This is a genomic window from Corynebacterium mendelii (assembly GCF_017307055.1).
Lineage (GTDB): Bacteria > Actinomycetota > Actinomycetes > Mycobacteriales > Mycobacteriaceae > Corynebacterium > Corynebacterium mendelii.
The window spans coordinates 5,446-63,116 of the sequence record NZ_JAFLEQ010000016.1 but is presented as its reverse complement, the minus strand read 5'-3'; the positions used below and the strand labels follow the sequence as shown (position 1 = coordinate 63,116).

45 protein-coding genes, 1 tRNA gene and 1 pseudogene (1 of these 47 running past the window's edge) are annotated in these 57,671 nt (G+C 64.2%); 23 read left to right on the top strand and 24 right to left on the bottom strand.

Annotation, left to right across the window (positions count from 1 at the left end):
- Nucleotides 1-131: the final stretch of a chorismate mutase gene (locus tag JZY06_RS08755; protein WP_207279181.1), read on the top strand. The gene continues 172 nt to the left of window position 1, outside the view; only the last 131 of its 303 coding nucleotides appear in the window; the start codon falls outside the window, past its left edge; its stop codon occupies nucleotides 129-131.
- Between the two features lie 47 nt (nucleotides 132-178).
- On the opposite strand, the gene JZY06_RS08750 is transcribed toward JZY06_RS08755, so the two are convergent.
- Nucleotides 179-433, bottom strand: coding sequence for a hypothetical protein (locus JZY06_RS08750; protein ID WP_207279180.1), 255 nt, complete (start codon nucleotides 431-433; stop codon nucleotides 179-181).
- A gap of 69 nt (nucleotides 434-502) precedes the next feature.
- Nucleotides 503-1,984 (bottom strand): NAD-dependent succinate-semialdehyde dehydrogenase, encoded by a 1,482-nt coding sequence (locus JZY06_RS08745; RefSeq protein ID WP_207279179.1) that lies wholly within the window; start codon nucleotides 1,982-1,984, stop codon nucleotides 503-505.
- Between the two features lie 394 nt (nucleotides 1,985-2,378).
- Here JZY06_RS08745 and pgi point away from each other — a divergent pair, with 394 nt between their 5' ends.
- Together pgi and JZY06_RS08735 are read left to right on the top strand one after the other, a co-directional pair.
- Entirely contained in the window at nucleotides 2,379-4,025 is a 1,647-nt protein-coding gene (pgi, locus tag JZY06_RS08740; protein WP_207279178.1) for a glucose-6-phosphate isomerase, read from the top strand.
- Between the two features lie 352 nt (nucleotides 4,026-4,377).
- Complete coding sequence (locus JZY06_RS08735) at nucleotides 4,378-5,292, top strand: DUF4862 family protein (protein WP_207279177.1); 915 nt, start codon at nucleotides 4,378-4,380, stop codon at nucleotides 5,290-5,292.
- Nucleotides 5,293-5,462: 170 nt separating this feature from the next.
- On the opposite strand, the gene JZY06_RS08730 is transcribed toward JZY06_RS08735, so the two are convergent.
- Nucleotides 5,463-5,870, bottom strand: coding sequence for a YccF domain-containing protein (locus tag JZY06_RS08730; RefSeq protein ID WP_207279176.1), 408 nt, complete (start codon nucleotides 5,868-5,870; stop codon nucleotides 5,463-5,465).
- A gap of 101 nt (nucleotides 5,871-5,971) precedes the next feature.
- Here JZY06_RS08730 and JZY06_RS08725 point away from each other — a divergent pair, with 101 nt between their 5' ends.
- Together JZY06_RS08725 and JZY06_RS08720 are read left to right on the top strand one after the other, a co-directional pair.
- On the top strand, nucleotides 5,972-7,186 hold the full coding sequence (locus JZY06_RS08725; protein ID WP_330617221.1) for an MFS transporter: 1,215 nt from the start codon (nucleotides 5,972-5,974) through the stop codon (nucleotides 7,184-7,186).
- Nucleotides 7,187-7,290: 104 nt separating this feature from the next.
- On the top strand, nucleotides 7,291-8,115 hold the full coding sequence (locus tag JZY06_RS08720; protein WP_207279174.1) for a class I SAM-dependent methyltransferase: 825 nt from the start codon (nucleotides 7,291-7,293) through the stop codon (nucleotides 8,113-8,115).
- A 227-nt stretch (nucleotides 8,116-8,342) separates the two neighbouring features.
- On the opposite strand, the gene JZY06_RS08715 is transcribed toward JZY06_RS08720, so the two are convergent.
- Together JZY06_RS08715 and JZY06_RS08710 are read right to left on the bottom strand one after the other, a co-directional pair.
- Entirely contained in the window at nucleotides 8,343-9,185 is an 843-nt protein-coding gene (locus tag JZY06_RS08715) for an Fpg/Nei family DNA glycosylase (RefSeq protein ID WP_207279173.1), read from the bottom strand.
- A 121-nt stretch (nucleotides 9,186-9,306) separates the two neighbouring features.
- Nucleotides 9,307-14,613: an Lhr family ATP-dependent helicase gene (locus JZY06_RS08710; protein WP_207279172.1), complete on the bottom strand. Its 5,307-nt coding sequence runs from the start codon at nucleotides 14,611-14,613 to the stop codon at nucleotides 9,307-9,309.
- A 192-nt stretch (nucleotides 14,614-14,805) separates the two neighbouring features.
- Between JZY06_RS08710 and JZY06_RS08705 the strand changes: the two genes are divergently transcribed.
- From JZY06_RS08705 to JZY06_RS08695, 3 genes are all read left to right on the top strand, one after another.
- Nucleotides 14,806-15,579: a 3'(2'),5'-bisphosphate nucleotidase CysQ gene (locus tag JZY06_RS08705; protein WP_207279171.1), complete on the top strand. Its 774-nt coding sequence runs from the start codon at nucleotides 14,806-14,808 to the stop codon at nucleotides 15,577-15,579.
- A gap of 216 nt (nucleotides 15,580-15,795) precedes the next feature.
- Nucleotides 15,796-16,611, top strand: a complete 816-nt coding sequence (locus tag JZY06_RS08700) for a thymidylate synthase (protein ID WP_207279170.1) — start codon at nucleotides 15,796-15,798, stop codon at nucleotides 16,609-16,611.
- Nucleotides 16,612-16,744: 133 nt separating this feature from the next.
- A complete protein-coding gene (locus JZY06_RS08695; protein ID WP_207279169.1) occupies nucleotides 16,745-17,287 on the top strand; it encodes a dihydrofolate reductase in 543 nt (180 codons plus the stop codon).
- Between the two features lie 37 nt (nucleotides 17,288-17,324).
- Here the strand turns inward: JZY06_RS08695 and JZY06_RS08690 are convergent, their stop codons facing one another.
- The 3 genes from JZY06_RS08690 to JZY06_RS08680 form a co-directional block, all read right to left on the bottom strand.
- Nucleotides 17,325-17,714, bottom strand: coding sequence for a hypothetical protein (locus JZY06_RS08690; RefSeq protein ID WP_207279168.1), 390 nt, complete (start codon nucleotides 17,712-17,714; stop codon nucleotides 17,325-17,327).
- 69 nt (nucleotides 17,715-17,783) lie between these two features.
- Complete coding sequence (gene cobF, locus JZY06_RS08685) at nucleotides 17,784-18,530, bottom strand: precorrin-6A synthase (deacetylating) (protein ID WP_207279167.1); 747 nt, start codon at nucleotides 18,528-18,530, stop codon at nucleotides 17,784-17,786.
- 342 nt (nucleotides 18,531-18,872) lie between these two features.
- On the bottom strand, nucleotides 18,873-19,172 hold the full coding sequence (locus JZY06_RS08680; RefSeq protein ID WP_207279166.1) for a hypothetical protein: 300 nt from the start codon (nucleotides 19,170-19,172) through the stop codon (nucleotides 18,873-18,875).
- 246 nt (nucleotides 19,173-19,418) lie between these two features.
- Here JZY06_RS08680 and JZY06_RS08675 point away from each other — a divergent pair.
- Nucleotides 19,419-19,491, top strand: a tRNA-Arg gene (locus JZY06_RS08675).
- Nucleotides 19,492-20,146: 655 nt separating this feature from the next.
- Here JZY06_RS08675 and JZY06_RS08670 read toward each other — a convergent pair.
- From JZY06_RS08670 to JZY06_RS08630, 9 genes are all read right to left on the bottom strand, one after another.
- Nucleotides 20,147-20,962: a GNAT family N-acetyltransferase gene (locus JZY06_RS08670; RefSeq protein ID WP_207279165.1), complete on the bottom strand. Its 816-nt coding sequence runs from the start codon at nucleotides 20,960-20,962 to the stop codon at nucleotides 20,147-20,149.
- Between the two features lie 868 nt (nucleotides 20,963-21,830).
- Nucleotides 21,831-23,243 (bottom strand): cation:proton antiporter, encoded by a 1,413-nt coding sequence (locus JZY06_RS08665; protein WP_330617217.1) that lies wholly within the window; start codon nucleotides 23,241-23,243, stop codon nucleotides 21,831-21,833.
- 397 nt (nucleotides 23,244-23,640) lie between these two features.
- Nucleotides 23,641-24,537 (bottom strand): hypothetical protein, encoded by an 897-nt coding sequence (locus JZY06_RS08660; RefSeq protein WP_207279164.1) that lies wholly within the window; start codon nucleotides 24,535-24,537, stop codon nucleotides 23,641-23,643.
- A gap of 247 nt (nucleotides 24,538-24,784) precedes the next feature.
- Entirely contained in the window at nucleotides 24,785-26,326 is a 1,542-nt protein-coding gene (locus tag JZY06_RS08655) for a solute symporter family protein (RefSeq protein WP_407929824.1), read from the bottom strand.
- A 119-nt stretch (nucleotides 26,327-26,445) separates the two neighbouring features.
- On the bottom strand, nucleotides 26,446-26,796 hold the full coding sequence (locus JZY06_RS08650) for a DUF485 domain-containing protein (protein ID WP_207279162.1): 351 nt from the start codon (nucleotides 26,794-26,796) through the stop codon (nucleotides 26,446-26,448).
- Between the two features lie 994 nt (nucleotides 26,797-27,790).
- Complete coding sequence (locus JZY06_RS08645) at nucleotides 27,791-28,138, bottom strand: hypothetical protein (RefSeq protein ID WP_207279161.1); 348 nt, start codon at nucleotides 28,136-28,138, stop codon at nucleotides 27,791-27,793.
- A gap of 491 nt (nucleotides 28,139-28,629) precedes the next feature.
- On the bottom strand, nucleotides 28,630-31,116 hold the full coding sequence (locus tag JZY06_RS08640; RefSeq protein ID WP_207279160.1) for an HAD-IC family P-type ATPase: 2,487 nt from the start codon (nucleotides 31,114-31,116) through the stop codon (nucleotides 28,630-28,632).
- A 114-nt stretch (nucleotides 31,117-31,230) separates the two neighbouring features.
- Nucleotides 31,231-32,052, bottom strand: a complete 822-nt coding sequence (locus JZY06_RS08635; RefSeq protein WP_207279159.1) for an enoyl-CoA hydratase-related protein — start codon at nucleotides 32,050-32,052, stop codon at nucleotides 31,231-31,233.
- A 239-nt stretch (nucleotides 32,053-32,291) separates the two neighbouring features.
- Nucleotides 32,292-33,161, bottom strand: coding sequence for an aldo/keto reductase (locus tag JZY06_RS08630; protein ID WP_207279158.1), 870 nt, complete (start codon nucleotides 33,159-33,161; stop codon nucleotides 32,292-32,294).
- 197 nt (nucleotides 33,162-33,358) lie between these two features.
- On the opposite strand from JZY06_RS08630, the gene JZY06_RS08625 reads away from it, so the two are divergent.
- The 6 genes from JZY06_RS08625 to JZY06_RS08600 all read left to right on the top strand — a co-directional run bounded on the left by JZY06_RS08625 (nucleotide 33,359) and on the right by JZY06_RS08600 (nucleotide 38,382).
- Nucleotides 33,359-34,945 (top strand): carboxyl transferase domain-containing protein, encoded by a 1,587-nt coding sequence (locus JZY06_RS08625; RefSeq protein WP_207279157.1) that lies wholly within the window; start codon nucleotides 33,359-33,361, stop codon nucleotides 34,943-34,945.
- 394 nt (nucleotides 34,946-35,339) lie between these two features.
- Nucleotides 35,340-36,545, top strand: a complete 1,206-nt coding sequence (locus JZY06_RS08620) for an NAD(P)-dependent malic enzyme (RefSeq protein WP_207279156.1) — start codon at nucleotides 35,340-35,342, stop codon at nucleotides 36,543-36,545.
- A gap of 309 nt (nucleotides 36,546-36,854) precedes the next feature.
- The gene (locus tag JZY06_RS08615; protein WP_207279155.1) at nucleotides 36,855-37,256 is read left to right on the top strand and encodes an ATP-binding cassette domain-containing protein; all 402 of its coding nucleotides are present in this window, start codon (nucleotides 36,855-36,857) and stop codon (nucleotides 37,254-37,256) included.
- Nucleotides 37,257-37,306: 50 nt separating this feature from the next.
- Nucleotides 37,307-37,456 carry a hypothetical protein gene (locus JZY06_RS08610; RefSeq protein WP_207279154.1) on the top strand — a complete coding sequence of 50 codons (150 nt, stop codon included), beginning with the start codon at nucleotides 37,307-37,309 and terminating at the stop codon, nucleotides 37,454-37,456.
- Entirely contained in the window at nucleotides 37,444-37,632 is a 189-nt protein-coding gene (locus JZY06_RS08605; protein ID WP_207279153.1) for a hypothetical protein, read from the top strand. The genes JZY06_RS08610 and JZY06_RS08605 overlap by 13 nt, the downstream gene beginning before the upstream one ends.
- Nucleotides 37,633-38,085: 453 nt before the next feature.
- Nucleotides 38,086-38,382 (top strand): hypothetical protein, encoded by a 297-nt coding sequence (locus JZY06_RS08600; protein WP_207279152.1) that lies wholly within the window; start codon nucleotides 38,086-38,088, stop codon nucleotides 38,380-38,382.
- A 168-nt stretch (nucleotides 38,383-38,550) separates the two neighbouring features.
- On the opposite strand, the gene JZY06_RS08595 is transcribed toward JZY06_RS08600, so the two are convergent.
- The 3 genes from JZY06_RS08595 to JZY06_RS08585 form a co-directional block, all read right to left on the bottom strand.
- A complete protein-coding gene (locus tag JZY06_RS08595; protein ID WP_207279151.1) occupies nucleotides 38,551-38,910 on the bottom strand; it encodes an FKBP-type peptidyl-prolyl cis-trans isomerase in 360 nt (119 codons plus the stop codon).
- A 298-nt stretch (nucleotides 38,911-39,208) separates the two neighbouring features.
- The gene (locus JZY06_RS08590; RefSeq protein WP_207279150.1) at nucleotides 39,209-40,504 is read right to left on the bottom strand and encodes a citrate synthase; all 1,296 of its coding nucleotides are present in this window, start codon (nucleotides 40,502-40,504) and stop codon (nucleotides 39,209-39,211) included.
- A gap of 807 nt (nucleotides 40,505-41,311) precedes the next feature.
- Nucleotides 41,312-42,235, bottom strand: coding sequence for an aldose 1-epimerase family protein (locus JZY06_RS08585; RefSeq protein ID WP_207279149.1), 924 nt, complete (start codon nucleotides 42,233-42,235; stop codon nucleotides 41,312-41,314).
- A 491-nt stretch (nucleotides 42,236-42,726) separates the two neighbouring features.
- Here JZY06_RS08585 and serC point away from each other — a divergent pair, with 491 nt between their 5' ends.
- The 3 genes from serC to JZY06_RS08570 all read left to right on the top strand — a co-directional run bounded on the left by serC (nucleotide 42,727) and on the right by JZY06_RS08570 (nucleotide 46,318).
- Nucleotides 42,727-43,860 carry a phosphoserine transaminase gene (serC, locus tag JZY06_RS08580; RefSeq protein ID WP_207279148.1) on the top strand — a complete coding sequence of 378 codons (1,134 nt, stop codon included), beginning with the start codon at nucleotides 42,727-42,729 and terminating at the stop codon, nucleotides 43,858-43,860.
- A gap of 381 nt (nucleotides 43,861-44,241) precedes the next feature.
- Nucleotides 44,242-45,351: a septation protein SepH gene (sepH, locus tag JZY06_RS08575; RefSeq protein ID WP_207279147.1), complete on the top strand. Its 1,110-nt coding sequence runs from the start codon at nucleotides 44,242-44,244 to the stop codon at nucleotides 45,349-45,351.
- A gap of 43 nt (nucleotides 45,352-45,394) precedes the next feature.
- The gene (locus tag JZY06_RS08570; protein ID WP_207279146.1) at nucleotides 45,395-46,318 is read left to right on the top strand and encodes a DUF6928 family protein; all 924 of its coding nucleotides are present in this window, start codon (nucleotides 45,395-45,397) and stop codon (nucleotides 46,316-46,318) included.
- Between the two features lie 92 nt (nucleotides 46,319-46,410).
- Here the strand turns inward: JZY06_RS08570 and JZY06_RS08565 are convergent, their stop codons facing one another.
- Both JZY06_RS08565 and JZY06_RS08560 read right to left on the bottom strand, forming a co-directional pair.
- Nucleotides 46,411-47,277: a TrmH family RNA methyltransferase gene (locus tag JZY06_RS08565; RefSeq protein WP_207279145.1), complete on the bottom strand. Its 867-nt coding sequence runs from the start codon at nucleotides 47,275-47,277 to the stop codon at nucleotides 46,411-46,413.
- A gap of 155 nt (nucleotides 47,278-47,432) precedes the next feature.
- Nucleotides 47,433-48,920: an NCS2 family permease gene (locus JZY06_RS08560; RefSeq protein ID WP_207279144.1), complete on the bottom strand. Its 1,488-nt coding sequence runs from the start codon at nucleotides 48,918-48,920 to the stop codon at nucleotides 47,433-47,435.
- 418 nt (nucleotides 48,921-49,338) lie between these two features.
- Here JZY06_RS08560 and JZY06_RS08555 point away from each other — a divergent pair, with 418 nt between their 5' ends.
- Nucleotides 49,339-50,190: a glutaminyl-peptide cyclotransferase gene (locus JZY06_RS08555; protein ID WP_207279143.1), complete on the top strand. Its 852-nt coding sequence runs from the start codon at nucleotides 49,339-49,341 to the stop codon at nucleotides 50,188-50,190.
- Between the two features lie 17 nt (nucleotides 50,191-50,207).
- Nucleotides 50,208-50,804, top strand: coding sequence for a DUF2771 domain-containing protein (locus JZY06_RS08550; RefSeq protein WP_207279142.1), 597 nt, complete (start codon nucleotides 50,208-50,210; stop codon nucleotides 50,802-50,804).
- A 197-nt stretch (nucleotides 50,805-51,001) separates the two neighbouring features.
- On the opposite strand, the gene JZY06_RS08545 is transcribed toward JZY06_RS08550, so the two are convergent.
- The gene (locus JZY06_RS08545) at nucleotides 51,002-51,391 is read right to left on the bottom strand and encodes a cold-shock protein (RefSeq protein ID WP_207279141.1); all 390 of its coding nucleotides are present in this window, start codon (nucleotides 51,389-51,391) and stop codon (nucleotides 51,002-51,004) included.
- A gap of 704 nt (nucleotides 51,392-52,095) precedes the next feature.
- On the opposite strand from JZY06_RS08545, the gene JZY06_RS08540 reads away from it, so the two are divergent.
- Nucleotides 52,096-52,755 carry a resuscitation-promoting factor Rpf1 domain-containing protein gene (locus JZY06_RS08540; RefSeq protein ID WP_207279140.1) on the top strand — a complete coding sequence of 220 codons (660 nt, stop codon included), beginning with the start codon at nucleotides 52,096-52,098 and terminating at the stop codon, nucleotides 52,753-52,755.
- Between the two features lie 560 nt (nucleotides 52,756-53,315).
- Nucleotides 53,316-56,015, top strand: a complete 2,700-nt coding sequence (locus JZY06_RS08535) for an HtaA domain-containing protein (protein ID WP_207279139.1) — start codon at nucleotides 53,316-53,318, stop codon at nucleotides 56,013-56,015.
- A 548-nt stretch (nucleotides 56,016-56,563) separates the two neighbouring features.
- Here JZY06_RS08535 and JZY06_RS08530 read toward each other — a convergent pair.
- Nucleotides 56,564-56,773: a hypothetical protein gene (locus JZY06_RS08530; protein ID WP_207279138.1), complete on the bottom strand. Its 210-nt coding sequence runs from the start codon at nucleotides 56,771-56,773 to the stop codon at nucleotides 56,564-56,566.
- Between the two features lie 66 nt (nucleotides 56,774-56,839).
- Between JZY06_RS08530 and JZY06_RS08525 the strand changes: the two are divergent.
- Nucleotides 56,840-57,671 (top strand): annotated as a pseudogene (locus tag JZY06_RS08525) (hypothetical protein); the annotation flags it as partial.

Here is a 57,671-nt window from a genome sequence, read left to right as displayed (position 1 = left end):
TGATCTCCGGGGGAACCCGACTGGTCCACACCCGGGAGGTGCGCATCATCAACCGCTTCCGGGAAGCCATCGGCGAGGAAGGCCCGGCGCTGGCGAACCTGCTGCTGCGCATGGGCCGCGGCAAACTGTAGGCCGCCGGGTTTTCCCGGCCGCCCACCGCCGCCGGTGAGCCGCCGGGCTAGCTGCCGGATTCGGAAAGCTCGGTGGCCCCGGCCCCGCCCAGGGTGAACGTGACCTGGTCGCGCCAGGTGGTGAAACCGCTCTCCCCGGCCTGACCGCTGCGGCTGCGCAGCCCCGACAGGCGTTCCTGGCGCAGATATTCCTTGAGCACATGCTCGGCCAGGTCACCGACGGTGGTGCCGTGGCCGGCGGCGGCGCGGGCCAGCCCGGCCGCCACCTCTTCACTGAGGACAAGGCAACGTGATGAATCCATGTCTGCCATTGTGCACCACCGCTGTGCCGGGTGTGCCCCGCCCGGCACAGGCGGTCCGCACCCCGGTGGTCAGCGCGGCAGGGAGATGTATTTGGTCTCCAGGAATTCCTCGATGCCCTCGCGGCCGCCTTCCCGGCCCAGGCCGGACTGTTTGAACCCGCCGAAGGGGGCGGCCGGATCGGACAGGGCGCCCTTGTTGACCGCCACCATGCCGGATTCGATGGCTTCCGCCGCCCACAGGGCCTTGGTCACATCTGTGGTGAACACGTAGGCCGCCAGCCCGTAGTCGGTGTCGTTGGCCTGCCGGATGGCGTCCTCGTCATCGGTGAAGGTGGTCACCGCCACCACGGGGCCGAAGATTTCACTGCGGGTGATCTCCGCGTCGGCGGGAACATTGCCCAGCACCGTCGGCGGGTAGAAGGCACCGCCGGCCAATGAGTCATCCAGCTTTGCGCGGCTACCGCCCAGATGGACTGTCGCGCCTTTGGCGACGGCGTCGTCGACCAGGCGGGCAACAGACTCCAGCTGGTCGGTTCCCGACAGACAGCCGACATCGGTGGCCGGATCGGTGCCGGGTCCCACGGTCAGTTCGGCGATCTGCGCGGCCACCCGGCGGGTGAATTCCTCGGCCAGGGACTCGTGGACGATGAACCGGTTCGCCGCGATGCAGGCCTGCCCGGCGCCGCGCATTTTCGCTGTCGCGGTGGCCGCCACAGCCTCCTCAAGATCAGCGTCTGCGAAAACAACATAGGGGGCGTTGCCGCCCAGTTCCAGGGACACTTTCACCGAATTTTTCGCCGCCCGGGCGGCCAGCATCTGCCCCACCCCGGTGGAGCCGGTGAAGGTGAATTTCCGGATCCTGGTGTCATCGAGCAGACAGGACACATTGTCGGCGGTGTCGGTGGGAAGCACCTGGAACACTCCGTCGGGAAGACCCGCCTGCTTCATGATTTTCGCCAGATACAGCATGGTCAGCGGGGTTTTACTGGCCGGCTTGAGGACCATGGTGCATCCGGCGGCAATCACCGGCCCCAGTTTCCTGGTGCCCATGGCCAGCGGGAAGTTCCACGGGGTGACCGCCAGACAGGGGCCCACCGGCTGCCGGTGGACGACAATGCGCGCCGTCGCCTGCGGATTGACCCGGTAGTCGCCGCCAATCCGGGTGGCTTCCCCGGCGAACCAGCGGAAAAACTCCGCCCCGTAGTCGACTTCGGCGGCGGAATCCTTCAGCGCCCGCCCCAGCTCCAGCGACTGCACCAGCGCCAGGGTGTCTTTGTTGTCGTGCAGCAGGTCAAATGCCCGCAGCAGAATATCGGCGCGTTCCTGCGGGGCGGTGGCCGCCCACTCCGGCTGCACCGCGCACGCACCGTCCAGGGCGCGGCGGGCGTCCTCGGCGGTGGCGGACGCCACCCGGCACAGGGTTGAACCATCACCCGGGTTGATCACAGGGAAGCTTTCCCCGGAGGAGGATTCGGTGAATTCCCCGTTGATGAACAGCCCCGTGGGCAGTTCGCTGACAAGTTCATGAAACTGTTGTGTGTTTTCGGCCATAGCACCATGATGCACAAAAACGCCCCGCGGGGCCGCGAAAGCTGCACCCGCCGGGCGCCAACTCCCCCCTGGAACCCACACCACGGTTGTGGCCGGATGTGGGCTAACGCCCCCCTCCCGGCCCGCCGACGGGCGGGCCGGGAGGACAGCGTCCCTTCCAGCCCGCGCCGGGGTTTTCCGCACCAGCGGCGGTTTGCAGCTAACGTTGGGGATGTTTGGCGGCATGCGCCGCCACGCCACGGCCCGACAGGTGGGGCTGCCGCTTGACCGCCGCCCGAAAAAATTGACGGGAGGGCAGACGGGGCGGAGACAGCCGACACCGATGCCCCACCGTCGCGGGCGCACCTTGTTTTTGCATTCGACCACCACGTACCACACTGGAAAAGGACACATAATGGCTGAAGTCATCACCAACACCCCGCAGTGGCAGGCACTGAAGGAACACCACACATTCCTCCACGAGACCACCCTGCGGGATCTGTTCGCCGCCGATCCGCAGCGTGCGGCAAAGATGACGCTGTCCGCCGCCGGACTGACCGTCGACCTGTCGAAAAACCTCGTCAACGACGACACCCTCGCACTGCTGAAGGCACTGGCCGAGAAAGCGGAACTGAAAAAAGCCACCGAGGAGATGTTCACCGGCGCCCACATCAACAACACCGAGGACCGGGCGGTGCTGCACACCGCGCTGCGGCTGCCGGCGGAAGCGGAACTTTCCGTCGACGGCCAGGATGTGGCCGCCGATGTGCACGAGGTGCTTTCCCGGATGCGGGATTTCTGCCACGCGCTGCGGAAAGGCACCTGGCTGGGGCATACCGGACACACCATCAAAACAGTGGTCAACATCGGTATCGGCGGCTCTGACCTGGGTCCCGCCATGGCGGTGAAAGCCCTGCGCTGCTACGCCACCGCAGGTATCAGCGCCCGGTTCGTCTCCAACGTCGACCCGGCGGACATGTCGGCCACCCTCGATGAACTCGACCCCGCATCAACCCTTTTCATCGTCGCGTCCAAGACGTTTACCACCCAGGAGACCCTGGCCAATGCGCATGCCGCCAAACGCTGGCTGCTGGATGCTTTCGACGGGGATGAGTCGGCGGTGGCCAAGCATTTCGTGGCGGTGTCCACCAACGCCGAAAAAGTCGCCGAATTCGGCATCGACACCGCCAACATGTTCGGCTTCTGGGACTGGGTGGGTGGCCGCTACTCGGTCGATTCGGCCATCGGCCTGTCGCTGATGGCGGTGATCGGCCCGCAGGACTTCATGAACTTCCTGGCCGGTTTCCACGACATGGACGTCCACTTCCGCACCGCCCCCATCGAGAAAAACATTCCCGCCCTGATGGGTCTGCTGGGAATCTGGTACTCCAACTTCCACGGCTTCGACACCCACGCGGTGCTGCCCTACAGCCAGGATCTGTCCCGCTTCCCGGCCTACCTGCAGCAGCTGACCATGGAATCCAACGGCAAGCACGTCCACCACGACGGCTCGGTCGTCAACTGCGCAACCGGCGAAATCTACTGGGGTGAACCCGGCACCAACGGCCAGCACGCGTTCTTCCAGCTGATGCACCAGGGCAAGCGGATCGTCCCCGCCGACTTCATCGGTTTCGTCCGCCCGAAAGAGGATCTGCCCACCGCCGACGGCACCGGCTCGATGCACGACCTTTTGATGAGCAACTTCTTCGCCCAGACCAAGGTGCTGGCCTTCGGCAAAAACGCCCAGGAAATCACCGCCGAAGGTGTGCCGGTCAGCCTGGTCAGCCACAAAGTCATGCCCGGCAACCGGCCGACCACCACCATCCTCGCCGAGGAACTGACCCCCTATGTGCTCGGTTCCCTGATCGCCCTCTACGAACACATCACCTTCGTCCAGGGCGTGATCTGGGACATCAACTCCTTCGACCAGTGGGGTGTGGAACTGGGCAAAAAGCAGGCCGGCGATCTGCTTCCGGCAGTCACCGGTGACACAGAAGCCGACTCCGGCGACAGCTCCACGGACAATCTGATCGCCTTCTACCGCAGCCACCGCAACCAGTAACCCGCACCACGGGCAGGGCGCATCAGCGCCGCACATTGGGCGCCGCCCGGTCTTGCTTTCCCGCAGACCGCGCGGCGCCCGGCTAATTTCCCTCCCCGCGGACTCCCCCGGCTGTGCGCCACAGCGGAAAACATCTGACATGTCATTTTTTTCGGGTTAGACTTGTTTTCCGAAAACCACCGCCACCCGCGGCATCGGCACCAGCACCAGCCCCAACCTGTCAGACAGGTTCAGTTGGAAACCGGCGTCTTGCATGCGGCCGACCGGTGCGGGCCAGGTGGGTTTCCAAGTAAAAAACCATCACCGTATCCGTGCCCATTTTCCCGTCCCACCGATAGGTTGTGCTTGCCCCATGAACACCTCCCCCACCCCTTTCGTCGTCGGCGCCTACGCCTCCATGCCGGGCGACAGCGCAGGACAGGCCCGCTACTACGACATGCTCGCCGACACCGGCTGGGTCACCGGTATTGAGGTCCCCTTCCCCGGGCAGCTGGCCGACCATGACAGCCGGGACTGGCTGGGTGGGCAGCTGGCCGGACGTTTCCCGCATTCGATTGTCACCGCCATCCCCGGCACCATGGTCAATGTGTGGCGGGACAAAAACTTCGGCCTCGGATCCCCCGACGAGCTGGGCCGGAAACAGGCGATCGATTTCACCGCCCGCATCCATGCGGCCGTCACTGCCGTGCACGCAACCCACGGGCAGATCTTCGATGCGGTGGCCGTCCACTCCGCACCAACGCATCTGCGCACCGCGAAAGATTTCACCGAGTCGCTGAAAGAAGTGCTGTCCTGGGAGTGGGGCGATACCCGCATCATCATTGAACACTGCGACAAAGACACCGCCAGCCACACCCCCGAAAAAGGCTTCCTGCCCATCGAAGAGGAGCTGGCAATCGCCGGGCAGCTGGGCATCAAAGTATCGGTCAACTGGGGGCGGATCGCAGTCGAGGCCCGCAACGGGGAGGAGCCGAACACACTGATCGGCACCGCAGCGAAAACCGGGTGCCTGGCGGGCGTGGTGTTCTCCGGGGCCTCGCCGGCACAAACCATCTACGGCGGCCCGTGGGCGGACGGCCACCTGCCCGCCAGCGACGATGAACCCACCTCATTGATGACCCCCGAAATTATTGCCGAAGCCACCGGCCTTGCCGGTGAGGTCGACTTTTTCGGCGCCAAATGCTGTGTCCCGCCGGAGTCCGGGCTGGATGAGCGGCTTGCCATGCTCACCCGCATCGCCCGCCCCACCGGGGTGGTCACCGGATAGATCAACCGTCCCCCGAACCCACGACATCCCCGCCGGACAGGTAAAACCCACCCGGGCGGGGATGTCTGTTTGATCATCTTCCGGTGAACTGCCGGGCAGGCACGGGGACAACCGCCGATGGCAGTGTCCCGGCCAGGTCCCCGGCACTTGTATGCGGGACTGCCGGTGCGCTAAATCTTCACCGCGGCCGCCGGATTGGCGACCGAACCGGCCGGCACGATCTTTTTGCCGTAGGGGAAACAGGTCACCGGAATCAGCTTGATGTTGGCGATGGCCAACGGGATGCCGATGATCGTCACCGCCTGCGCGGCAGCGGTACCGATATGCCCGATGGCCATCCACAGTCCGCCGAAGATGAACCAGATGGCATTGGCAACGCCGGTGACAACACCGGCTTTTCCGGTGTCGACAACTTCCCTGCCGAAGGGCCACAGGGCATAGGAGGCCATACGCATCGACGCCACCCCAATGGGGAAGGTGACAATCAGCACGCAGGCAACAAGGCCGAAGAGGAAATAGCCGAGGGCCAGCCACAGTCCACCGGTGACAAGCCACAGAATGTTCAGTATTGCTTTCATGGCTCACCACCATAGCGCCCCCGGCCGCCACACGGATGGCCGGGCGGGGGACGAAACCCCGCCGCCAACCATGTGTCCCCGAAGTATTAATGTCGGAATATGTGAACAAAAACAATGTCAGCCTCATCGCTCTGATCGCCATCGCGCTGACAGCGACCAATATGCGGGCCGCCGTCACCGCGTTGTCGCCACTGGTTCCCCTGATCAACAATGATCTGCACTTGGGCGGCACCATGGTGGGTCTGTTGGGCATGATCCCCACCGCCATGTTCGCCCTGGCGGCTTTCGCCACCCCGACGCTGCTGCAGGCATGGTCCGGGCCGCGGATGCTCATGATCGCGATGCTACTGACCACCGCAGGTGAGATTCTGCGGGTTATCGGCCCCCATACCGGCCTGTTGTTTGCCGGGACCGCCCTGGCACTGTTCGCCGTCGGCATCACCAATGCGGCGGTACCGCTGGCAGTCAGGCAGTTCTTCCCCGCCCGGGTGCCTGCGGTATCCATGGTCTATCTGGTGGCCATGCAGGCGGGCATGCTGGCAGCACCCCTGACGGTGGAACCGGTGGCGAATCTGTTTGACCGCAACGGCTGGCAGTATTCCCTCGGCAGCTGGTCGCTGCTGGCCTTCCTGGCGGCCCTGGCCTGGATCCCCCTGGCCGCAGGCCCGGCCGGCGCAACCACAACCACCGCCGGCCACCCGGCTGCCCGGCAGCGTTCGCTTCCAGTGTGGACAACCCCGGTGGGCCTGGGACTGGCGGTGATGTTCGGGTTCACCAGCTTCGCTTCCTACGGGATGATGATGTTTGTGCCGGCTTTTTTCACCACCGCCGGGGCCTCGGTGGGCTTCGGGGCACTGATGCTGTCGGTGTGGTCCGGCGTAGGGCTGATCCTGGCGATTGCCGCCCCGTACGCGGTGGACCGGTTCCGGGATCCCTTCTGGGTGATCGTGGTGTGCGCGATACTGTTTTTCATCGGCAACACCGGTATGGCCACCGCCCCCATGGCCGCCCCCTGGGTATGGATTCTGTTCTCCGCGGCAGGCCCGTTGAGCTTCCCGATGGCCCTGACCCTGGTCAATGTGCGGGCCAGAACCATGGAGGGAGCCAGATCCCTGTCCAGTTTCTGCCAGGGGGCGGGCTACACCATGGCCTGCGGCGGACCGTTTTTCATGGGGTTTCTCCGGGAGGTCACCAACGGATGGTTCTGGCCGAACGTGGTGCTCACCGCCTCGCTGATCGCGATCTGCATCGGTGGTTTCTTCGCCACCCGACAGGTGTTCGTCGAAGACCAGCTGCTGTCGGCGGACACCCGGTAGCCGCCTTCAACTGGTGCGCACAACCGCACTTTACCGACCACAGCAACCGCTATAGCATGTGTCGGTACATGGCCCCGTGCACACCGGAATATAAGGAGCCGTCTGTGGCAGCCGATACCGCCCACACTCCCGCCTTCATTGTTTCCGCCTGGCAGGACCAGCAGCAGGCGTTTATCGAACAGCGTGATCTACGGACCACAACCATGCTGGAAACCGTCGCCCGCCACGCCGCAACTCTGGGACGGCCCCCGCGGATTCTTGATCTCGCCTGCGGGCCGGGGTATTTGTCGACAGCCGCTGCCGAACGCTTCCCTGATGCGGTCATAGTCGGGGTGGACCGGGATCCGGTACTGCTGAAACTGGCGGCCGACACCAATCCGGAACCCGACAGAATCACCTACGTCGACGGCGATCTCACCGCCGATGATCTGGCGGAGCTACTGCCCCACCGGCCCTTTGACGCGGTTATCTCCACCACGGCCCTGCACTGGCTCGATCCGGACCATCTGGTGGGCCTGTACGTGCGGTTGGCCGCACTCATGGCCCCGGGGGCTGTCCTGCTCAACGGCGATCATCTCTTGTTCAATCCGATCTCGCAGCCTTTCCTCTCCGGGGTCTGTGAGCAGCTGCGCAACGAGCACCTGGCGGCCGCCACCGCCGCTGGCGCCATGACCTGGTCGGACTGGTGGACGGCAGCTGAATCATTGCCCGGTTACGAACAGGCGGCACAACTGCGCAAACAGCGCTGGCGCGACAAACACGCCACCTTGCCGGTGTCCGCCGAATTCCACCTGGAAGCCCTGCGGGCCGCCGGCTTTACCGAGCTGGGGACCATCTTCCAGTGGTTCGATGACCGGATTATCTTCGGCAGGAAACCCACCGGCCCCGACACTCCCGGTGACAGCGATGGCCCGGGCAGCGGCCACTAGCCGGGCGACAACCAGAAAACCGACCGGTCCCCACCCGGCGGGCTGACCACCAACAAGCGGGAATACAAGGCACACAACAACAGCACCCCAACCACAACCCGCCGCCGTCAGCCGGCACAACAGCACACACACCGGCGGTGCTCCGGGGAAGCCAGTGGCAGGGCCGGTTTTTTGGGGACACAGATTTCAGGTGCGCGGCCCCTGGTTTTTTCGGTGCGGGTTTCGCCCTATCCGGCCGGATTGTCCGGTACCGGCTGACAGACCGGGCAAAACCAGATCACCCGCTCCAGTTCCCCGTCGTCGCCGCCACGATCCGCCCCGCCCAGAAATCCTTTGCCGACCGGGGTGCCGCAGCGCCTGCACGGTTTCATGTACCGGCCGAACACATAGGTTGATTCCCCGGCGCGCCGCACCCCGGTGGTCACCCGCAGATCGGAATTGCGGTTGTCCCACATCAGTTTTCGGGTGAGCGCCAGTATTGTGTCGATGTCGGTGTCTTTGACTGCGGTGGCCGGGTGAACACCGGCCAGAAAACAGATTTCGGCCCGGTATTCGTTGCCGACACCGGCCAGATTTCTCTGGTCCAGCAGCGCGGCGCCAACAGCTCTGTCCGGGCGAGCCAGAATCCGCTGTTTGGCTTGTTCACATCCACCGGTCAGCCAGTGCTGTTTCAGTACATCAGGACCCAGATACCCCATGCGCTGCCGGTAGTCGGCGACGGGGAACACTTCCACCAGCCCCAGGTTGTGGCCGACGATTTCAATGTCGGTGCCGCTGCCCTGTCCACCGTCGACCACCAGCACCACCCGGGCGGTGAAACCGGGTTTTCTCCATTTTTCCCCGTGGTGGTTAACCGACCAGGTGCCCTCCATTTTCAGGTGGGTGTGCATGATCTGCTCCCCGAAAGCCATGAACAGGTGTTTGCCGTAGGGCCACACCTGACGGCACACCGATCCGGTGAAATCGACTGTCGCATAGCGCGGAACCCGCAGTGACGATGACACCACCCGCCGTCCGGCCATGAACTGCAGACGACGGGCCAGCTGGTAGACGGAATCACCTTCCGGCATGGTGTGCTCCTTGGGGTGGTGGGCCGATGGTGTGCCCGGTCTCTCCCCCGCTACCGCAAAGGTGCGGGAAGAAAAGACGGGCAACTGGTTGGGGTGACGGTGGAAAAACAGATGGGGCCGGTTAGCGTCTGCGGCCCGGACGGCGGAAACCGGTTCCCTTTGGCGGCCGGTAGACGATTCCCGGGTCGGTTATACCGTCACCGTGGTCCCCGGCGGGATCATTGTCCATCACGGTTGTGGCTTTCAGTCGCGGTCGATTCAGCGGGGTGGTTCTCGATGGCCCTCCGATCACTATGCCCCGCGGGGTGAAGGAGGCCCCGGCTTGTTTCATGGCTGCGGCAACCGGTGCCTGCAGGGCAGCCTGGCCGTCTATTTTTTCCACCGTCACCTTCGACATGCGGCCCGCCGCAACCATGTCGGTCAGTGCTGTGACGACAACAGCTGCTGTGCCGCTGTCATCCAGTGGGGTGTGCTGGTCAAACAGTGTCAGGTTTTTTCCGCCCCGGGTCAGATACGCCACCAAAAGACCATCGGCGATAACGACCACAGCACCCGGGGCGCGGGTGGGTCGGGCGCTAGTGTCAGGCCAGGGAAGTGCCGCCCCGAAAGGGTTGGCCGGATCAGTGGCGGCCAGCACGTGGACCTGCGGGTTCTCTGCCCCCGACGGCCAGCCGACCACATCGGGGCTGTCGGTGAATCCGCGCAGCCGATCAATCAGTGCCGGGGTGGAAAACTGGGCTGCACCCAGCCCATCGACAAGATAGCCGCGCATGGCTTTGCCGGCCTGTTCAAAGCCGGTGAGCACCTTGTAGGCCAGAGCAAATCCCCCGGTGACGTCTTCGGCTTTCACACTGCCCCGGGTCACGACCCCGTAGCGGTCAAGCCAGGCTTCCCCGTGGGCGATGGATCTGGTCGTGGCATCGGTGGCGGGGATAACGGCACGCGCCCACCGGCCGGTCATGTCCACCGGTGTCGAGACCGCCGGTGAGGCCTGCTGACTGTGGGCGAAGGAGGTTCGGCCCATGCGCAGCCGACCCCGGGCCGGGCGCCGTGTCGCCCGGTGGGCGGCTTTCCCACCGGTGGCCCCGGCAAGTCTGGCCCTGATCGGCCCGAAACCGTCCGGGGTGACAAGTCCGCGTTCGACCAGGGTCCACAGGTCTTGCTGCAGCTGGTGCGGATCGATTTTCTCCGGCACCGCTGTAGCCGGGTCACGATCCCCGCCGTTATCCGGCTGACGGCCACCGGGGCCGCTGTCTGTGGCGGACGGATCCTGTTGCCGGAACTGTCCTTTGTCCAGGTCACTGAGCAGCTGCGGGAAATAGAATCCGCCGCCGCGGTCGAGTAATTCCAGAACATCCTCCTGGCTGTCGGTCAGTCCCCCACGGTCCACCGGGGGTGCCAGTTGTGCCGCATAATCGGCCGGCAGCAACATGATCCACGGGTCTTTTGCCCCGGCTTTCCCGCAGCCGACGACAAACACCTCACCGGAGTTGGTCAGCTCATCGAGCATGGACGGCTGGTAGTCACCGACGCGTGCGGGCAGAACCAGCGATTCCCAGGCGGAGGCCGGAAGACGGACACCGGCGAGTTGCTCGATGACGGCAAACACCCCGTCGGTGCCGCGCAGGCGCGGTGTGTCACCGGCCGGGGCCACCCGGTGCCAGTCGGGAAGAAAACGGGCGAATGTTGACTGGCTGACCGGTTCAGCCTGTGCCCTGGCCCGGGCCAGACAGCGTGACCGGATAATCGACAGCACTGTCCCGGCACAGTACTGGTCCGCTGTCACCTCGCTGCGGAACCTGCCCTGGGTGACAGCCCCCAGGGCAATCTGCCGGCTGATGGCGGTAAAGGCGGCACCGGGGGCAATACCGAAATGATCCGCCACATCGGTGACGGTAAACGGCCCGGAAGTTTTGGCGTACCGGCCCACCAGTTGATCAAGGGCATCGGTGATGGTCTGCTGCCGGGCAACAACTCCCGGCGGCACCGGGATGCCCAGACCATCGCGCAGCAACGGGGCGTCGAGGCTTTGCGCCAGGTGCTCCTTTCCCGCGATCCGCACCCGCATCACCCGGTTTCCGAGTTCCCGGCAGGCGATATCGGCTATGTGTTCACCGTCGGTGGGATGGTGTACCGGTTGATCTGTCTGCGAATCTGGAGCGGTGCCGCTGTCTGCCGGGGTGTCGGCGGGAAGGCTGCCGGTGGCAGCGAAACTGGTCCAGCGGCCCAACTCCTCCACCGGCACCGGCCCGACGATGCGCAGGGTATCGGCGAGCTGTTCGCAGGTTGTTGCCCGCCTGTCGGGGGCGGTCCGGCGCAGCTGCCGGTGAACCTCGTCGATGATGTCGCCGTCGAGCAGTTCGGCCAGCTCCCGCGTACCCAGCAGTTTGGCCAGCAGCACCGGGTCCAAAGCCAGGGCGGCGGCCCGTTTTTCCGCCAGCGGGCTGTCGCCTTCGTACATGAACGCCCCGGTGTAGTTGAACAGCAGGGAGCTGGCGAACGGGCTGGGGGTGTCGACAGTGACCTCCGCTATGCGGATCTGGCGCCTGGCGATACCGCCGAGGATGCCTTCCAGCGCCGGAATGTCGTAGACGTCTTTGAGACATTCGCGCACCGTTTCCAAAATGATCGGGAATTTCGGGTATTTGCGCGCCACATCAAGAAGCTGTGCGGCCCGCTGCCGCTGCTGCCACAGCGGTGCCCGGGTGCCGGGTTTTTTGCGCGGAAGAAGAAGCGCCCGGGCCGCGCATTCCCGGAACCGGGAGGCGAAAAGAGCGGAATCACCCACAGCACCGGCCACAATATCGCTGATCTGGTCCGGGTCGATGACAAACAGGTCCTGGCCCGGTTCGGTGGCCTGGTCGGGAAGCCGCAAAACAATCCCGTCGTCGCCGGCCACCGCCTGGGCGTCCATGCCTGTTTTCTCCCCGATCAACGCATTGACGGCCAAAGCCCAGGCAGCGTTGACCGGACGGCCGAAGGGGCTGTGCAGCACAATCCGCCAGTCGCCGAGTTCATCGGTGAATCTCTCCAGCAGCAGGGTGGTGTCGTCGGGAACGATTCCGGTGGCGTCTTTCTGGTCGCCCAGATAAGTCAAAAGATTGTTTCTGGCCCGCTCATCCAGCACACCGGTATCCGCCCGGGCCGGGTCGGCAGCCACTTCCCGCCGGTAGGCCCCCAGTGCCGTGCCCAGTTCACACGGGCGCCCGGCACTGTCGCCGTTCCAAAACGGCAACCGTCCGGTATGCCCCGGGGCCGGGGTGACCAGAACCTGGTCTTTGGTGATCTCTTCGATCCGCCAGCTGGACGCCCCCAGGGTGAAGACGTCGCCCACCCGGGATTCGTAGACCATCTCTTCATCAAGTTCACCGACTCTTCTGGGCGGCTGCGGGGATCGTTGACCTGTCGTTGCGCCGCCGGCCAGAAACACCCCGAACATGCCGCGGTCGGGAATGGTGCCGCCGTTGGTGACAGCCACCCGCAGGGTCCCGGGGCGGGCCGACAGTTCACCGGTGACCGGGTCGTGGATGATGCGTGGCTTCAGTTCACTGAAATCCGTCGACGGGTAGACACCCGCCGCCAAATCGATGACCGCGTCAAAAATATCCCGGGGCAGGTTGCGGTAGGGCCAGCTGCGGCGGACCGCCGCATACCACTGGTCGGTTGAGATGGGGGCTGTCACCGTGGTGGCTATGGTCTGCTGCACCAGCACATCCAGCGGGTTCTCCGGGACGGTGAGGGCTTCTATTGCGCCTTCCCGCATCCGCTCGACGGTCACGGCCGTGGCCACCAGGTCACTGCGGTGCAGCGGATAAAACGACCCGTGGGAGACAGCCCCCACGGTGTGGCCGGCGCGGCCGACCCGCTGCAGGCCGCTGGCCACCGATGGCGGGGCCTGCACCTGGATGACTTTGTCGACCATCCCCATGTCGATACCCAGCTCCAGCGAGGAGGTCGCCACCACACAGCGCAGCTCACCGGATTTCAGCTGCGCCTCGATGTGGGAGCGTTCGGTTTTGCTCACCGACCCGTGGTGGGCGCGGGCAATCACCGCCCGGGCGTGGCCTGCGGTATCGCTGTAGGTGCCCAGTTGCGCGGGAAGTCTCATCCCCGCCGGGTTGAGGGCCGACGGGTCGTGCTCGCTCGCCCACAGTTCATTGAGTCTGCTGGTCAGTTTTTCCGCCGTGCGGCGCGAGTTGACAAACAGCAGCACCGACCGGGCCGCCATGATCTCGGCGTAAATGTCTTGTTCGACAAACGGCCAGATCGATCCGTCGGGGCTGGTGGCGGTATCTTCCGACAGCAGCCTGCCGGCCGGGGTGTCTTCTGCCCCGGCGGCGACAGAGTGTCGGGGGCCGCCGGGAGTGTCCTGTTTTTCCGGCTCACCTGTATCAGCTTCGCCGGGGTCACCGGCGGCAGGATCCGCCCCTGACCACCTAGCCGGGGGTCCGGTGAAAAAATCAATGTCCAGGTTGGTCCCACCGGCCGATGCCTGCCCGCCGTCACCTGGGCGGGGTATGTGTTCCGGGTGCCCGCTGTCCCACGGTGCCGCACCGTTGTCGCCGTCAGGTGGCATGGTCAATCCGGTGGTGTCGTCGATGACGGCGTCACCGATGGTGGATCCGGGTTCCGGGGAGGGAATATCGGCCATGTCGTCGACCGGCACATGGATATCCAACTGCCACTGTTTGTCGGCCGGCGGATTGATGATGGTCACCGGCCGGTCGCCGCCGAGAAATCCCGCCACCTGTTCCACGGGGCGCACGGTTGCTGACAGCCCGATGCGTTGGAAGGGTTGCCCGCACAGTCGTTCCAGCCGTTCCAGCGACAGTGCCAGGTGCACCCCGCGTTTGGTGCCCGCCACGGCATGGATTTCATCGACGATGACGTACTCGACGTCGGTGAGCATGGCCGCGGCTTTGCTGGTCAGCAGCAGATACAGCGACTCCGGGGTGGTGATGAGGATATCCGGCGGATTGGCCTGCTGTTTTCTGCGCTCATTCGGTGGGGTGTCGCCGCTTCGGACCGCGGTGGTTATCGGCGGGATATCCGCGCCCAGGCGGGCCGCGGTGCGGGCGATCCCGGTCAGTGGCGCCCGCAGGTTGTTGTCGACATCCACCCCGAGTGCTTTCAGCGGGGAGATGTAGAGCACACTGACTTTCCCGCCGCCCGCTCTTCCCGCAGGCGGGGGGCCGTCACCGGTATCGAGCGCAGTTTGTCCCGCTCGCCCGGTCAACCGGTCCAGCGCCCACAAAAAAGCGGCCAGTGTTTTACCCGAACCGGTCGGTGCCACAATCAGCGCATGATCGCCGGAGGAAATCGCCTCCCAGGCGGCCGCCTGCACACCGGTGGGGGCAGCAAAGACATCGGTGAACCAGCCGGCCACCGGGGGGCTGAACCGTGCCAGCACCGTTTCGCTGCTATCCATACCCACCATGAAACCATCCCGCGGCCAGATGGCGCCCACCACCGGCGGCACGCAATCGACCGGCCGGTCACCGCACCCGACCCCAGCCACCGGGTGGACGGCTGTCAGCTTCATTGCCCTGTCCCCGCCGCCGACCGGCGGAGGAAGAGCTGTGTGGCTAAGTCAGTGTGCTACCGCCTACAATTGAAACCCATGACAAGGATTCTTGACGATGCCATCCTTACCGCCCGTCTTGCCCAGGGCACCGGCGATATTCTCAAAGGTGTCCGTGACGTCGGCGTATTGCGCGGACGTTTTCTGGGTGATGCCGGTGACGAACTCGCCCAATCCTGGCTTGCCAGGGCTTTGGAGCAGCACCGCCCCGATGACGGGGTGCTCTCCGAGGAAGCCGCCGACAATCCGGAGCGGCTGGACAAATCCCGTGTGTGGATCATCGACCCGCTGGACGGTACCCGGGAATTTGCCACGGGCCGGCAGGACTGGGCGGTCCATATCGCCCTGGTCGAAAACGGGGTTCCCAAATGCGCCGCGGTCGGTCTTCCCGACCTGGGTGTGGTGTTCCACTCCGAGGAAGCCAAAGCCGTCGCCGGTCCGCTGGCGAAGAAAATCGTCATGAGCCACAACCGGGCACCGAAAGTCGCCGGCTACGTCTGTGAACAGATGGGCTTTGAGCCGGAGAAAATGGGTTCTGCCGGGGCAAAGGCCATGCATGTGCTGCTCGGTGACGCCGACGCCTACATTCACGCCGGCGGCCAGTACGAGTGGGATTCAGCGGCCCCCGTCGGTGTGGCGGCTGCCGCCGGTTTGCACTGCTCCCGCCTGGACGGCTCACCGTTGCGCTACAACCAGCGGGATCCCTACCTGCCCGATATTCTGGTCTGCCGCCCGGAGCTGGCCGACGATATTTTGGGCCACATCGCCGACTTCCACGACAAACACGGCTCCTACACCCCCGTCGAGGACTAGATCTATTTCCCGGGGCTGCAGGACCTCTTCCCGTACCCGGTGGAACAGTCACATCCCGCCCAACGACACCACCCGCCGTGTGCACAGTGTTTTCAGCGCTGTGCCGCAGGCGGGTTTTGTGTTGTGTGCCACCATCGTGGGGCGCACCCGGCCCGCACCGCGGCATCCCCGCCGGGGTTGTACCGCCGGGATGCCCGGTGGGCTACAGTGTTGCCCATGAGCCAGTCCACCAGCCCCATCCCCACCCCGTACGAGGATTTGCTGCGCGATATCGTGGCCTGCGGGACAAAGAAATCGGATCGTACCGGCACCGGAACCACCAGTGTGTTCGGCCGCCAGATGCGTTTTTGTCTCACCGAATCCTTCCCCCTGATCACGACGAAAAAAGTCCACATGAAATCAGTCATCGGGGAGCTTTTGTGGTTCCTGCGCGGCGATTCGAACATCAACTGGCTGCATGAGCACGGGGTGACGATCTGGGATGAGTGGGCCGACGACAACGGGGATTTGGGGCCGGTCTACGGGGCGCAGTGGCGCAGCTGGCCCACCCCCGACGGCCGTCACATCGACCAGATTCAGCAGTTGGTCGACACCATCACCACCAACCCGGATTCCCGGCGGATGATTGTCTCGGCGTGGAATGTCTCCGAACTGGACAATATGGCTCTTCCCCCCTGCCACATGATGTTCCAGACCTATGTCGCCGACGGCCGGCTGTCGCTGCAGCTCTACCAGAGAAGCTGCGACATGTTTTTGGGCGTGCCCTTCAACATCGCCTCCTACTCGCTTTTGACGCTGATGCTGGCGCAGCAAACCGGGCTGGAACCGGGGGAATTCATCTGGACCGGCGGGGACTGCCACATCTACGACAACCACCGTGAGCAGGTTGCCCTGCAGCTGTCGCGCACCCCGCGTCCCTACCCGCGGCTGACGCTGCGCAAAGCCACAGACATTTTCTCCTACGATTTCTCCGACATCACCATCACCGGCTACGACCCGCATCCGGGTATCAAAGCACCGGTGGCGGTGTAGGCGGGTATCCCATTCGCCGGGACGGCACCACCACAAGACCCGGCAGCACCGAAAAAACCTTGCCCGCGCAGGCCCCGCACAAAGCTGCCGGAGTCTTCCCTGCTGCGGCAGCACCAATGATGTGGATGTGACCATGTGTGAAATAGTCCCGGACAACAACGGCTACGCCGCCATTTGGGCGCAATCAGCCGACGGGGTGATCGGCGACGGGCACACCATGCCCTGGTATCTGCCGGAGGATTTGGCCCATTTCAAAAAAACCACCGGCAGCGACACAGTGGTGATGGGCCGGCACACCTGGCAGTCCCTGCCGGAACAATTCCGTCCCCTGCCGGGCCGCAGAAATATCGTGTTGAGTACCCGGCCTGCCGGGACCTGGTCGGACGGCGCCGAGGTCACCACCACCCTGCCGGAGGCCCCGGCCTGGATCATGGGCGGCGGGAAAGTCTATGACAGCACCATCAATGACTGCAGTCTGCTGGTGGTCACCGTCATTGACGCCGACATCAAAAATCTGCTCGGGGACAACGCCGTCATGGCCCCGGTCATCCCCGACGACAGGTTTGAACTCGTGCGGGAAACCGACCCGGTCGAAAGCAGCAGAGGACATCTGCTGGTGGGCGATACGGCAGCACCCCTGACCTTCCGCATCCAATGGTGGAAGGCGGAAAACTAGGCGGCGGCAGAGTTTTTTAACCCACCGGGCCGCTGGGTCAGTGCCGCAGATAGTAGGGGGTGTCGCCTTCCCTTACCAGGGAGGCCGCCAGCCACACCGCCCCCAAGACCACTGCGCCGACAGCCCACAGGGTAAACGTCCATGCCACCAGGCCGGCCAGAATCAACGTCAGCCCCGGGGCCAGGTTGAGCAGTGGGCGCATGCCGTCAATGAACGTGCAGCCAATCGCGGCAAACCCCGCCACCACCGCACACACCGTCAGTGCCCATGCCCCGTCCAGGATTTCCCGGGGCGCGTCGGGGACTGCGGCGCGGCGGAAAAACCAGACGGCACCGGCTGCGGACAACACGAACAAAAGCCACAGCACAACGGCGGGAAACCGGTCGATACGGTGCGGCCCCTGGTGGGCACGGGAATGGTAGGTCACGGTGGGTGTCTCGATTCTTTTCTGATCTGTCGGCGGCTGTGTGGTTTTTGTGAAAAAGAAGAATAAGGCTCAGCGCCGCAAAAGATAGGTGTCCATGATCCAGCCGTGTTCGCGTCGCAGATCGGTTTTCAACTGCGCCAAACTGTCGCCGATGTCGTCAATCATGCCGTGGCGGATGATCTGCTTGTCCGTTCCCAGGTAGGCGCCCCAGAAAATCTCGGTGCCGGTGTTTTTCAGACTGTTCCAGCCATCCGCCCCGTCAAGCATGACCACACAGTTGCCGAGCAGCTGCTCGGGGGTCCGGGGCAGCATGCGGGCGGTGGTGACCAGGATCGGTTCACCGATCCGGTTGATGGTGATCGCATGCGCCGCAGTCAGCGCCTGGATGGCGGTGATACCGGGAAACACCTGCACTTCACACTCAAGTGCGCAGTCTCTGCGCATCCGGTCGATGACCCGCAGTGTCGAGTCGTACAGCGACGGATCCCCCCACACCAGGAACGCCGCGGTCCCGCCATCGGGGACGTGGGTGGTAATTGTCTCGGCAAGAAGCCGGGCACGGGCGGCATGCCAGCGTGTAACTTCGCTCCGGTAGTCGGCCGGATTGCGGTCCCGCTGCGGATCGGTCACCGCAATCAGCGGCACATCGGGGGCGTGGGTGGACACTATCTGCTCCCGCAGCCGCAGCAGATCGGCTTTGACATCCCCTTTGTCCAGGGCCACCACCGCATCAGCCTGTTTGAGTGCAGCCACCGCATCCTGGGTGATGTGTCCCGGGCTTCCCGCCCCCATGCCGATGACGAGCAGTGTTCTCATTGGTTGTGGTCCTTGTGGAAAGTAGAAAAAAAGATTGTCGGATGCGTGCCCCGTGTGCCCCGGGGGCACACCGGTTCAGAGAAACCTTGCGGTGCTATCCGGGGTGATGCGCTGGTGGCCCCATGGTAGGCCCCTCAGCGACACGGTGCCTGTCCGGTTCTCCGGTACCCGCCGGGAGAGGTGGTGGGCAAGAAAACAGTGCCGGGCCACGACAAAGCGCCCGCAGCCGGAGGGCGGTCGGGCGCTGTCAGAGCCGGCGGGGCATGCACCGACGGGAGTGGGAAAACACACGCTTGCCGACCGCCACTGTCAACAGTGGTGGCCGGGGGCCGTGTGTGTCGGTCACCAGGTGTCTTTGTCCTGGGGCAGTTCCTCGTCATCGCCGAGAATCTGGGCTTTGTCCTCCGGGGAGAGCATCATGTTCACGTCGGTGAAGTTCACCGAGAAATTGTGCTTGACGAACAGGTTGCAGGCACGGGCCAAAAGCGTGGCGTCGTAGCTGTTGAGAACCAGGATCGTGGTGGGTTCACCGTTGTCGTCGAGCTCGTTGATCGTCAGCCGGGCGGTACGGCCCTCATGGATCATCTGGGCGGCGATTTTACGGCCGTGGACATCGGTGAATGTGGGCTTGAGTGGTGCCATGGGTGAAGGTCCCTTCTCGGTTTTCTCTTCAGTCTTTTCCCCAGCGTATGTGGTGAATGCTTCAGGCGCACGGCAAAAGACCCTCAAACCTGTTCCACCTGCGGTTTATCCACCCCATGCCACCCCCGCACAGCCGCTGGCGGCACGCCGGTGCGGCCGGCGGATCCGCCGTGGCCCCCGGGCGGTTTGAGGGGCTTCGTTTTGCTGCGGTAGTCTGTTGTGGTCGCTTTGCATGCAAGCGGTGTTGCCCCAGTAGCTCAGTGGATAGAGCACGGCTCTCCTAAAGCCGGTGTCGAAGGTTCGAATCCTTTCTGGGGCACTTATTTTTTTGCACTTGCCCCCGCTTTGGCCCGTGCCGCCGAGCAGGCCGCACGGTCCCGGAAAATACGGCTCGACGCCCGTGGGACGTGCGTTGTACCGCACCATCGCGACCACAGGTGGCCTGCCAAAAATGCAGCTGATACCACTACCGCGACAGAGCTGACGGCACAGTCAGTGGATTTCACAAACCGAACCAGAGGCCAATCCCACCGAAGCACTTGCAGGAGTTGTATTGCAGCGTGCAGCAGTTGCTTTCAACACCCCGGACTGACCCGGCGGTTGTGGCCCGGACAAGCGCCTGCGCATGGAAACCGAGAACTCAATACCACTCAAGACCCGGGTAATTGTGCGTGAACGCGACTTGGGGGACGCTCTGGAAAACACTGTTCAACCCCGTGGCAAATCGGCACACGGCCCTCTAGCTCGGTGATGTGTGGCCGCCTGAAGCCGGATTGTCCGGTGATCCTGTTTTCGCAGGTGAACCTCCGTGTCATTTTGACACCCACGGTCTGACCTGCACCGATGGGGCGATTGCCGGCGGACGGCATTTCGCAAATGCGAAGCCCGTTTTATGGGTGGCCCCGGGTAGATCCTGAACGTGCTTCGCGGCTGGTTCAGGGCAAAACTATCGTTCGAGATGGACGGTTTCCTTCTCAGTAATCGGGCTGATTTTTATGTCTTTGCCATACAAAAGGCGTGGTTGTCGTGACTTTCACCAAACCGGCCCGCTCCAATATCGGGCGGGAGTCCTCCGTGCAATCTGCGTGTAAATATCGATAACCTCGGCGCAATGCAGAAGAGGCTCTGGCTGCGGTGAGCGCACGGTATAGCCCCCGACCTCGATAAGCTTTTTCGCACGCGCCACCCCACAGGCCAGCAACTTCAGTGCTTGGCAAGAACTCGGTTCGCCCGGTGCACACAACCTTTCCACCCGGTTCACGCACTACCCACAACTCAAAGCTTGCCGGATCATCGTTATAGCGGGCTACCAGCTGATCGGTAAGCCGTTGCGCTTCTTCAACGGGAGCTTCGAAAGCGTCTTGTATCAGTGATTGCGCCAGCTGAATATCAGCGGGAGAACTCACAGGCTCTACCACAAAACCTTCGGGAAGAGGACTTGCGGCCGCAATGATTGCCTGGGCATAACCGACCATTACTGTCTCAGGATCGCATTCCTTAAACCCACGTGCCGATAGTAGATTGTGCAGGTTTTCCAGACCGTCATGCTCCCGTGTTTTCCACTCAACGCTGTCGATTCGTTCATCGGCAAGAAAGTGGTCCATGGCTAAATCAATGAGCTTGGATAGGTTGGTTTCAGGTGGAATCGACTCATAGGTGATAAATCCGTGTCGATGCGGATACCTGGCAACCCATAAAGGACCGATCCTCACGACTTCCCGAGAATCGGAGACTTCAGTCTCAGAACGTAGCTGCGCATCGTAGAGATTGAGCAGTAGTTTCTTATCCATTGAAGCAACACTACTGCCAGAATCAATTGACTACACGGCCTGCACCACTGTGAGTGGAGATGATTTATTGCCTGTGAGATGAACGCGCCCTTCCAACAAGTCAAAATAAAACTTTTGCTGAATGGAAAAGGCAGTGCAGCTCGCACCAATCCACAATGATCTCGTTACCAGTGCGCTCGAATTCTTCAGGCCGCAGCAGATTATCTGGATACAGCTGGACGAATGGGCGATGGAAATGGCGCAAAAGCTAGGCCCCTGAGCTTCTCGTCAAGCCCGTAGATCCGGCTATTGTTGCGTGTGCTCTTGAAGCTGGTTGCGAATTCCTCTTCACCCGCGACACAAAGCTCATCAAGGCAACAGCGGAACCAGAGGGGATCAAAGTCCAGCTCCCAGTCAGCCCCGCCTTACCCACAACCTGCGCCTCAGCCCGATCCGCAACTGGATTTGGGAATCACATGGCACCAGTAGGGGCGCGTTAGCGGCACCGTCTTCCTTTACCGGCCAGTCGACCGGTAGCCGATTGTCCGGGGCAGGACCGTCTCCCAGCTGTTTATCCGGGCCGTGACCACAACGGTTTTTCCGGCACGCGCGTCTGGCCGCCCAATCCGCACATCGCGCCCGGGCTGACGGGACACCCGGGGACCGAGGCCAACCCCGTCGCGCGTCTGCCCAACCAATCCCGACTGCTAAAACGCGACGAATCCCGGCGGAGGGCATATCTGCCGCAACACTCCCCTGGCGTGATCCCCTCCACCGGATAATGGGTTTTGCCGCCCGGCGGAACCGTGCAGCGGATGCTTTTCCACGTCACCGATGGCCGATATCTTTTCTGCCAAGCCCCGGATGTGGTGGGCTGTGTAAAGGGACTCTAGTCCTCGTCGTCGATGGTGATTTCGTGTTCGGCGACGGTGGTCGACTTCGGTTTCGGCTTCGGTTTCGGGACCTCGGAGTCGATCTGTTTGACTGCATCGGCGATGTGCACACGGGTTTTGGTCTGTTTGAATTCCTCGTGCTCGTCAGCGGCTTCGCGTTCGGCTTTGTCTTTGTCTTCCCCGCCATCGTCCGGCGGTGCGGGCAGTTTCTGGTGCACAATTGAGGCCAGAAGCGGAAACAGCAGCACGGTTCCCACACCGGAACACACCAGCAGTGAGGCCTGGGTTTCGCTGAGCAGGTCACGTTCAACGGCGATTTCGGTCACCGCCACAATGATCGGCAGACCGGTGGCCGAGTAGAGCGACAGCTCCAGCTGGTCGCGCAGCCCCACCAGCCCGGAGCCGGTTTTGGTGTAGCGCTCCACCAGGAAGATCGGCAGGCCGCGGGCAATGAAGATCAGGACAATGCCGACAAACGGTGCCCACATGTATTCGATGACGGCATCCAGTTTGATGGCCATCCCGGAGGTGATGAAAAACACCGGGATGAACAGCCCGTAGCCCATGACATCGAGCCGGGCTTCGGTGGTTTTCCTGGCCCGCGGCGGAACCAGGGCGCGCAGAATGATACCGGCGGCAAAGGCCCCCAAAACCACATCGAGTTCGAAGACTGCGGCCATGGCCATGAGCATGGTGAGCAGCACCATGACCGCCCGCATGACGGTTTGGCTGGTGTGGCTGGCCCCGTCTTTGACTGCCCGTCCCACCCAGGGAACCAGTCGGGAGACTGTTTTCGGCAGGAAGGCCACCACCAGGGCACCGGCCTGGAAGATGATGAGAATCAGCAGTGTCAGCCAGGTGGCCCTGGTCGACAGCAGCAGTGCCATGGCGAAAATGGGTCCCAGTTCACCGATGGCCCCGTGGACCAGCACGCCTTTGCCGACCGGCGAGTCGTCACGCCCGGCGTTTTTGATCACGGGCAGCAGGGTGCCCATGGCAGTCGAGGAGACGGCAATGGCCAGCACCACGCTGATCAGCACGTCATCGGCCCCGTAGACCACAAGCCCCACACAAAACGCGGTGGCAAGGGAGGCGGCCCAGGTCATCAGTGCCGACGTGCCGAACCGGCCACGCATGGCCTCGGGCTCAATTTCCCAGCCGGCCAGCAGGAACAGCATGCCCAGGCCGAGTTCCCGCAGCAGCGAGATCGATCCGTCGTTGCGCGCCAGGTCGAGAACCTCGGGGCCGATGATCACCCCGAGCACCAGCATGAACACCACCCCGGGGATACGTTTGCCGGTGAGGAAATTAAGCAGCGGACTCAACAGGGCGGCAATGGTGATCCACATCAGTCCGAGGATCACATCGGGGTTGACACCGCCACCTGCGGCAAGAATCTCGTACGTCACGGGTGCCGTAAACCGACCTTTCGGAAAAAAGAAGCGCAAACAAAAACGTGGGTGTCCACCGGGTCGATGTGCGGGCAGCGGGACAACCGGGTGGGTATGGGTGTTCCGCGGCACATCCCGCCGATCCACCGGGACCGGTGAGCTTTGCCTTCCGGGAAAATACGCCGGGCCGAAAGATCCGGGCATCCGGTGGTGGAAGGGTTGGCACGGTGGCCGGTAAAGCTTAACCCACCGAAGCGGTGATCGTCGTGTCGGCTGCCGGGGCAGGCAGGTTTTTTCCACACCCCGCACGCCCGGATTTCCGCCCCGGCCCAGCCGGCGGGGTGTCCGGTTTTTCCTTTCCCGGCCGGGTTGTTTTTTCGTTGATGGGCCGGTGACGGTGTGCCGCTGTCCGGTATTACCGGCCGGCGGCGGTTTGTCCGGTGGTGGCCTCCGGCAGGGGTGGCCCGGGCAGCTTCCCGCTGTCGCCGCGCAGCGGTTCCATGCCGCGGAGTTTTCGCATCTGCGTGGTGACCAGTTCAGTCAACTGCCCGGCATCGCCGGGCTGGGCGGCGGCCACCACAAAGTCCCTGCCGAAACTGACCGAGGCATGGTACTGCCGGTTGTTTGACCATCCCCATTTGGTTCCCAGCACCCCGTCGATGGTGGCGGTGCCGTAGTCCTGCGGGTAGCCGTCGGCGGCGAACGGTGCCGGGTGCCGCATGGCTTCGATGACCATCGAGTCCGGGTCGGTCTGCAGTTTGATGGCGATAAAACGCACCACATCGAACGTGGAGGTCAACGAATAGCCCCATTTGTCTTCCCCGCGGGTCGATTGCAGCCCGTAGGCTGCCGCGGTGCCGTCGATGGATTCGGGAAAGTCGGCGTAGAGCTCGTCGGCGATCGAATCATCGGAGGTTTCGATCATCTCGGTGGCACGGTCGCGTTGGGTCCGGTTGCCGTGGGCGTAGACCCAGTCGGCGATGTAGAGCTTGGCCAGTGACAGGGCGGGCCGGGGTTTGCGCTGTCCTGCCGTCCCGGCCATCCACCCGTCATCGAGCCTGAGATAGGTCATTTGCGGCCCGGAGGATTTCTCCACCGCGTCGACGAACCAGTCAGGGTCAATCGGCTCCGGGGTGGTGGCGGCTATCTGCGGCCCACCGGTGACCACGGTCGGGACGGTGAGCCCACCGGTGGTGGCGGCTTTCTGCGGGGCAGGTTGCCTCTCCCCGGCGCATCCGGCCACTGCCACCGCCAGAATCACGGCTGCCGCAACCGGCCCCCGCACCGACCGTGTGCCGCGGCGTGCGCGCACCCTGCCGGAACACTCCGGTGGTGGCGGGGCGGGAGATATCGGTTGCTGCACGCGGACAAGTATATGGCTGTTCCGGGCGGGCACAGCACAGCCCCGCCCCGGGATATCGGGCAGCGTCCATTCAGGGACTCTGCCCGCCCGGGGCGGGGCGGCCAACACATTTTAAGTTGTGGTCAACAATTCCTTCCGGCCGCCTGTGCACCGTGTGGTGCCCGTCAGTGCGGTCGCGGGGCGGGAACTGCTGCTCCTAGTGATCGACCGCGGATTCGACGCCGACACCGGTCAGGGAGCGGACTTCCATCTCGGCCTGCAGTTCATCCAGGTTGTCCGGTTTGCCGAACATGGTTCCCAGGTAACCGGCCAGGAAGGCGGCGGGAATGGAGACCAGACCCGGGTTACGCAGCGGGAAGAGGTGCCAGTCCGCATCCGGGAACATCGAGGCCGGTGTTCCGGAGACCGCCGGGGAGAAGATGATCAAAAGCAGCGCCAGGCCAAGGCCGGTGTACATGGAGCACAGGGCGCCGGTGGTGTTGAACTTCTTCCAGTACAGCGAGTACAGGATAGTGGGCAGGTTCGCCGAGGATGCGATGGCGAAGGCCAGGGCCACCAGGAAAGCGACGTTCTGGCTCATCGCGAGAATACCCAGGATGATCGAGGCGATGCCGATGACAACCACGGTGATGCGGGAGACCCGCACCTGCTCTGCTTCGGTGGATTCACCGTTGCGGATAATCGAGTGGTAGATGTCGTGGGCAACCGAGGCCGAGGCGGTGATCGCCAGCCCCGCGACCACAGCGAGCACGGTGGCGAAAGCAACAGCGGAGATGATCGCCATGAAGATCGAGCCGCCGAGTTCGTAGGCCAGAAGCGGGGCCGCGGAGTTCGCGCCACCGGGGGCGGCGAGAATCCGGTCCGGTCCGACCAGGGCAATGGCGCCGTAGCCGAGAATCAGGGTGATCAGGTAGAAGGAACCGATCAGCACAATGGCCCAGGTAACCGAGCGGCGGGCTTCTTTGGCGGTGGGAACGGTGTAGAAGCGCATGAGCACGTGCGGCAGGCCGGCGGTGCCGAGCACCAGGGCCAGGCCGAGGGACAAAAAGTCCATCTTGGTGGTCATGGTCTTGCCGAACTTCAGGCCCGGATCAAGGATGGCCTGGGCTTCAATGCCCTTCTTGGCCGCGTAGTCGGACTGGCCGAACGCCTCGATGGCGTGGTCCAGAATCGAGTTGAGGAAGCCGAGCTTGATGAAGATGATGATCATCATGACGACAACGCCGGAAACCAGCAGCACCGCCTTGATCATCTGCACGTAGGTGGTGCCCTTCATGCCGCCGAGCAAAACGTAGGCGATCATGATCAGGCCCACCACGGCAACCACCACGGCCTGTGCGCCCTTGTCGTGGATATCCAGCAGCACGGCGACCAGGGAACCGGCGCCGGCCATCTGCGCGATCAGGTAGAACAGCGACACACCCAGGGTGCCGAGGGCCGCAGCCAGGCGAACCGGCTTTTGCCGCAGACGGAAGCTCAACACGTCGGCCATGGTGAACTTACCGGTGTTTCGCAGCGGTTCAGCGACCAGCAGCAGCGCCACCAGCCAGGCGACGAAGAAGCCGATCGAGTAGAGGAAGCCGTCGTAGCCTGCCAGCGCGACAGCGCCGACAATACCGAGGAATGAGGCGGCCGACAGGTAGTCACCTGCGATGGCCAGACCGTTTTGGCGGCCGGAGAATTTGGCGCCACCGGTATAGAAGTCGGAGGCTTCCGAGGTGGTTTTACCCGCCTTCATGACGATGGTCATGGTGACGATAATGAAGATCGCGAACACCGCGATGTTCAGAATCGGGTTGCCGGTGGCATCACCGGGCTGGGCCGGCTCCGCGAGAAGAGTTGTGATCATGGTGTTCATCAGGCTTTGCCCTCCATGCGCTCACGGACGGCGGTTGCCATCGGTTCGAGTTTCTTGTTGGCGAAGTTCACGTACACCCAGGTGATCGCGAAGGTCGACACGAACTGCAGGAAACCCAGCAGCATCGCGACGTTGATGTTTCCGGAGATCCGGATGGACATGAAGTCCACGGCGAAGGTCGCCAGGAGGAGATAGAGGATAAACCACAGGAAAAATCCGATGGAGGTGGGAAGGACGAAGGAGCGGAAGGTCTTCTTCAGCTCGAGGAACTGCGGATCATTCTGCATTTCCACGAATTCCTGCGGCGTGGGTTCACGGCGCTGGTACCCGGCGGGCGGTGTAGCACTCATGTGCGTCACGTCTCGCTTTCAATGTATTCGGGGGACTTTTTTTGAAGAAAAAGTCATGTGGTCTTTGGTCTCGCCAGGAAGGTGCCGCACGCCCCGCACCGGAAAAGTGGGGGGCTGCGATTCCCGGCGGGGTGACACCTGCCGGATCATGCCTTGGCGTAGCGCAACACGTCACCATAAAAAGTGAACTCCATCACGCAAGTCTGTGCTCCGCTTCACAACGGGCTCAACCCTAAAAGTACCCAGATCTCGCGTCAACGGAAACATGCACCGCCTATTTTACAGATTTGCACATCTGCAAAGCACCCCCAAATACTCCCTTACCAGCTTGTTTAACATTTCCCCGCCCCACCCCCGAGCTGCCCCCGAAGGCCGGAAAGTTAATCATGCAAACCGTTTCGCCGGTCAAAAGATATTACCCTTGGGTGGAAAAATTATTGAACAGGTCACATTTCGGGCACTGTGCGGACAAATTTCTCAGCGTGAATTCAGCTGCGGATTATATTTTTCGCACTATCGCCCCAATTTACCCCTTTTCGGGGCTGTCCGTCATGGACTTTTTAAAATGCTCCCATTCAGCACCCGTGCAGCTATGCCGGTCCCGCTGAATCCCGCAGCCCAATTCCATGACATGCAGCCGTCCCCACCTGCCGCTAGCTACAAAAAAATAATTGCTGAAAAGCCAAAAAAGTGTGCCCGCCCCATCACGGAAAGACGATGCCACTGCCCCGTCGTTGCCGCCAACCCCCCTCAACAAGGGCAGAGGATCTTTATATTTGGACCGTAGTCGGGGATACCGGGGGCAATCGGGCATTTCTTTTACCGCGCGGCCACACCACCGCCGGGTGGGACACGGCCACGCCACCGGTCAGTGGCGCCGGCGGTTGCGTTACCGGAGTCCTGTCCGGCACGCCGCACCCCGGCGGTGACCGCAGTGATCCCCGCTCCGCTGTCTTACCGCCGATCCCGGGGAAGAAAAATAAAGGTACGGGTATCACGGGCGGTACAGCGTCCACCCGAAGTCGGCCTCGCGGTCCATGCCGGACACATCCGGACAGATTCCATGGACAAGGACAAGTCTGTCGAGTTGCCCGTTGTCGGCGAAAACCGGCAGAAAGGTCCCCGATTGCCTTCCGTCGGCATTGTTTTCTTCCCACACAATCGCTTCGAGGACCGAGCAGCACCCGGACAGCCGGTATGCACTGCGGAACCGGCACTCAGGATCGTCATCATCCTGCGTGTCCGGTTCCTCCCAGAAGACAACGTAGTAGTCGGGGGTTTTCAGCTGCCCGGTGCAGGGAAGGTCGATGGGCAGGGTGGACACTGTGGTGACGTCAATCATGCTCCGATAATCACACACCATTGCAGACACCTGCACGGATCACCCCCCGGGCGGCCCGGGCATAGGCACCAGCGGCTATCAGCCGGGAACTGTTCAACGATGATTACCGGGGTTTTGCGCGCATCCGGCGCTGCCGGCGACATCGGGCACAGCATCACCCAGCAGTAAAACAGCATGCAGGATTGACCGCATGCCCTTGGGCCACAACCGACCGGCAATTCCCGCCAGCAGCGAAGCCAGGTTCTCTGCGCAGCCTGTTCGCGGCTGTACGCCCGCACACGGGTGGAGCTTCCCGCACCGGCTTCCGGTATCGCGCAGTCGGGGTGGGGGCCGTGGGTGTCTTCACCCCTGCAGCCGGGTCCCATTCGCCCGGCGTGTATGGTCCGGCATTCACCCAGCACGGCCACGGCTGCGGGCGGTTTTTTCGGCCGGGTGTTTTTTATGTTCACCACGTGGTGCGCCGAGCTGTTGTTGTCCGGTGCCGGGGATACTCAGTAGGTATCGATGTATTTCAGGGGAAGGTGCTCGCGGCGTCTGACTGCTATCCAGACCGCCTCAATGGCCAGGCAGCCCACGGCACCCCACACAAGCGATTCGACCATCAGCTGGGTATTGGATACGTCCAGCAGCAGGATGCGGGAGGTCCAGGGCATAAGAAACAGCAGGAAGTAGGCGCCGACACTGATCATGAGCAGTCCCGCTTTCCACAGGTTCCAGGGTCGGGCCACCACCGCCAGCACCCACAGGGCCATCACCAGCATGGTCGACAGTGTCGCGGTGGCAGCCATTTTCTGCAGCGACTCGAATTCTGCTTCGCTGCCCGGATTGTGCACCGCCCAGAACGTCACGGTGACCACACCGGTGATCACTCCCCACGGGAAGGCGGTTTTCAGCACCCGCGCGGCAAAACCGGGACGGGCCCGGTCGTGGTTGGGGGCCAGGGACAGGATGAAAGCCGGAATACCGATGGTGAACCAGCCGGTCATGGTGACATGGATGGGTTGGAAGGGAAAAGCCATCCCCAGTACCCCGGTGATGACGGCCAGCACCACCGAATAGATGGTCTTGGTGAGAAAAAGGTTCGCCACCCGTTCGATGTTGCCGATGACCCGGCGGCCTTCGGCGACGACTTTCGGCAGGGTGGAAAAACGGTTGTCCAACAGCACCACCTGAGCCACCGATCGGGTGGCGGGTGATCCCGATCCCATGGATACCCCGATGGAGGCGTCTTTGAGCGCCAGCACATCGTTGACGCCGTCGCCTGTCATCGCCACCTGGTGGCCGCGGTCGATCAGGGCTTTGACCATGTCCCTTTTCTGCTCCGGGGTGACCCGGCCGAAGACCCGTCCTTTTTCCACCGCATCGGCGAATTCTTCGGTTCCCGCCTCCGGCAGGGTGCGGGCGTCGACGGCAAAATCGGCCGGATCAGGTCGGTCGCCGTCCGGGGTGATTCCGACCTGGGCCGCCACTGCCCCGACACTGGCGGCGTTGTCCCCGGAGATTATTTTTGTTTCCACATTCTCGGCGGCGAAAAACGCGAGGGTCCCGGCGGCATCGGCCCGCACCTTCTGGTTGAGCACAACCAGGCCGACCGGGCGCAGGCTCCCGCACCCGGGGTGTGCGGGGGTGGCGGTCACTGCCTGCAATCCGTCTTCGGCTTCCGCGACCACCAGGACCCGCAGTCCTTTGGCGAACTGGCCGGCGGCTTCGTCCAACGCCGGATGACCGGGTGCAAGCAGAACCTCCGGGGCGCCAATCACCCAGGATCCCCCGGCGCCGGTGGCGATACCGGACCATTTGACGGCGGCATCGAATTCGACTCGACCGGTGACAGTGCCCATGGTTTTTTCCGGCTGCGCGCACCATTTCAGGGTAGTGTCTTTGATCGCCGCAATCGTATCGTTGGGGTGCTCGTCGGCTGCGGCGATCATCGCCAGCACCGTCACCAGCCGGTTCTCGGCTGCAGCCGTATGGTCGGTGGTGGCTCTGCCCCGGCTGTCGAGGGCGGTGATGTGGTCGACGACCATGGCGTTTTCGGTTAATGTCCCGGTTTTGTCGGCGCAGACCACATCCACCCGGGCCAGGCCTTCGATGGCGGGAAGCTCATTGATCAACGCCTGGTGTTTACCCAGCCGCACCACCCCGACGGCGAACGCGATCGAGGTCATCAGCACCAGGCCTTCGGGCACCATCGGCACAATGGAGCCCACCATCGACAAGATGGCCTGTTTCAGCGGCTCCCCGGTGCGGTACAGCTGGGTGTAGATGGTCAAAGCCCCGACGGGCACCAACAGCCAGGTGATGACTTTCAGGATTTTGTCGATGCCGGCCTGCAGCTGGGAGCCGGTGAGGGTGAACCGGCCCGCTTCGGCCACCAGTTTCGCCGAATAGGCTTCGCTGCCGATGGCGGTGGCCTGGTAGGTGCCGGATCCGGATTTGATGAAGGAGCCGGACAGGATCGGATCCCCGGGGTGTTTGTGCACCGCCACGGATTCCCCGGTGAGCATCGACTCATCAACCCGCAGCGAGGAGGCTGTGCGCACAATGCCGTCAACCACCAGCTGGTCGCCGGGTCCCAGGTCGATCAGGTCGTCGAGCACAATGTTTTCCCGCGGGATGTCCGCTGCCCTGCCGTCCCGGATGACCCGGGGTTTCGATTCGCCGAGCACGGTGAGTTTTTCCAGGGTGCGTTTGGCCCGCAGCTCCTGGATGATGCCGATCGCCGAGTTGGCTACAATCAGCAGGCCGAAGGCGGCGTTGATCAGTGATCCGGTGAAAAGCACAATCACCAGCAGCACACCCAAAATCGCGTTGATGCGGGTGAACACGTTTGAGGCGATGATGTCGACGGTTCTGCGCCCGGCGCGGCGGACCACATCATTGGTGCATCCGTTGCTGATGCGCCAGGTGACCTGGGGGGCGGACAGCCCTGTGGCGGGTGTGGTGAAACCGGTGTCGGGGACACTCAGGTGGCTCATGGTGTCCAAGCCTATTAGCCGAGCGCCGGACACACACACCGCCAGGGTTGCCCCCTCCTGCGCTGGAGTGGGGATGATCCACCGCAGGGGTGCGCGTTGCCGGGATGGGTGCTGTTAGCGGCCGGTGAAACGGGGGCGGCGTTTCTCTTGCCGTGCCCGCATCGCTTCGTCGACGTCGCTGCTGGCGAAACAACGGGCCGCAAGTGCACTGCCGGCGCTGTCGCCGCCGGTTGCCGGGTCTTCGGGAAGCAGTGTGCCGCGCAACTGTGTTTTCAGCTGCGCAAGGCTCAGCGGGGCCAGGTGCGCCATCCGTTCAATGACTGCATCGACCCCGGCGGTGGTGCCGGGCCCCTCACACAGTCCCATGGCGGCCGCGGTTGTGGCCGGCACCGGCTGCGGATCCAGCAGCATCGACTGTGCCCGGCCCAGGCCGACCATGTCGACCAGCCGGTTGACTGTCCAGGCATCCAGCGGAAAGCCCAGGGCAGCCGGCGGCAGGCGGAATGATGCCCGCGGGCCGGCCAGCCGACGGTCACAGGCCAGGGCCAGTTGCAGCCCGGCACCGACAGCCGGGCCGTCGATCACCGCGATCACCGGTACCGGGCACAGCACAATGGCGCGCAGCATGGTGTACAGGTCCGACAGAAAAGCCGCGTCGTGGACGGTATCCAGATCAGCACCGGCGCAAAACGCGGGCCCGGTCGCTTCGATCACCACCAGTCGGGGGCTGTCCGGTGCCGGCCCCTCACACCCCCACTGGTCGCCGTCGGCCCGCAGCCGGGCGAAAAATCCGCCGATATCCCGGCACATGGCCCCGGAAAGCGCGTTGCGTTTCCGGCCGCGGGTCAGCGTCACCGTGGTGACATACCCGCCACCGTGGCGCGGCTGGTCGGTGACTGACACCAGGCCGCTGTCGAGCATGGTCGGTTCGGTCATCACAGACTCCTTCGGCATCGGCGGTGTCCCCCGTGGTGGTGCGGGCCGCGGTTTCCCGCAAACCTAGCGGAAAAACCGGTGTGCCTTCCAGTGGTTTTGTCCCCTTTGTGCGGCACACGCGGCCCGGGGTGGAAAAACCCCGGGCCGACCGGTGCCGCCAACCGGTCACCGGCGGGTTGTCCCCTCCCCCGTCGCAGCACCGGGGCCGGCGGTTGCGCAGGGGGTGTTTTGGTTGTTTTTTACTGGTTGACGCCGAAGGTGGCGGGATCGGGTCCGCGGCGTTTCTGGGCCGAGTCATCGCCGTCCAGGGCAGTAAGCCGCGCCATCTGCCCGTCGGTGAGTTCGAAATCGAAAACGTCGAAGTTTTCCTCGATCCGGGCCGGGGTGGCTGATTTCGGGATGACCACGCATCCCAGCTGCATGTGCCAGCGGATGATCACCTGGGCGGGGGTTTTGCCGGTGTCCTCCGCCACGGCGGCAACCACCGGATGCTCGATCATCTCCCCGCGGCCCAGCGGCGACCAGGATTCGGTGACGATGCCGTGTGCCTGGTGGTAGTCGCGCAGTGTCGCCTGGGAGAACCCGGGGTGCAGTTCGATCTGGTTCATCACCGGGGTGACATCGGTGGCGGCGATGATCTCGTCGAGGACGGCGGGATAGAAGTTGCACACACCAATGGTCTGCACGGTACCGAAGCCGAGCAGATTGACCAGGGTCTGCCAGGTTTCGGTGTACAGGCCATTGCCCTGGCAGGGCCAGTGCACCAGATAGCAGTCAAGATAGTCCAGGCCGAGGCGTTGCATGGAGGCGTGGAAGGCTTTCTCGGTGGCTTGTTTGCCGTGGCAGTCATTCCACACTTTGGTGGTCACGAACAGGTCTTTGCGGGTGATCTCCCCGGCGGCGATGGCATCGGCGATCGCCCGGCCGACTTCCTGCTCATTGGCGTAGACCGCGGCGGTGTCAATGTGCCGGTAGCCGGTGGCAATGGCATGCCGCACCGCGTCGTAGCACTGCTGGCCCTGCAGTTTGTAGGTGCCGAAACCGACCTGCGGGATGACGGTGCCGTCAGCCAGTGTGATGTGGGTTTGTTTGTTGGTGTTGTCTGCCATGACCCCATTGAACACTGCCCGCCAGCTGCATTTCAGCAGCGGGGGTTGTCCTGCCCGGTACCGGTGCCCCCCGTATCCCGCCATGGTGGACCGGGCGGCGGCACCGGTTGCCCGCCCCGCCAGACGGGGGTACCCGGTGGCGGAAGAATTGGAAAACCCGTTCCCCGGGTGCCGGTTTTGTCGCTACCGTTTCGCCTATGAGCCACATCAGCGCCACCGACCTGATCAACCGCACCCTTGATGAGGGATCCTTCGAAAGCTGGGACACTCCGCCGGATCACGGGGATATCAGCGACGACTACCGCGTCACCCTGCAACGGGCGGAGGAGAAAACCGGCTGTGATGAAGCGGTGATCACCGGCTCCGGAACGATCCACGGCAGGAAAGTGGCGTTCATTGTCTCCGAATTCGGTTTTCTGGGCGGATCCATCGGCAAAGCCACGGCCAAGCGCATCATCCGCGCCATCCACCGTGCCACCGCGGAGCGGCTGCCGCTGCTGGCTTCACCGGCATCAGGGGGCACCCGCATGCAGGAAGGCACCCTCGGGTTCACCCTCATGGTCTCGATCACCACGGCCGTGTACAAACACAAAGATGCCCGGCTTCCTTTTCTGGTCTATCTGCGACACCCCACCACCGGCGGGGTGATGGCTTCCTGGGGTTCTGCCGGTCATTTCACTTTCGCTGAACCGGACGCTTTGCTCGGATTCCTGGGCCCCCGGGTGGTGGAACTGGTCACCGGAACCCCCATTCCCGACGGGGTGCAGTCGGGCGAGAACCTGGCCCGGGTCGGGGTGATTGACGGGGTGGTCAGCCCCGAATCGCTGCGCGAATCCATGGAAAAAGTCATCGGGATTCTGTTGCCCGCCGATGACGGCCACGGTGATGACCGGGGGGAACAGTGGGCCTGCCCGGCGTTTGTCGGCGGCCGGCAGCCCACAGAGGAAAAAAAGAGCATCGACCGGGCCGCCGGCACCGACGGCAAGCCGGTGCAGCCGGCCAATCCGGTAGCCCGGGCCTGGGAGTCGATCCAGATCACCCGCCGGCCAGACCGGCCGGGATTGACCTATCTCACCGATGCGCTGAAAGACCAACTGATCGAGTTGTCCGGATCCACCGACGGCCGGACCTCACAGGCAATGACGGTGGCCCTGACCCGTATCGGCGGACGCCCGGTGGTCCTGATCGGCCAGAACAGAACCCAGCAGCCGCCCATCGGGACACACTGGCTGGGACCTGATGCACTGCGGATTGCCCGCCGTGGCGTGCAGCTTGCCCACCAGCTGGGTCTTCCCCTGGTCAGTGTCATCGATACTCCCGGCGGGGAGATGAGCGCACAGGCGGAGGAAGCCGGCATGGCCGGCTCGATTGCCAGAACCCTGGGGGAACTGGTGTATCTGGATGTGCCGGTGGTATCGGTGATCCTGGGGCAGGGCTGCGGGGGTGCCGCATTGGCGATGCTGCCCGCCGACCGGGTGCTGGCCGCCGAGCATGCCTGGCTGTCCCCGCTGCCGCCGGAAGGGGCGTCGGCGATTTTGTACCGGGACACCGGCCATGCCCCGGAGATGATGGAGAAACAGAAGGTTTCCGCCCCCACCCTCAAAGAATGCGGGGTGGTGGACACCCTGATCGCCGAATACCCGGATGCAGCCGATGAGCCGGAGGCTTTCGCCGCCCGGGTCCTTGACTGCATCCACGACACCCTGGTGCAGTTGCACACCCACCCGGAGACCACCGGCCGGGAACACCGCTTCGCCCGCTACGAAAAACTCGCCGGACTGTAGGCCGACCGCAAACCGCCGCCGGTTTCCACGGACCGGCGGCGTCCTTCGACTGCGCACCCGGGCAACGGGATGGTCCTGTGAAGCCCAACACAACTGCCGGGTACGGCTTTATGGTTGCCAGTGCAAGCGTTTATCCTTTAATGAACGTGCCCTTCCTGTCCGCTGACCGGTATTGGGATCACAGTGGGATGGGGTTGTCCCCCTCCCCCGCCGTGACACCCGCCGGAATGCTCATCCACAGGATGTTATCCGGGCCCGGCGTTATTTTCCTGATCCACAACAACCACCGACAACAGCCGCCAACCGCGTTCCACGTTCATTGCACACCATGTGTCCCCGTCCCGGTGTATCCGGCGGGACATCCCGCGGTAGTCGGCGCAAGAAGGCTTGCCCCATGAGTGAAAACACCACCCCCGCCGCAGATCCCAGCGATGTTCCCGAACATCACTTCGCGCAGCTGACCGACGGCGAGATTTTCGCCGCCCACGAAGGCGGCAAGATCGAAACGCATTCCCGGCGCCCGCTGGAAACAGTCCGCGATCTCTCCATCGCCTACACCCCGGGTGTTGCCCGGGTGTGTGAAGCCATCCAGGAGGAACCGGAACGCGCCCGCGAATACACCTGGGCGGGGAAAAACGTGGCGATCATCTCCGACGGCACCGCGGTGCTGGGCCTGGGGGATATCGGCGCCCGGGCGTCCCTTCCCGTCATGGAGGGCAAAGCCCAGCTGTTCGGCCGTTTCGCGGGCCTGAACGCCATTCCGATTGTGCTGGACACCACCGACGTCGATGAGCTGGTGCGCACCATCAAAGCGATGTCGCCGTCTTTCGGGGCCATCAACCTCGAAGACATCTCCGCGCCCCGCTGCTTCGAGGTCGAACGTCGCCTGATCGAGGAACTCGATATCCCGGTCATGCACGATGACCAGCACGGCACCGCCATTGTCATCACCGCCGCCCTGCGCAATGCCTGCCATCTGCTCGACCGCAGCTTCAAGGATCTGAAAGTGGTGATCTCCGGGGCCGGGGCGGCCGGTGTGGCGTGCGCGAAAATGCTCATCCACGCCGGTGTGCGGGAAGTGATCATGCTCGACTCCCGCGGCATCATCCACCCGGAACGCACCCCGCTGACCAAAATCAAAGAGGAAATGGCCCGCATCACCAACCCGCACGGGATTACCGGCGGGGTGGCCGAGGCCTTGGACGGCGCCGACACTTTCATCGGACTCTCGCGCGGGCATGTCGGCGAAGCCGATATCCAGCGCATGGCCGACAAGCCGATCCTGTTCTCTTTGGCCAACCCCGATCCGGAGATCTCTCCCGAGCTGGCCTACAAATACGGCTCGGTGGTGGCCACGGGACGCTCGGATCTGCCCAACCAGATCAACAACGTGCTCGCCTTCCCCGGTATTTTCCACGGGGCGCTGGCCGCCGGGGCGAAAGAGATCACCCCGGCGATGAAACTGGCCGCCTCCCGGGCGATCGCCAATGTGGCCGCCGATGAACTCGACATCGACCACATTGTGCCCTCCCCGCTCGATGCCCGGGTCGCCCCGGCTGTCTCGGCCGCGGTGCGCGCCGCAGCCCTGGCCACCCGGTAAACCAAGGCTGCTTTTTCAGACAAGGCGGCTTCTCCCCACTCCCGGCGGCGCAGCGGTACTGCCCTCCAGGGCCGGGATGTGGGGCTGGCGCCAGACGATACTGACATGTGTTGCGCGCAACAAGAAAATAAAAGCGTCCACGTGCCCGAAGATGGCACATGCCTTTAAAAAACCGTTTTGCCGGCACAGCCCACCCACGCCTGACTGCACCCGGTCACCCCACATTTTTCGTCACCGGCGGCACCACCTGTTGGTGTGGGCGGACAAATCGTTTCCTCCCGCGTCACACCACCCTGCTGCAGCCCCTGTGTGAACGACAAAAGAGAGGGATTGATGATCATCGGACTGCTGGGAACAAACGGCGCAGGAAAGACGACATATCTCCGGCGGATCAGTGCGGACAGTCTGGCCGCGTATCTGCCGGATTTTCCGAATATTCCTGTGGAGTTGCCGGCCGTGGAACTTATCACCCGGGTCGGCAGAATGCGGGGAATCCCTGATGCCGAGTCGCGGGCCCGCGCGCTGGTGCGGCAGTTGTCCATCGTCGGTGGTATGGACAGGCCGGTGGCGACGTACTCGGCCGGAAACTTCAAGAAAACTGCGTTGGCTTTGGTGCTGTTGGACCCGGGGCCGGAGTTGTTTCTGGATGAACCGTTGGAAACGGTGGATATTTTTCCCGTTCCGTCATCACCCGGATTTTCCAGGACCTGAGTGCCCGTGGTTGCACCATCTACATCGCCAGCCAGGACGTCACGGCTGCGATGGACTTCGATGAAGTCAAGGTGTTTTCCGACTGCCGGATTGTGGCGGAGGGTCCCCCAAGGGATGTTTTGGGTGATCGTCCCCTCAAACGGTTTATTGAGCTGACCGGTTACGTCGCTCCGGCCGAGGAGCTGGAATGGTTGCGGTGATGGTGGGGACGCTGTTGCGCACCACATACGGAAAAAACGCGGATAAGGTTGAGCGCTGCATAGAAGCCCTGCTGATGATCTTCGTTCTGGGGGCCGCCTCAGCCCCCGACAAACGGAGCCTCTGGATACTGGCGGCGGTGTCCATCCTTGCGCAGGTACGCCAGATCGTCGGATAACACGCACGACGGCTTCTCTCGCCCCCGGTGGCGGTGCCGTGGCGCTTTCTCGTTGCCGCCATGGTTGCCATGGGATTTATCAACGGACCTGCTCTGGCGTCACTGGCTGTTGCAGCTGCCACGGGAGATCCCGTGCTGTTATCCATCGTTTTCCTGACAGCCGTCGCCGGAGGATGCATTCCACCATTTGACCGCACAAGAGCAGCGCGTGCCAGCCGTTTTCCCACCCGTCTACCGGGCGCTAGTACCGGTGTTCGCGCATATATCGCGGCCCGTGTCCGGCGGCATGCGCTGCCCTGGGGACAACCGGTTGTGCTGGGATTCCTGTGTGGAGCGGCTGCCGCAGTGTTTGCGGGTCCTGTCCGTGGGGTCGAGATGCTGGCGACCGGTGTGTGGGTGACCTGTGTGGGCCTTGTGATGTACGGCGGAAAAGAGGACCCTCCGGGAGAAGTTATGCGGATAGCCGGACGCATCACCGTACGCCACCGCATCGCGGTGTATTTCATTCCCGCTGTCATCTTCGCCGTGGGTGCCGGTGCCGCAGGCTCACCGTGGACAACGCTTCTTCAATTCCTTGCGGTTGCGACCGTGTCGCTGCTGATCGGCCGGAGTGGGGCGGTTGTCCCCGCAACGATGGTTCCCCAGTACAGCCTGGCCCGTCGGGAAACCCCCACAATCGCTCTCGGAGCGCTTTGCTGGCTGATTGTTTTCGCGGTGTGGGCGACCATCGCGTTGATCGGCCAGTATTGACCACGCAATGCCATCGTGGTCGATCGGCTTCCCCGGGCAACCGGTCACCGACAACGAACCGGCCACAGGGGACAAATCCCTGTGGCCGGTGCAGCGTTTTCGCTTTGTTTTTGCTTTTTTATTCACCCGCCGCCCGGGTCAGCCGGGGCGGGAAGGGGCTGCGTGATTTTACTTCGCGCCCAACAGATCGATGAAAAACACCAGGGTGCGGCCGCACAGCGGATGCACGCCACCGGCCGGGCCGTAGGCGGCTTCCGGGGGGATGACCAGTTTACGGCGGCCGCCGACTTTCATGCCGGGGATGCCTTCCTGCCAGCCGGCAATGAGATTGGCCAACGGGAATTCGATGGGTTCACCACGGTCGAAGGACGAATCGAATTTGGAACCGGACTCGTGGTCGTAGCCCACGTAGTGGACCTTCACAATGCCGCCCGGCTGGGCCGTATCGCCATCACCGACGGTGATGTCCTCGATGACGATGTCGTCGGGGGCCTGTTGACCGGTGGGCTCGTATGCGGGAATGTCCATGGGTGGAAAAAACAACTCCTCGTATCGGGAATGTGGCAATGCCGGCACATGCCGCGCAGGGCATCCTGACCGGGAAAAACATCCCCGGCGACCCCATCGCGGCGGCCGGCATGCGGCGCTGGAAACCAACGGCCGCGGGTAACGCACAGCCTATTCTATAGGTTTTGTTTGCTGCGGCGATCAGCCAGGACCGGTCACGGGGTGGACAAACACCGCTCCCCGCACAACGGTGACCCGTTGCACGGGGAGCGGGGCGGAACAGATCCGGCGCCGACAACTGACGGGGCCGGGGCGGCGCCTAGCGCTTGTCGCGGGGCACGAATTCGCGCAGGGTCTCGCCGGTGTAGATCTGGCGGGGACGGTAGATCCTCGACTTCGGGTTCTCGATCAGCTCACGGTACTGGGCGATCCAGCCGGGCAGACGGCCCATGGCGAACAGTACGGTGAAGAAGTCGGTCGGGAAGCCCATGGCCCGGTAGATCAGGCCGGTGTAGAAGTCGACGTTCGGGTACAGCTTGCGGGAGATGAAGTAATCGTCGGCCAGCGCGATTTCTTCCAGGTTCATCGCGATATCGAGCAGCTCGTCGCCGCCGAGCTTCTCCAGCACCTCGTGGGCGGTTTCCTTGATGATGGCCGCCCGCGGGTCGTAGTTTTTGTACACGCGGTGACCGAAGCCCATCAGGCGGACACCGGCTTCCTTGTTCTTCACCCGGGTCATGAACTCCGAGGCGTCGCCGCCGTTGGCCTTGATCTCGTCGAGCATCTCCAGCACAGCCTGGTTGGCGCCGCCGTGCAGCGGGCCGGACAGGGCGTTGATGCCCGCGGCAATGGAGACGAACATATTGGCCTGGGCGGAAGCGACCATGCGCACAGTCGATGTGGAGCAGTTCTGCTCGTGGTCGGCGTGCAGGATCAGCAGCTGATCGAGGGCCTTGACCATCACGGGATCGATTTCGTATTCCTCGGTCGGGAAGCCGAACATCATCCGAAGGAAGTTCTCGCGGGCGTTGAGCTTGTTGTCCGGGTACATCCACGGTTCCCCGTGGCGGGCACGGTGGGCCATGGCCGCCAGCATCGGCACCTTCGCCATCAGGCGGACGGTGGCTTTGTCGCGCAGTTCCTCGCTCAACGGATCGAGGGTGTCCTGGTAGTAGGTGGACAGGATGTTCAGCGAGGACGCCAGCACAGCCATGGGGTGGGCGTCACGCGGGAACACGCGGAACTGGCGCTTGAAATCCTCGTCGATGAGGGTGTGGTGGCGGATTTCGGTGTTGAACGCCTCCAGCTGGGACTGGTTGGGGAGCTCACCGTGGATCAGCAGGTAGCTGACCTCGTTGAAGGTGGCGTGCGCGGCCAGGTCCTCGATGGCGTAGCCGCGGTAGCGCAGAATGCCTTTGTCGCCGTCGATGTAGGTGATCGCCGATTCGGTGGAACCGGTGGACACGTAGCCCGGGTCGTAGGTGACCAGGCCGGTCTCACCCAGCAGCTTGCCGAGGTTAATGCCGTCAAAGCCCTCGGTGGCGCGGACGATGTCCATTTCGAATTCGCCGCCGGGGTAGTGCAGTACGGCCTTGTCCTTGTTGTCAGTTGCCACTTTGGTGTTTATCCCTTTCCGGAAAAAAGTATTGTCTCGTGCGCGTCCGCCCCGGAGACCCCGGTCACGGTCCGATCCCGGCGGTTAGGCCGGTCACACTATGTGCCACCACGGTACCGCCGCACGGTCCCGCACCGGTCAACGGTCACACCTTTTTATGCGATCGTGACCTTTCAGGGGCGGGCCAACGGGGGTAGTGGAGGGCCATGCACATCCCGGTAGCCCCCACCCGAGGGCGGAGACTTCGAAACGTGTCAATGTCGTTTTCCCGCCCGGGTCCGGGACTGCGGTCACGCCCGGTCCGGCGGGTGGACGGCACGGGCGGAACAACGTCGTGTCGACACCGTGCAGTCGGCCACTGTCGTGGTATGCCAACCACCCTACCAAACCTGTGACGGGCCAAACAGCCAATAAGAAACATCGCTGTTCACATACGCCACACCCGCCCAATTAGTGATATCCGACACAGTGGGCGGGATGGCCTGGAACCACCGCCGCCGCAGCCTGCGGACTGTCGCTGCACGCCTGTTACCGCCGCTTGCGGCACACCCCTGTGCGGCGGTGCGCACCCGGTTGATAGCCCCACCCTTTCAGGGGGCGGTGAACCCATCATGATTGACTCGGAACCACCGCTGGCACGGGGGTGAGTTGGGGGGATACACAACTGATATGACCACACCGGAAACCACCGGCATTGTCCGAGCACCGAACCGGACACCACCCCGGTCCGGCCACCACCGTCCGGGGGTGGCCGGACAGCCACCCTGGGGCACAGCCCGCGGCCGGTGGTGGCGGCAGGGGCTGCCGTCAGCCGATGGCTGTCATCGACCAGCTGCCGGTGAAGCTGGCCCCGGGGTCAAGCACAATCACATCGGTGCCGCTGCGGAATGCTTCCGGCGGGCAGGTCATCGGTTCCACGGCGACCGCCCGGCCGCGGCCCGGGTAGGCCTGGTCACAGGCGGGATCGGCGGTGTAGACCTGCACCCAGCCGAACTGCTTGTCGGTTTCAAGCTTTACTCCCCGCCCGTTGCCGTCGACCAGGGTGTGGACGAAAGTTTCGCCCCCCGTGAGGCCGGTGTAGGGGAAATCGAACCAGCGGCCTTTCATCTCGACCCCGTCCAGCCGGTAGGTTTCATCATCGCCTGTCACATCCACCAGCGGCCCGCAGGGCAGGCAGCGTTTCGGATCCAGTGGCAGGCGTTTGGTGGCTGTGACGGTGAGCACACAGTCATCCAGGTCGGCGTCCTGGGCGTTGAGATAGGTGTGCACGCCACAGCCGAAAGGCTGCGGGGTGCCGTCGCTGTTGGTGACGGTGATCTGTGACGACAGGCCTTTGTCGGCATCCAGCCGGTAGGCCACGGCCACATCCAGTCTGAACGGCCACAGGGCCGGGTCATCAACCGCAGCTTCCAGCAGGCAGGAGTCCGCGGTGGATTCAGCCACGGTGAATACCTGCCCGGTCACCGCACCGTGGATGGCGTTGTTGGCGTCCGGCTCGTTGATGGTCAACCGGTGCCGGGTGCCCCGGAAATCGAACACCCCGTCGCCGATGCGGTTGGGCCACGGGAGAAGAAGCTGCCCGGCCGACAGTGGCGGGGTGGTGCCGGCCGGATAGGTCTCGGTGAGGTTGCGGCCCTGATAGGTCACCATCCGGGGTCCGCCACCGGTCAGATTGATCGCCGCCGCATAGTCGCCGGCCGTGAGCAAAACTTCGTGTCCGTTATCAACCATGCCCCACACTCTACGCCCACCACAGGCCGGTTTCGGGGGCTTTTTTCATCCACCCGTGCGCCACCACAACCGCCACGGGCCGACCGGTGGTGTGTGTCCGATTCCACACCGCAGGCCCGCCGGGCGGCAGCCGGTGCGGATGGTGCGGCCCGGCACCGCCGGTGACCTGTCGGAACCCCGGATAAGCCAGGTGGCGCCCATCCCCGGGTGATGCACCCCGGCTGGGGCCAACAGGTGAGGGTTCGCCCGCAACCGGACCCGGTTGCCTAGACTGTCTGGCTATAACCTGCACTCTTTTTCCGCGGCCGTGATTGTTTCCGGCTCTGGTGGCGGCTTCATCGACCACCATGGCCCGGCCCGTGGCCGTGGTGCCGGTTTCAACGGCGTACCGCCCTGCCGCGGGGTGCCCGCCCCGTGCGATGGTCGTGACCGCCGGTATCCCGCACAGTCCCTACACGTTTTTTCATCACCCAGGAAGCCTGTTACCTCATATGTCGACCCCCGAGTTCGTTCTCGACCACGCCATCATCCCCGCCGACGGTCGTTTCGGCTGCGGCCCGTCGAAGGTCCGCCCGGAGCAGATTGATGCGGTGAAAAACGCCGCCACCACGATTATGGGCACCTCCCACCGGCAGGCCGGTGTCAAAGATGTTGTCGGTTCCCTGCGTGAGGGGCTGGCGGAACTGTTCCAGCTGCCCGACGGATACGAGATCATCTGTTCGCTGGGTGGGGCGACCGCTTTCTGGGATGCCGCCACCTTCGGCCTGATCGAGAACCGTTCGGGTCATCTGAGCTTCGGCGAGTTTTCCCAGAAATTCGCTTCCGCCTCGGCGAAAGCACCCTGGCTGGAGGAACCGTCGGTGGTGACGGCCAATCCGGGGGATGCCCCTGCCCCGCAGGCCATTGACGGCTGCGACATCATCGCCTGGGCGCACAATGAAACCTCCACCGGCGCGATGGTGCCGGTTGTCCGCCCGGAGGGCTCCGACGGCCAGCTGGTGGTCATTGACGCCACCTCCGGTGCCGGCGGGCTGCCGGTGGACATGTCCCAGGCCGATGTCTACTACTTCTCGCCGCAGAAATGCTTCGCCTCCGACGGCGGGCTGTGGTTTGCCGCCGTCAGCCCGGCGGCCATCGAACGCATCGAAAAGATCAACTCCTCCGACCGGTTCATCCCCGCTTTCCTGAACCTGCAGACCGCGGTCGATAATTCGCGGAAGAACCAGACCTACAACACCCCGGCGGTGGGCACCATCATCATGATGGACGACCAGGTGAAATGGATGAACGACAACGGTGGTCTGGGCGGGATGGTCTCGCGCACCCGCGCCAACTCCGAGGTGCTCTACAACTGGGCTGATGCCTGCCAGGTGGCCCGGCCGTTTGTGGCCAATCCGGCCAACCGCTCCCTGGTGGTCGGCACCATCGACTTCGACGACAGCATTGATGCCGCCGTGATCGCCAGGGTGCTGCGCGCCAACGGCATCGTCGATGTCGAGCCCTACCGCAAACTGGGCCGCAACCAGCTGCGGGTCGGCATGTTCCCCGCGATCACCAGCCAGGATGTTGAAAAACTCACCCGCTGCATTGACGCTGTCATCGATGCCGGGGTAGCCGCCAGGTAGCCGGACATACGCAGCGGAAAAACCACTCCACCCCGCCCGCGGACCTTGCCGGCGCGCAATCGGCGCCCGGACAAGGTCCGCGGGCGGCATTTTTTACCCTGTGCGCCTGTGTGCCCGGCTGCGGTGACAGGTTTGTCCGCCCGGCGGCAGGGTGCGGGCAACAGGCCGGGAGAAGTCGCGGTGGGAAAAATACCGCCGAAGCTGCGATAGAGTGGATGGTAAAAAAACACAGCTGCCCTTCCCCGCCCGTGCAGCGTGACCGGATCCCCGCCCGGCTGTGCAAGCAGCTGTCCGGGGCATGTCACCGGCACCGTTTTTTACCGCCGCACGGGTGGTCCCCGCCCGGCAGCTGGTATCCGCCACCGCCCAAGGAGTCGTTGAGTGCACGAGCTTGAAATCATTGCCGAGCAGTCTGACCGGCAACGTCTGGTCCTGCGCCGGGCCGGTGACGGCACCAGACCCAACACCCCCGACGAGCGTTTCGGTATCGCTGTCACCGCCGAACTGTTGACCGCTCTGGGGCTGAAAGCCACCGGCAAATACGCCCGCCCCGTCGACGGGGCCACCCCCGGCCCGCAGGATGATTCCACCACCCCGGCCGATTCCCCCGCCGGTGGGACGGCAAACAGCACCGGCAATGGCGACAACGCCGGGACCGGCGCCCCCGGGTCCACCGGCGGGGCGTCGCCGTCAACCCGCACCCCGGCGCTCAACGGTGTTGTCTCCTCAGCCGAGCAGGCCACCGGCACCCGGGAGAAAATCCGGGTGGACGCCCGCAAACCGGCCCCGCTGAAAATTCCGCCGAAAGAAATCCAGAAGAAACTCCGCGCCGGGGCCTCGGTTAGGGATGTCGCCGAATTCTGCGGGGTGGCCGAAAGCCGCATCATGCCTTTCGCCCTGCCGGTTCTGCATGAGCGTGCCCGTATCGCGCAGCTGGCCAAACAAGCGCATCCGGTGCGCAGCGACGGGCCGGTTCGGCTGAGCCTGTCGGAGGTGGTGGCTGCGGCCCTGGTTGCCCGCGACGCTGATCCGGCCGATGCGGTGTGGGATTCCCACCGGGACACTTCCGGGCAGTGGGTGGTCACCGTGACCGTGCCCGGTGGCGGGGAGCCTGCGGCCTGGGCGTTTACCAACAAAGGTATTTCCTCCCCGACCGCGGTGCCCAACAATGCGCCCGCCCGGGAGATCACCGAACCCTACATGCCCGCCGGACGCCCGGCCGCGGCCGCCGCGTGGGACGACGACGATGACACCGACGGCGACGCGGAGTCGACCGCGCCCGCCACAGACGGCACACAACCTGCCGCCACACACCGGGAGCGGTCGAATGTCTCCGCACTCCGGCCCGCCGATTCCTCCGGGCAGGAAGCGCTCATCGACGGCCCGGACTATGCCCCGCGGCCGCGCAAACGCAAAAAACGCGCCGAAACCCCGCATTGGGAAGATGTTCTCCTCGGGGTGAGGACCAGCAAGAAAAACCCCAGAAAATAAACCCGCCACCTTGTGGTCGTTGTCGAGATAAAAGCGAGAAGCCATGTCCGGTCACACACCCCAACCCGGGACCGTCGTCACCGTCTGGTACACAGACACCGACGACATTGCGCACGCCATCGCCACGGGTCCGCACGCCGACCGTGGTTTCGGGCGCAAGTTTCTAGCCCAGCTCAACCCCTATGCGCCCGCCACACCCATCGGCGAGTTCCCGATGAACAGGTCTGTTCCCGCCTCCGTCGACGAGTACTACATCGCCGGCTACCCGGGGGTGACGATGGTGCAGACCGTCGTCGACGATCTGTGGGAGGTCTCGAAACTCGATCCGAAGCTCCTGTGCTGTGTCGGCGCCCGCGATGTCTACGCTTTCGCCGCCAACCCGTCATTCGGCTACGCCGGTTTCGCCCACTGGCACAACAGCGACACCGACCGCGACCCGGCCGACACCTCCCCGGTGTCATTGTCCTCGATGACCGTCAAACGCGCTTTCGCCGCCAAACGCAGCCGGGTCTACGAAGACATCGGGCTGCCCGGCACCTTCGAGGGTCCCTTCTGGGCCGGGGAGATGGATGACGGCCAGCACAGCTCGCCGCTGGATTTGCGTTTCGCCCCCTCCACCCTGCGCCGGGTGGCGGAAAGGGAATGGCTCGGTTTCACCGTCAGCCCGCTGGGGCCGACCATCCGGGTGGTGGCTTTCGCCACCGACGGCCGCCCCGAGCCGAAGATCGAAAACGAACCGCACATCACCTTCGATTTCGATTCGATCATCGGCCAGTCCGCCCGCAAACTCGGTATCGGCGCCCTGGACGACTACGACGACTACGAAACAGACCCGCCGCGCAGCAGCCCGCCCGCCACCGATTTGAAGAAACTGGCCGACGATGTCGGGCAGGCCCTGGGAACCATCGGCAGCAAAGCCCGGGAAGGGCTGGGAAAAGCCCTCGGGGAGCGCTTCAAACCCCGCTGACACCCCGTGCCCCCGCCCGCTGCTGCCCCCGCCATTGTCCGTAGCGCCACAGGTTCACTCCCGCGCACCGGGCATACCGTGGTGGTGTCTTTTCACCCGCGCAGGCTGCGCTGCCGTTCATAGAAGGCGATGGCCGCGGCCTGCGCGAGATTGAGCGAATCAGTGCCCGCGGCCATGGGGATTCTGGCCCGGCAGTCGGTGGCCCGCATGGCGTGCTCGGTCAATCCGGGTCCTTCCGCACCAACCAGCAGGGCGACTTTCGCCGGCGGCACGCCACCCGGCGGGTCCAGCACATCGGCAATATGCCTGGCCCGCGGATCCGGGGTCAGTGACACCAGGGTGAAACCGTGATCGGCCAGAAGCGCCAGGCTGCGCTGCCAGGTCGTCGGGGTGCCGCCGGTGTGGGCGAACGGGGTGCGCAGCACATGCCCCATCGAAACCCGCACCACCCTCCGGTACAACGGGTCGGCGCACCCCGCGCCAAACAGCACCCCGTCAACCCCCATTCCGGCGGCGTTGCGGAACATGGAGCCGATATTTTCGTGATCGCCCACCCCTTCCAGCACCACCACCGTCGACGCACCGGCAATGACCTGTTCCACCGTGTGCTCCACCGGCCGGTCGGCACTGGCCACCAGCCCCCGGTGCAGGTCGAAACCGGCCACCGCCGCCAACACCTCCCGGCTGATTTCCATCACCCGGCAGCCGGTGCGCCGCACTGCTTCGGCGGTGGCCGGATCAGCCAACAGCTCGTCGAGTTTCGCGGCGGTTCCGGCCACCGCCCGGCAGCCGAAACGGCTGCCGAGAAGCCGACTTACCACCAGCACACCCTCGGCGATGACCAGCCCCTTGCCGCCGGGGCGGTCGGGGCGACGGTCGCTGTGGTTTAAATCCCTGAAATCATCCAGGCGGCTGTCCGACGGGTCGGCAATGCTGATGCGCGCTATCACGTCGGCCATCTTAACCGTCGCTTCCCCCGGGCGGCGCCCACGGCTTGTGCCGAGTGGACAATGTCCCCACCACAGACAATCCCCCGCCCCACCGGCCAGCCGGTGGTGCGGGGGATCAATCGCGCCCCCCCGGAATTGGTGGAACAGGGGCGGCGGGTTGCGGGTTAACCGGCGATGGCCCCCATCACCGGGTCAATGGCGAAGTAGACCAAAAACAGTGCGCTGATCAGCCACAGCAGCCAGTGGACGGATTTGGCTTTGCCGCTGGCGGCGGCCATGAGTGTCCAGGCGATGAAACCGACGCCGATACCGTTGGCGATCGAGTAGGTGAAAGGCATGATCACAATCGTCAAAAAGGCCGGCAGCGAGGTGGAGAACTCGCTGAAGTCGATGTCTTTGACCTGCGCCATCATCATCGCGCCGACCACCACCAGCACCGGGGCGGCAGCTTCGATCGGCACGATTTCATACAGCGGGGTCAAAAACATCGCCAGCAAAAACAGCACGCCGGTCACCACATTGGCAAGACCGGTGCGCGCACCGTCGGCGATGCCGGCCGCCGAGTCGATGTAGACGGTGTTCGACGAGGCGGACGCCCCGCCGCCGACCACAGCACCCACACCTTCAACAATGAGGGCTTTTTTCATGTCCGGCAGGTTGCCGTCGGCATCGACCAGACCGCCTTGTTTACCCAGCGCGGTCATGGTGCCCATGGCGTCGAAGAAGTTCGCCAGCACCAGGGTGAACACCAGAAGGCTGGTGGCCAGCACACCGATACGGGTAAACGATCCGATCAAATCCACCTGGCCGACCAGTGACAGGTCGGGGAGGGATCCGATGGTGTCGGGAAGCTCCGGGACGGCCAGCGACCAGCCGGTGGGCACCGGTTTACCGTCCACGAACGACGGGCCGGCACCGGTGAGCGCCTGCACGATCATGGCGATGATGGTGTTGGCGACAATGCCGATGAACAGCCCGCCGCGCACATTTTTCGCCACCAGCACACCACAGATGACAAGCCCCAGACAGAACACGAATGTCGGCCATGATCCGATGGAGCCGTTGATCCCCAGCCCCACCGGCACGGTGGTGTGGGCGGAATCGGGGATACGGCGCACGAAACCGGCGTCGACCAGGCCGATCAGTGCGATGAACAGGCCGATGCCCACACCCATGGCGGTTTTCAGATCGTGCGGGATGGCGTTGAACACGGCCACGCGGAAACCGCTGGCCGCCAAAATGACAATGATGATACCGTCGATGACGACCAGGCCCATCGCCTCCGGCCAGGTCAGCCCCTCGGTACTGACCAGGGTGACGGCCACCAGGGTGTTGATGCCCAAACCGGTGGCGATACCGAAAGGATATTTGGCGATCAGGCCGAAACCGATGGTCATCACACCGGCGGCCAGGGCGGTCACGGCAGCAACCGTGGGAATTCCCAGGGTGTTGCCGTTGATGTCGGCGATATTGCCGATGATCAGCGGGTTGAGGATCACGATGTAGGCCATCGCGAAAAACGTCACGACGCCGGCCCGGATTTCGGTGCCGACGGTGGAGCCGCGCTGGGTGATGGAAAAATATTTATCCAGTGCGCCATCACCGGTGCGCGGTGCCGGGGCGGCCGTACTGGAACTGCTGTTGGGGTTCATGAACCTATCCGGTTGACTCGGGTGCGGGTGGGTGTTTGTGAAAAAACAACGGCTGGGACACCCCGGTGGTGGACAGGCACCGAAAAAAACACCCCGGGCCGGCTGCCTGCAACCGGTGCACGGTTGGTTGGGGCGCGTCGGGCCGATGGTTCACGCGGCGCATGACGGGTTTGTCCCACCGCATACAATGGCACCGGTCGGTTGCCCACGGCAACTTAAAACCCCGCATAAGGCGGCTGTGCAAGAACTTAAAACAGCATGAAACCGCCGTTGACGTCTGTGTTTCCACCCCACCGCGCGGGTGGGTGCCGCGCAGCCCCACCCGGTTTTCCCTGCGGCAGCCGATCTTTATGTTTTTCCTTCACACCTTTCCCGCAACCCGCACCCGGCTGGTTGTTTTTTCGTTTTTGGTTTCCCCATGATCCGTTTTCCCCTCCGGCTGGCCGCTGCCGCGGCAGCCGCCGCACTGGCCGCCGGCTGCAGTGTCAGTGATGCCCCCGACCACACCACCACCGACACCTCGTCCGGGCCGGTGGCGGACACCGCCCCGACTGATCTGCGCGCCGAGGTGATCTCCACCCACCGGATGGATCCGGACAGCTTCACCCAGGGGCTGACGGTTGTTCCCGCCGACACCGCAGACGGGGACCGCATCCGCATCCTGGTCTCGACCGGGCTGCGTGGCGCAAGCCGCATCTACACCGCCTGGCTGGACGGCGACGAGATTGTTTCCGCGGATATCGACGACAGCCTGTTCGGGGAGGGATCAGCGGTGTCAGGCCCCTTCATCTGGCAGCTGACCTGGACATCGGGGGTGGTGATCAAACGGGATGCGCACACCCTGGCCGAACTCGGCCGGCAGCACATCGCCGGTGAGGGCTGGGGTTTGTGCTACAACGACGCCACCGGGATGCTCATCCAGTCCGACGGCAGCAACCGTCTGCGGCTGCGGGATCCGCACACCTTCGCCGACAAGGGCCTGCTGCCGCCGGTCACTGACGGTGGTGCGCCGGTCGACAACCTCAACGAACTCGACTGCGGCGGGGAGGTGATCTGGGCGAATGTGTGGCAGCAGCCGTTGCTTGTCGGCATTGACCCGGCCACCGGGCACGTCATCCACCGGGTGGATTTGTCCGCCCTGGATCCGCAGACCGGGCACCGCGATGATGTGGCCAACGGCATTGCCCGTATCCCGCACACCGACCGGTATCTTGTCACCGGCAAACGGTGGGGAGTCATCTACCAGGTGCGGTTCGTACCCGCCGGATAGCCCGGTAGCATCAGGGTATGGCAGCACGGAAAAAGACAAGAAAAAACTTACCCCAGATCGTCGGGCTGCTCATCGCCGTCGTGGTGGTGGTGACAGCCTCAGTGGCGTTCCAGCACTGGTGGAACAACCGGCGAACCAGCCCCGCCGATGTGACGGTCACCTTCAGCTGGGAGGGCGACAGCCACACCCTCACGCCCTACTGGGTGTGCGGCTTCGGCGAGAACTGCCCGGCGGGTAAGGCCCCGGTGGTCGACATTGCCGGAAGCGACACCGTCACCGTCGAGGTACCGCGGGAGGTGTGGGACCACGACTGGAGTCTGTTGACCATCTATGACAATCCGGCGGCCAACGACGAGCAGTATTTCGGCGGCGGCCAGGCGAAAAAAGTCGATGTCCCGGTCGCCCCGGATCAGAAAGGCGGTGGACCGGCACCGACACTGCTGGTTGTCGAGGTTCATTCCCTGTTGGTGGGAGAAGACGACAACGGCGAGGAAGCCCCCTACTCGGTGGTGTGGGCGATCCACACCGGGGACAATGCGGAACAACAGCAAACCGGCACCATCTCCTCCTCCCCGACGGCAACCCCGACCACGGACAGTGGCGGCGGCTCCTAGGGAAACCGCCCCGCCATGAGACAGCCCTGCCGCCGGTCAACGCAGCGGGGCATGGGACAACACACCCATCGGGGACCTGAAAAATCAACCGGCCCCGAAAAAAGCCGTCCACCCCAACACCTGCGGGCGTTGGGGTGGACGGCTTTGTGGCCGGTTGCTGTTTTTTCTTCCGCACCGGGGTCAACCGGCGCCGCGGATCAGACCTCGAGCTCGTCGGCGACGGCTTTGAGGATCTCGGCGATTTTCTGGCTGTGCTTGCGGTCGGGCCAGCGGCCGGAACGCAGGTCCGGCTGGATTTTGTTTTCCATGATGGTGATCACGTCACCGATCATGCCGTGCAGTTGTTCGGGGGTGTACTTGTGGAGGGCTTTCCTGCTCAGCCGCGGCTGATCAACCAGGGTGACCCGCAGCGCCTGCGGTCCGCGCCGCCCGGCCACGAAATCGAACTCGATTTTCTGGCCGCGGTGCAGTTCGGTGACGCCTTCGGGCAACACGTCCTTGCCGACGTAGCAGTCCTCGTCGTCCGGGTTGGAGACAAACCCGAAGCCTTTCTCCGCGTCGTACCACTTCACCTTGCCGGTGGGCATGTGGTCATGCACCTCTTCCATCATCGGCCGGGCACGAAACCGGTGGATGGTGCGGCGCCCGGGAAAAACCCCGCCTTGCCGACCGGGGCCCCTCGGCGCGCCGCACCATCCCCGGCGGCGCCGGGGTAACGCCTGCCGTATGGTGGCGGCACAGCGTCATTGGTGTTCATTGCTCACAAAGAGCACGGCGCCCGGTGGCGCCATGCAGATCGATTAATTATACAGCCCCGGAAGCTGATGACTTAAAAACGATGGTGTCCACGGCCCCGCACATCCCCCCTCACCCATGTGTGGCATAGATCATACCCGGCACCTTGATAGCACTGACCTGCACATTCACCCCCACAACAAGGGATATGCAACCAGTTTGTGAAATGAGCGTGACAGTTTCGTTACAAACCGCTATGTTGTGTGTCAGGCCTCCCCCACCCTGCCCCGCCCGGAATCCACCGGGCTGATCAGCAGCAACGGAGCCAACATGCCGGCCCCGCACCACCGCGGCCCCGGTGGGCGGCATGCCCGGCAGGGTGGGGCATGCGGTAGTCTTCACGGGTCGGCCGGCACCCCACGTGCCGGGGTCCCAGCGACCGGATACCGTCATCAATGACTTTCACACAATAAAAAAGCACGATACAACGACCGACAACCGGCAGACCCGATAGCACGGGAGCCTGTCCGGCTTTCGAGAGGATTGCAGTTCACCCATGGCCAAGCACGCGAAAAAACGCACCCCCCGCTTCACCCGTATCGCGACATCCGCTGTCGCATTGTCCGCCGCGGTCGGCGCTTTCGCCCCGACCGCGCAGGCCGCACCGATCTCCGACTGGGACCGGCTGGCCGGGTGTGAGGCCGGCGGCAACTGGGCGATCAACACCGGCAACGGTTTCTACGGTGGGCTGCAGTTTACCGCCGGTACCTGGCGCGCCTACGGTGGCGGCAAGTACGCCCCCTTCGCCCACCAGGCCACCCGCCTGCAGCAGATCGAAATCGCGGAGAAGGTTCTGGCCGGACAGGGCTGGGGCGCATGGCCCGCCTGCTCGGCACGTCTTGGCCTTAATTCCGCCCCGCAGTCGCGTCCTGCCCCGGCTGCGTCCGCCCCGGCTGTTGAGCGTCTGGGTTCGTCGGATTCCGCCGACGCCCCCGCCCCGGCACAGGCCCCGGCGCCTGCCGCCACAGTCGATACCGCCGATGCCGAGGCTGTTGACGCCGTCTACGATCTGATCAGCCGCCACCTGGAAGAGCAGGGCCGCTCCATCCCCGGCGAGGTGGAAAGCTACTACCGCGCCAACCGCGATGACTTCGCGTCCTTCTACGCCTCCACCCGCGACGCCATCCGCGAGGCAGCCCAGGGCTTCCAGCGCTAGAGCCACGCCCCACTTTCTGCGGAAAAACGCGTCGGGACACGCTTTTTCCGCCGCAGGCCTTTTGCGGCCCCGGTCGACCACACACGGTCCGGCCGGGGCCGTTTTTGCGTATTGTCCGCCTGCCCCCACACCACCGGCAGACCGGGCGACAGGTGCACATCTTCCAAAACCGGTTTCCCCGCCATCCAGACAGGATAAACGGGGCACCGCACAGGTTTTTTCAGTCACATTGACCCCACCAGTGGGCAGATTCAGTCCCGACGGCGAAGAACCGCCACCACACATGCCACCTAGCCCAACCCTTTTTGGGGGGGCCATTCGCCACCTGCTGCCGTACCGTTTCCCGTGGTCTTCGTCCGGTCGCGTCAACACTATTGCCTTTTAGGTAAGGCTTGGTTAATTATCGATGCGGGGCGGGTCGGGTTCGTGCGGCGCGGGGGCGTTTGCACCTGTTTCCCTGATAGCGCTGCCGCACCCGGGTGACCGGCCCCGGCGGGTTTGCGCCCATGGTGCAACGCCCGTTGCTGTTTCAACCGTTGCTTTTTGGGGAAGGAGAAAAAATGGGTGCACGTTCCGGCAGTCTGCGCCACCGCATGACAATGCTGTGCGCGGCAGGCATGACCGCCACGCTGGTGGCCGGGGTTGTCCCGGCTCCCGCCGGCGCCTGGGAGAAAGATTTCGCCTTGTCGGCGACAGCCGGTCGGCCGCAGAGCTATCCGGAGGATACTCCGGCGTTGTCGTGGGCGATCAAACGCAGTTGGATGAAGTATTCCCAGGGAATAGACCACATCTTCGACGGGGCGGTCAAAGACGGCCGTTTCGGTCTCCGCTGGCCGCTGGTCTCCGCTGATCCGGTCACCGCCGACCGGATCCACGCCCAGTACGCCGGTTCGGTCAACTTTCTCAAATACTGCGACAACAACGACGATGAGAAACGCGGCGAGTGCCTGCTTGACGTGTCTTTGAAGGATCCGGAGCTGACCTACAATCCGACCACCGGCGAGGGCGAATTGTGGGGCACGGTGATGAGCCGCCTGCTCGACGAGATGAGCTGGGATTCCGCCACCAGCAGCTGGATGGGGCCGGAACGCATCAAACTCGCCGACCTCAGCGGCGGCATGCTGTCGTTTACCAATGCGGGCGGGTCGGTGACCTTGCGGGGCGTCGATGCGTTTATCTCCGAGCCACTGGCTTTGGCGATGATGGGGTATGAGCCAGGCCAGCGCATCGATTCCCTGGACTTTACCGTTCCCGGCTATCTGCCCGGGCCGCTGTCGGCCCCGCACAGCCCTTGGCGGGTGGAGACCACCACTGTTTCCGGTGACAGCTTCACCAACGGCGGCTGGTACCTCATCGATGACACCCATCTGGCCAACTACGGCACCTACATCGACGGCTGGTTCGTCGGCCCGAAGGTCGGCGTGTTCACCGTCATCGACCGGGAAACGGGGAAGGCCACCGCCAGAAAAGAGGTCAGGGCCGACGGGGAGACCGGGGTTGTCTTCGATGCCAAGAACAGTCGCTTCCTCATGCTGGCGGGGGAGGAACAACAGCTGGTGTCGATTCCGGTGACAGCCGACGGCATCGGGCAGGAAACTGTTGCGGCCCGGTTGGGCGACGGGGAGGGGACAATCGTCGCTGCTTCCCCCGACACCGGCGGCGGGATTGTTTTCCTCGAGGCCGCCGATGACGGCGACAGTGCTCTGCGGGTGATCGCCCACCGGGTGGATGCCGACGGCAACGACACCATCGTCGGGCTGCCCGCCACGGTGGACGGGGCCGGCGGCAGCAGTGGCGGCAGCACCCCCTATTTCCAGCCGGGTACCGACGGGCTGGACACCAACACGCTCGTCCCACTGCCCGACGGTAGTTTCCTGCTCCGCAATCCCCGTCCCGGTGGGGTTCCGGTGCGGCTGGATTTGTCCGACGGCACAGCCTCGGTGACCCCGCTGGTCACCGAGTCTCCCTGGCCGACGGAGTCGGAAACCGTCCTCGACCGGGTGAGGGTGACAGGCGACAGCGTTATTGTGTTCGGCGAGGCCAATTTCGGCAGTTTCGGTTCCACCGCCACCGACGCGTCCCGCACCTTCACCTCGTACCGCTACGTTGACGGACAACTATCGGTGGTGGGCAGGGCACTGATGGACAAGGACACCCGGAATGTGCTTGATGTGGCGGCCAATCCGGACACCGGACAGATAGCGGTTCTCGCCGCCATCGCCCGGGATTCCAGAGGGGTGTCGGTTTTCGACCTGGAGTTCAACCGGCAGGCTTTACCGGCGGGTCTGCCGCTGCGGGACAGCACGGTAGACGGCGGCCACTGGATTATCAGCGACGGCGCACACTGGATACTGCCGGACGTCGCCCTCAACGACGATGACCGGCAGGGGCTTGTCGTGGTGGAGTTGTCCCCCGCCGACGCCCCGGTGGCGGCGGACGCGTCCCTCAGCCCGGTGCTGATCGGTTCCGGTGACACCACCTCCCAGGGACCGGCAGTGACCGCCGGTGATGATTTCACCGTGACTGCGGGCGACACCGTCGACGGGTTGCCCGTAGCCACCGTCACTGTCGCCGATCCGGAGCAGGCGGTGCTTTCCGTCGACGGTCTGCCGGCGGGACTGACTGCGCACCTGGGCAAGGACGGGGCGGTGACGGTCTCCGGCACACCGGCCGCGGCGGCTGCGCCGTCACCTGTCCGGGTGACGGTCACCGATTCCTTCCTCCGCACCGCCGACGGCGAATTCACCATCACGGTCGCCACACCCCTGACCGAGCGCATCACCGTGACACCGAAACAACACAGCATCACCGTGGCGCCGCACACACCGGTGGACAACACACTGATCGCCACCATCTCCGGCGACGGGGCCGGGGAACTCGACGGTATCGTCTTCGATGGTCTCCCACCCGGACTGGAGGTGTCCTGGGACAAAAAAACAGGTGCGGTCACGGTCGCCGGCACCGCCGCACAGTCCCTGCCCGGCACCGTGGCGGTCACCGCCACCAGGCTGACGGCAGGTGGCGGGGAAGTTTTGCTGGGGACTATCCCGCTGACGTTGACTGCCCCGCCCGGACCCGCCACGCCCCCGGAAAGTGATCCGGGTCCCGCCGACGGGCAGCGGGCAACCACCGGATCATCACCGGCAGCCGGTGCGGTTGCGGCACTCACGGCATTGCTGGCGCTTGTCGGCGGGATTCTGGCGTTTCTGACCCTGCCGGGTGTTCTGCCACCGGCACCGGAGCGGGGCGCCGCCCCCTGACCCGGTAGCGGACAGGGGCACCGCGGCATCACCGCCCCGGCCACGGTTGTTGCCGGCGGCGGTGTGCCCCGGGTTTTTCGCAGGCGTCTGCCGCAGCGGCTGTGCACAGCCGGATTGGTGGTGCCTGCCGGCCCGTGCGGCGACCACCCTATCGGCCGTCCCGGCCCCGGCTCACCCCCGTAGACCACCCCTTGGTGTCTTTCCCTCCGCCGCACCAGCGGCCATGGTCGGGCTGCTCCGGCACGCCGCACCGCCGCCGCGGCGGCGCGCCGCGGGATGGTGCGGAGAAAAAATACTTCCCGGGCCGGTGTTTTTCGTCCCGGCCGGCAACCGCCCGGGTGGGGGTGGGCACGCCTGCGCCGGCCACCGGCGGCGGTGCGCCCGGCGGCCCCGGGTGGCGCGGACGGGGCGCGGGCGGGTTGTGGCTGCGGGCACAGCCGCACGTTCAGCTGCCCGACAGCCCCGTCTAGCTGCCATGACAGCCCTGAAAGCCGACCCGCCCCGCGGCCCGGAGCAAGCCGGGGGCGGGGCGGGCGGGCAGCTGCCGTCTAGCCGACGGTCGGTCCACCGTTGATGTTGGTGTAGGGGTGGACGTAGCCGGTTTTTTCCGCCGGCAGCGGGAAAGGCATGTCGTCGCCGAACGGCGAGGACGCCCCGGAGAGCTTGTTGACCAGCTCGGTGACATAGTGCCCGTCGCCGGGAATATGGGCCGGCCAACCCGGGTCAACGAAGTGCTTTTTCTCAACTTTTTTCGCCATAGTCGATATTGTCTCAAACGGGCGGGGCAAAAGTCACCTTGTTGGGGAACTAAAATTGCGGGCATCATGTCTTCTGCTTCCCTCCCCCACCGCCCGCCCGCGTTCACCGCGTGGCTGTCCGGCATCGACGATGACCATCTGCGGTGTCTTCTCATCCGCCGCTGCGAATGCCTGCAGGGCAGCCAACCACGCAGTATGCGTGCCCTGGGGATTGAACTGATGAGTCTTGCCTCCCTGGCCGCAGCGGTGCGCAGGCTCACCGCCCCGGAGCTTGCCGTCCTGGAATCGGTGATTTCCCTCGGCGGGGAATTCGATCCTGTGGATGCCCCCGATGTGGTGGACCGCCTGCTGCGGGCGGCCGCTGAAAGCGACATGACCAGTCAGCCGGATCCCGGTATTTTCTGGCGGGCGCTGCGCACCCTGATCATGGTGGGCCTGGTGTGGGGGCCGGATACCACCGGCTGGTACGCCGGCGCCGACGAGCTGTCGCACACCGACACCACCACCGGACTCGGCCTGTGCGCGGCCCGGCGGCTGTCCTTGCATCCGATGCAGCCGGCCGCACCGTTGAGCGGGCCGGTTGTCACCCATCCCGGTATCAGCCAGACCATCCCGCCGGCAGCCATGCAGGTCGGTACCGGCGGCCCCGGGGAGCCGACGGTGACCGCCGGATACCGGCTGATCGCCGAGCTTCCCGCCCAGCAGCGCCGGATTGTGCGCACCCTGGCGGCGGCCGGGCGCACCGGAACCTCCTCCGGGGCGGGGCCCGATGCCGCCCCGGATCATCCGGTGCGCCAGCTGATCGAACGCGGGGTACTGGCCCGCCTGGACGGCACCCGGGTGCTGCTGGTGCCCGGGGTGGCCGCCGCCGCCGACAGCCCCGATGAGGCACCGGCGA

Bases quoted from the DNA above. Each gene is read 5' to 3' on its own strand.
- JZY06_RS08595 (WP_207279151.1), bottom strand. From the start codon at position 38,910: ATGGACATTCCCGCATACGAGCCCACCGGTCAACAGGCCCCCGACGAC.
- JZY06_RS08645 (WP_207279161.1), bottom strand. From the start codon at position 28,138: ATGATTGACGTCACCACAGTGTCCACCCTGCCCATCGACCTTCCCTGC.
- JZY06_RS08750 (WP_207279180.1), bottom strand. From the start codon at position 433: ATGGATTCATCACGTTGCCTTGTCCTCAGTGAAGAGGTGGCGGCCGGG.
- JZY06_RS08700 (WP_207279170.1), top strand. From the start codon at position 15,796: ATGAGCCAGTCCACCAGCCCCATCCCCACCCCGTACGAGGATTTGCTG.
- JZY06_RS08535 (WP_207279139.1), top strand. From the start codon at position 53,316: ATGGGTGCACGTTCCGGCAGTCTGCGCCACCGCATGACAATGCTGTGC.
- JZY06_RS08735 (WP_207279177.1), top strand. From the start codon at position 4,378: ATGAACACCTCCCCCACCCCTTTCGTCGTCGGCGCCTACGCCTCCATG.
- JZY06_RS08565 (WP_207279145.1), bottom strand. From the start codon at position 47,277: ATGGCCGACGTGATAGCGCGCATCAGCATTGCCGACCCGTCGGACAGC.
- JZY06_RS08620 (WP_207279156.1), top strand. From the start codon at position 35,340: ATGAGTGAAAACACCACCCCCGCCGCAGATCCCAGCGATGTTCCCGAA.
- JZY06_RS08630 (WP_207279158.1), bottom strand. From the start codon at position 33,161: ATGGCAGACAACACCAACAAACAAACCCACATCACACTGGCTGACGGC.
- JZY06_RS08585 (WP_207279149.1), bottom strand. From the start codon at position 42,235: ATGGTTGATAACGGACACGAAGTTTTGCTCACGGCCGGCGACTATGCG.
- JZY06_RS08715 (WP_207279173.1), bottom strand. From the start codon at position 9,185: ATGCCGGAAGGTGATTCCGTCTACCAGCTGGCCCGTCGTCTGCAGTTC.
- JZY06_RS08710 (WP_207279172.1), bottom strand. From the start codon at position 14,613: ATGGATAGCAGCGAAACGGTGCTGGCACGGTTCAGCCCCCCGGTGGCC.
- JZY06_RS08640 (WP_207279160.1), bottom strand. From the start codon at position 31,116: ATGAGCCACCTGAGTGTCCCCGACACCGGTTTCACCACACCCGCCACA.
- JZY06_RS08670 (WP_207279165.1), bottom strand. From the start codon at position 20,962: ATGGATAAGAAACTACTGCTCAATCTCTACGATGCGCAGCTACGTTCT.
- pgi (WP_207279178.1), top strand. From the start codon at position 2,379: ATGGCTGAAGTCATCACCAACACCCCGCAGTGGCAGGCACTGAAGGAA.
- JZY06_RS08680 (WP_207279166.1), bottom strand. From the start codon at position 19,172: ATGGCACCACTCAAGCCCACATTCACCGATGTCCACGGCCGTAAAATC.
- cobF (WP_207279167.1), bottom strand. From the start codon at position 18,530: ATGAGAACACTGCTCGTCATCGGCATGGGGGCGGGAAGCCCGGGACAC.
- JZY06_RS08730 (WP_207279176.1), bottom strand. From the start codon at position 5,870: ATGAAAGCAATACTGAACATTCTGTGGCTTGTCACCGGTGGACTGTGG.
- JZY06_RS08650 (WP_207279162.1), bottom strand. From the start codon at position 26,796: ATGAGTGCTACACCGCCCGCCGGGTACCAGCGCCGTGAACCCACGCCG.
- serC (WP_207279148.1), top strand. From the start codon at position 42,727: ATGTCGACCCCCGAGTTCGTTCTCGACCACGCCATCATCCCCGCCGAC.
- JZY06_RS08530 (WP_207279138.1), bottom strand. From the start codon at position 56,773: ATGGCGAAAAAAGTTGAGAAAAAGCACTTCGTTGACCCGGGTTGGCCG.
- JZY06_RS08705 (WP_207279171.1), top strand. From the start codon at position 14,806: ATGACAAGGATTCTTGACGATGCCATCCTTACCGCCCGTCTTGCCCAG.
- JZY06_RS08635 (WP_207279159.1), bottom strand. From the start codon at position 32,052: ATGACCGAACCGACCATGCTCGACAGCGGCCTGGTGTCAGTCACCGAC.
- JZY06_RS08625 (WP_207279157.1), top strand. From the start codon at position 33,359: ATGAGCCACATCAGCGCCACCGACCTGATCAACCGCACCCTTGATGAG.
- JZY06_RS08560 (WP_207279144.1), bottom strand. From the start codon at position 48,920: ATGAACCCCAACAGCAGTTCCAGTACGGCCGCCCCGGCACCGCGCACC.
- JZY06_RS08605 (WP_207279153.1), top strand. From the start codon at position 37,444: ATGGTTGCGGTGATGGTGGGGACGCTGTTGCGCACCACATACGGAAAA.
- JZY06_RS08555 (WP_207279143.1), top strand. From the start codon at position 49,339: ATGATCCGTTTTCCCCTCCGGCTGGCCGCTGCCGCGGCAGCCGCCGCA.
- JZY06_RS08600 (WP_207279152.1), top strand. From the start codon at position 38,086: ATGCGGATAGCCGGACGCATCACCGTACGCCACCGCATCGCGGTGTAT.
- JZY06_RS08550 (WP_207279142.1), top strand. From the start codon at position 50,208: ATGGCAGCACGGAAAAAGACAAGAAAAAACTTACCCCAGATCGTCGGG.
- JZY06_RS08570 (WP_207279146.1), top strand. From the start codon at position 45,395: ATGTCCGGTCACACACCCCAACCCGGGACCGTCGTCACCGTCTGGTAC.
- JZY06_RS08655 (WP_407929824.1), bottom strand. From the start codon at position 26,326: ATGAAGGCGGGTAAAACCACCTCGGAAGCCTCCGACTTCTATACCGGT.
- JZY06_RS08540 (WP_207279140.1), top strand. From the start codon at position 52,096: ATGGCCAAGCACGCGAAAAAACGCACCCCCCGCTTCACCCGTATCGCG.
- JZY06_RS08610 (WP_207279154.1), top strand. From the start codon at position 37,307: ATGGACTTCGATGAAGTCAAGGTGTTTTCCGACTGCCGGATTGTGGCG.
- JZY06_RS08745 (WP_207279179.1), bottom strand. From the start codon at position 1,984: ATGGCCGAAAACACACAACAGTTTCATGAACTTGTCAGCGAACTGCCC.
- JZY06_RS08545 (WP_207279141.1), bottom strand. From the start codon at position 51,391: ATGCCCACCGGCAAGGTGAAGTGGTACGACGCGGAGAAAGGCTTCGGG.
- JZY06_RS08695 (WP_207279169.1), top strand. From the start codon at position 16,745: ATGTGTGAAATAGTCCCGGACAACAACGGCTACGCCGCCATTTGGGCG.